The following is a 57,671-nucleotide window of genomic DNA, read 5'->3' as shown; positions in this document are numbered from 1 at the left end:
CCGGAAGAGGGCACCGGCGCGCTGGTCGGGTTCGTCCTGGTGCCCGCCGGCGTCACCGCGATGGCGACCGGCCTGAACTTCGTCAACCAGCTGTTCTACAAGATCATCCAGCAGTCACGGGAACGCGAGGCCGAGCTGGCCGTGATGCGGGAGCGGGTGCGGTTCGCCAGCGACCTGCACGACATCCAGGGCCACACCCTGCACGTGGTGAAGCTGAAGGTCACGCTGGCCGAGAAGCTGCTGGACCACGACGTGGAGCGGGCCCGGCGGGAGCTGGCCGAGGTGCACGGACTGGTCGGCGACACCATCACCCAGACCAGGGAGCTGGCCCACGCCCAGCGCCGACTCAACCTGCCGGCCGAGCTGGAGAACGCCAAGAACCTCTTCGAGGCCGCCGGCATCCGAGTGCGGGTGGACCGGGAGGAACGGGTCGACCCGGCGGCGGGCGAGCTGCTCGGCCAGGTCCTCCGCGAGACGACGACCAACATCCTGCGGCACGCGGCGGCCGAACAGGTGCGGATCACCCTCACCGGAACCGGCATCACCATCGTCAACGACGGCGCCGGCCAACAGCCGACCCCGCCGCTGCGCGGGCTCGCCGCCCTCCGGGAACGCGTACTGGCCGGCGGCGGCGAACTCCACGCGGAACAGCGCGACGGGCGGTTCCGGACGGCCGCCACGTTCCCGCCGCCGCACCCCGACACCGTCCCCGAGCGGGCCGGCCAGCCGAAGGGAACGCCATGACCACCGTGGTGCTGGCGGACGACGAGGTACTGCTCCGCAAGGCGCTGGCCGCGCTGCTCCCGCTGGAGGGCGAGATCACCGTGCTCGCCGAGGCGGCGGACGGCGCCACCGCCGTCCAGGCCACCCTGCGGCACCGGCCCGACGTGCTCGTCATCGACCTGGAGATGCCCGGCGTTGACGGGCTCGGCGCGGTCGCGGCGATCCGACGCGAGCTGCCGGACCAGGTGATCCTCATGCTGACCCGGCACGCCAGGCCCGGCGTGCTGCGCAAGGCCCTGCGGCTCGGCGTGCAGGGCTTCGTCAGCAAGGCGGCGGAGCCGGCCCACATCACCACCGTGATCAGGACCCTGCACGGCGGCAGACGGTGGATCGACCCGGACGTCTCCGCGCTGGCCGTCGTCGACGACTGCCCGCTCACCGAGCGGGAGCTGGACGTGCTGCGGGTGACCCGCGGCGGCTACTCTGTCGCCGACATCGCCGCCCAACTGCACCTCGCGCAGGGCACGGTGCGCAACTACCTGTCCCGGGCTATGCAGAAGACGCAGACCCACACCCGCCACGAGGCCGCGCGGTACGCACACGAACACGACTGGCTCTGAGCCCGGGCCGGCGGCCCACGGAAGAGGAGACGAGCCCATGCGGGTGACCCGGTACGACGCCACGGAACCGGTGCGGCGCGGGCAGCTCGACAGCAACACCGTGGCGCGGCTGGACGGGGGCGTCGGGTTCGCCGAGCTGCTGACCACCCTCGACGCCATCCGCGCGGAACAACGGCCGGCCCGGGTGCTGTGCACGCTCGACGACCTGGACCAGTGCGTCTACACGAGCGGGCACGCCGGGCAGGACCGGCGCCTGAGTCCCGACGCGGCCGAAGCCGAGACCGACCCGGCGGACCCGGCCGCGGTCCGCCGCGCCGACGAGGCACGGGTCGGGTGGGTCGCCGCGGCGCTGGCGACCGCCGCGGCCCGCGAGGACCGGGACGAGTTGCCCGAACCCCGCGAGGGCGGGCCGGCGGAGATCGCCGCGCTGCTGGCCCTGAACGCGGACCCCGACCTGGCGCTCGACGAGGTGGTGCTGGTGCGGCGGGTGCCGGTGCCCCGCGACGACCTCGTCATCGCCGGCCTGCCGAACGGCTACTTCCAGGGCGACTGGGACACCTTCCAGAACCACGCCGTGATCCGCCGGCTGGCCGGGCACGGCTACCGGCACATCGGGATCGGCACCACCCTGCTCGGCTTCGACCGCGCGAGCGCGCCCACCGCCGCCGAGGCCGGCGCGGTCATCGCCGACCTCGCCCGGCTCTACGGGACGCCGGAGCACCCCGGGTGGGCCGCGCTGGCCGACCTGCTCCGCACCCGGCGCACCCTGCTCCTCGGCTACACGGAGGACTTCGCCGACGTCACCGCCGACGCCTCGGCTTACACCTCCGCCGAGGCCCGCGCGGCCCGGCCGGCGCCGGGGAGCTAGGGCGGCCTACCCGTCGGCCAGCCCCGAGACCCGGACCGTGACGTTCAGCCGGCCCGTCAGGCCCAGCTCGGGCGGACCCGAGCCGGGGACGGTCCGCGGCACCCCGTGGTAGGCGAGCCGGGCGGGACCGCCGAAGACGAAGGCGTCCCCAGAACCGAGCGTCACGTCCGTCCAGGGACGGCCCCGGCCCCCGACGTTCCCGAACCGGAAGACACAGGCGTCGCCGAGGCTGAAGGAGACCACCGGCGCGGGCGACCGCTCGTCGCTGTCCCGGTGCATCCCCATCCGGGCGCCGGCCGCGTAGTGGTTGACCAGCGCCACGTCGTACGGCTCGGCCGGGAGCGGCGGGCCGGGCAGCGCGGCGGCCACCGCGGCCCGCGCCCACTCCCCCAGCCAGCCGGGGAACGGCTTCACCGGGGCACCGTCCCCGTCCACCGCGGTGCGGGCGTATCCGTAGGGATACCAGTGCCAGCCGAGGCTGAGCTGCCGCACCGACATCCGGCCGGTGCGGGTGCGCACCTCGCGCAGCCCGGCCGGCGGGCGCGCCCACGCCCGGCAGGCGGCCAGCAGCTCGCGCTGCGCCGACGCGGTCAGCCAGTCCGGGAGATGGACCGCGCCGGGCGCGACCTCGCGGGCCGCGCGCGGGAAGAGCCCCGGCGCGCCGGCCGACGCCGGGGACTGTGCTCGCTCGCTCATCCCCCCATCATGCGCGCCCGGTCTGACATTCCGGCCGGGCCGGTTCGTACCCTGGGGGCGGCCTCCGGGTGACGGCACCCGGGGCGGGAGGAGGAGTCAATGACCGAGGTGCCCACGGAGCCGACGCTGACCGCGGTGCGGAACTTCCGGGACGTGGGCGGGCTGCCCACGGCGGACGGGCGCCGGCTGCGACCGGCCCGGCTGTACCGCTCGGGACACCTGGCGCACGCCACCGCCGAGGACCGCGCCTTCCTCGACTCACTGGGCCTGCGGGCCGTCTTCGACTTCCGGAACACCGCCGACCTGGCGCTGGACGGACACGACGTGGCACTGGCCGGGGCGCGCAACATCAACATCCCGCTGAGCGACCCTGCGGACGGGGCCGCTTTCTGGGAGCTGGTGCGCCGGGGCGAGATACCGCGGCTGCGGGCCGAGCTGGCCGGCGCCCGCGGCGGGGAGCGGATGGCGGCGAGCTACCGGCAGATGGTGCGGACCCGCACCGCGGAGCACGGCCGGGTGCTGCGGGCGCTGGCCACCGGCGACACCCCGGCGCTGCTGCACTGCGCCGCCGGCAAGGACCGGGCCGGCCTGACCGTCGCCGTGGTGCTGCTGGCGCTGGGCGTGTCCCGCGCGACGATCACCGAGGACTACCTCAAGTCCAACGCCCCACACCGGCGTTACCGCTGGACCCGGGAGCCGGCCGAGCCCGCCGGGCCGGCCGCCGAGGGGGCGGCCGGTCTGGACCCGGAGATCGCCACACTGCTGTCGCCGATGTTCGAGGCCAGGGCGGAGTACCTGGCCGCCGCCTACACCACCATCGACGACGAGTGGGGCGGCACCGACGCCTACCTGACCCGCGGCCTCGGCCTGGACACCGACACCAGGGAACGGCTGCGGACCGCGCTGCTGACCGAGGACTGAGCCGACGGGCCAGCGGCCGGGGAGCCGGCGGGGCCGGGCTACTTGCTGCGCACCACCACGAAGTCGGCCAGCGCGGTCAGCCGCTCCCTGGTCGCCGCCGGCAGCTCCACCCCGGCCAGCGCGCCCACCGCGGTGTCGTACTGGCGCCGGGCCTCGTCGGCCGTCCACTGCCGGCCGCCGGCCTCCTCGATCAGCGCGGCCCTGGCGGCGAACTCCGCCTCGTCGAAGTCCTCGAACTCCTCGCGGCTCTTCTTCGCGTCGGCGGTCAGCAGCGCCGTCAGCCGGCCGGCCGCCGGGCCGTCGGCGGCCATCGCGGCCACCACGGGCAGCGACTTCTTGCGCTGCCTGAGGTCGCTCCAGGTGAGCTTGCCGGTGCTGCGCGGGTCGCCCCAGATACCCAGCAGGTCGTCCACCGCCTGGAAGGCCAGCCCCAGGTGGCGGCCGTAGGTGTCGAGCGCGTCGGCGAGCCGCTCGTCCGCGCCGCCCAGCACCGCGCCGATGGAGGCCGCGCAGGCGAGCAGCGCGCCCGTCTTGTTCCCCTCCATCGTCAGGCACTCGTCGACGCTGACCCGCTCGCGGTGCTCGAAGGCGATGTCCTGGGCCTGGCCGTCGATCAGCTGGCGGCTGGCGGCGGCCAGCCGGCGCGCCGCCCGGGCCGCCGTCGCGTCGTCGCCGGCCGCCAGGATCAGCTCGCCGGCCAGCGCGAAGAGCGCGTCGCCGACCAGGATCGCCTGGGCCGGGCCGTGCACCTTCCAGACGGTGTCCCGGTGCCGGCGCTGTTCGTCGCCGTCCATCAGGTCGTCGTGCAGCAGCGAGAAGTTGTGCACCAGCTCGACGGCCACCGCGCCGGGGACGCCGACCTCGGCGGCGGCGCCGGCCGCCTCGGCGGAGAGCAGCGCCAGCGCCGGCCGGACGGCCTTCCCGCTGTCGGCCTCGGTGGGCCGACCGTCGGCGTCGATCCAGCCGAAGTGGTAGGCGGCCACCGTGTCCATCGGCGGGGCCAGCCGGCCGACCGCGGCACGCAGCGCCGGGGTGGTCAACGCGCGGCTGCGCTCCAGTAGTTCGGTGACGGCCTGGGCGGACGCCGAGGGCTCTGCTGGGCGGGGGGCGGCCGGGTTCACACGGGCTCCTTAGCCGGTTGGGGGGTGGACGCTCCCTGGGCAGCCGCGCGCGCGGCCGTCAGGCCGCTGCGCACCGCGCTCTCCATGGTCGCTGGCCAGCCGGTGGCGGTCCACGCCCCGGCGAGGTAGAGGCCCGGCGCGCCCGTCACGGGGCCGGGGCGGAGCCGGCCGACCCCCGGGCTGGGCGCGAAGGTGGCGGTACGTTCCCTGGTGACGAAGAAGTCGAGCAGCCTGGCCTCGGCCGCCCGCGGCAACAGCCGGACCAGCTCCGGGAGATAGCGCTTGCGCAACACCTCGGCCGGCTGCTGGATCTCCTCCCCCACGGCGGACTGGGAGAGCGCCAGGTACTGCCCGCCCCGGGCGCCGGGCAGCGCGGCCAGGCCGGACGGGGCGGTGCGGTCGAAGACCCACTGCACCGGGCTGTTCACCGCGGCGAAGAACGGCCGGTGCAGCACCGGCCGGTCGTAGATCACGTGCACGTTGAGGATCGGCGCGTTCTCGATGGCCAGCAGCCGGTCCTGGTCGGGCAGCGCGCCGGCCGGCAGCAGCCGGTGCGCGGCCTGTTGCGGGACGGCCAGCACCACCGCGTCGGCGGCCAGCTCCTGGTCGGGCCGGTGGCCCTGGCCGGGCCTGCTGCTGACGCCCAGCCGCCAGCCGCCGCCGGGCGCGGCCCGCAGCGACCTGGCGCGGGTGGCCAGCAGCACCCGCACGCCGGCGCGGTCCAGCGCGGCGCGGGCCAGCTCGTCGTGGAGAGTGCCCAGCGGCACCCGGGGCAGGCCGATGTCGGCCGCGCCGGCCGCGCTGAGCAGCCCGGTACGGAAGACCTTGGCGGCCAGCGCCAGGGAGACGTCCTCGGCCCTGGCGTTCAGCGTGGCCACGCCCACCAGGTCCCAGAGCGCGTCGATGGCGCGCGGACTCTGGCCGTGGGCGCGCAACCAGTCGGCGAAGCTCCGGTCGTCCAGCGCCGGATCGGCCGGGTCGAGCCGGCGTAGCGCCAGCGCGGCGCGGCTCACCAGGGCGCGCTCGGCGAGGCCCAGGTGCGGGTAGCGGGCCAGCCCGCCGGCCAGGTGGAACGGGACGGGCAGCGCCGAGCGGGTGATCCGGCCCAGCCGGCGACGCTCCGGATCGAGCACCGGCACATCGAGCCGGCGCTGCACGGGGGCCAGCCGGTCGCCGCCGATGCGCTCCAGCAGCCCGCGGTAGGCGGTGCAGCAACGCAGGTAGACGTGCTGGCCGTTGTCCACGGTCAGCTCGCCGACGGCCGACTCCCGGCGGAACGAGAAGGCCAGCCCGCCCAGCCGGGGGCGGGTCTCGACCAGGGTGACCCGCTGCCCGCGCGCCGCCAGCGCCAGCGCGGCCGTCGTGCCGGCGAGCCCGCCGCCGACCACCAGGGCGCGGCGGCGGTCGCCGGTCACGCCGTCCCCCGGGGGACGGCGGCTCGGCGGGCGTCCAGGCCGGCCAGGCCACGGACGGCGACCAGCGCCTTCTGCGCGGTGGGCAGCGCGACCCGGCCCCGCAGCACCGCCTCGGGGTCGGCCGCTATCCGGTCGAGCAGCCGGTGGTAGATCCCGGCCATGGCCGCGACGCAGGCGCCCGACCTGCGGTCCAGCATGGGCAGCAGCCGGAAGCCGTCGGCGAACAGCTCGCGCGCCCGGCGCACCTGGAAGCGCATCAGGCCGGCGAAGTCGGCGTCCCGGCTGGGCGGGAAGTGGTGGGCGCCGTCGGTCAGGCCGAACTTGCGCAGCTCCTCGTCGGGGAGGTAGCTGCGGCCGTTGCCGGCGTCCTCCCTGATGTCCCGCAGGATGTTGGTCAGTTGCAGGGCCAGCCCCAGGGTGTCGGCGTACTCGGGCGCCCGGTCGGCGTTCCGCACGCCGGGCACCGTGCCGAAGACACCGAGCGAGAGCCGCCCGACGGCACCGGCCACGCAGCGGCAGTAGCCGCGCAGCTCGTCCCAGGTCTCGTAGCGGCGGCCCTGGACGTCCATCAGCACGCCGTCGATCAGCTCGTCCAGGCCGCCCAGCGGAATCGGGTAGCGGCGGGCGGCGTCGGCGAGGGCGACGGCGACCGGGTCGGTGGCGTCCTCCGGGACCTCGTCGGCGCGGACCCTGGCCAACAGCTGCCGGGTCTCGTCGAGGCGGGTCTCCTTCTCCGCCGCGGGCAGCGGGCCGTCGCCGATGTCGTCGACCCGGCGGGAGAAGGCGTAGAGCGCGGAGAGGGCCCGGCGGCGGGGGGCGGCCAGCAGCCGGATGCCGTAGGCGAAGTTCTTCGCCTGGTGGCCGGTGACGGCCTCGCAGTACTGGTAGGCGGCGAGCACCGGCGCCGTCGGGGTGGGGCTCTTGGTCACGGGCGGGAGCCTCACGTTCCTCGTTGTCGCAGTGCGGTGGCCGCCGCGTACAGCAGTCGGCCCCGGCTGGCGCGTGGGGGGCCGGCCAGCACGTCGTACCGGGCCTGGGCGATGGCGTGGGCCGCCGCGTATCCGCCGCCGAGGAACCCGGCGAGCAGCAGCCGCAGCCGCCCGTGGACGCCGCCCACCAGGGGTGCGCCCTCGTCCAGCAGCCTACGTGCCCGATCGGTCTGGTAGGCGACCAGGGTCCGCACGGAGGCGTTGGCGGTGGGCCTGGCCAGGTCTTTCTCGGTGACCCTGAACCGGCGCATGGCGGTGGCCGGGAGGTAGATCCGGCCCCTGGCGAGGTCCTCGGCGACGTCCTGGAGATGCTCGACCAGTTGGAGGCCGGTGCATATGGCGTCGGACTGACGCAGCCGCTCCGGAGTGGCGGTGCCGGTGATGGCGAGCACCAGGCGGCCGACCGGGTTGGCGGACAGCTCGCAGTAGTCGAGCAGCTGGGCTTGCGTCTCGTAGCGCCGCACCCGCTGGTCGACGCGGTTGGCCTCCAGCAGGGCGCGGAACGGATCGGGGGTGAGGCCGGCGCGGCGGATGGTGGGGACCAGGCCGCGGACCAGCGGGTGGCCCGGGCCTGGGCCGCTGTCCGCGAAGGCGCGGTCGAGGTCCGCGGCGAGGGCGTCCAGCAGGGCCGTCCGATCGTCCTGGCGCTCCGGGGCGACGCCCAGCAGCACGGCGTCCGAGCCGCCGGGCGGCAGGTCGCCGTCGCCGATGTCGTCCACCAACCGGGCGTAGCCGTAGACGGCCATCAGGTCGTCCCGCCAGGCCCGGGGCAGGAAACCGGGAGCTACGGGGAAGTTCTCGTGAGCGGCCTTGGCCAGCGTCTCCGCCACCGACTCGTCGGCCGCCGCGGTCACCACGTGGGACCCGTCTTCACCATTGCCGTCATGCTTGTCTTTTTACCTCGGGTTCCCATACCGCCTTGACCGGACACGCTACCCGGCCCGGTCAGGGAAACGGCCCGGGGGCCCCGAGGGTTCCCGGCGGTCGGCCGCCACGCGCGCGGGCCGACCGCCGGAGCGGGCCGCCTACTTGGCGGTCTCCTCCTCGTAGGCCTTGAGGACCTGCTCGGTGGGACCGTCCATCATCAGCACGCCGTGTTCCAGCCAGAGCACCCGGTCGCAGGTGTCCCTGATGGTCTTGTTGTTGTGGCTGACCAGGAAGACGGTGCCGGCCTGGGACCGCATCTCCCGGATCCGGTCCTCGGAGCGGCGCCGGAACTTCTTGTCGCCGGTGGCCAGCGCCTCGTCGATCATCAGCACGTCGTGGTCCTTGGCCGCGGCGATGGAGAACCGCAGCCTGGCCTGCATGCCCGAGGAGTAGGTGCGCATGGGCAGGGTTATGAACTCGCCCTTCTCGTTGATCCCGGAGAACTCGACGATGTCCGCGTACCGGCTGCGGATCTGGTCCCGGGTCATGCCCATCGCCAGGCCGCCGAGGACCACGTTCCGCTCGCCGGTGAGGTCGTTCATCAGCGCCGCGTTGACGCCGAGCAGCGAGGGCTGGCCGTCCGTGTAGACCCTGCCCGACTCGGGCGGCAGCAGGCCGGCGATGGCCCGCAGCAGGGTGGACTTGCCGGAGCCGTTGGAGCCGATCAGGCCGATCGCCTCGCCCCGGTAGGCCACGAAGCTGACACCGCGCACGGCGTGCACCTCGCGGACCCGGGCGTTCGGCTCGCGGCGGATGATCCGGCGCAGCGCGGCGGTGGCGTTGCCCCGCTTGGCGGCGCCGTTGACCCGGTAGACGATGTGCACGTCGTCGGCGATCACCGTGGGGACACGGCCGTCGTCGACCACCCGCAGGGGGTTGGGAGTGTTGCCCTCAGCCACGACCGTACCGCTCCTCAGCCTTCCAGAAGTACACGAAGCCGCCGATCCCGATCACCACGGCCCAGCCGAGGGCGAACCACCAGGTGGTCATCGGAACGCTGTCATGGTAGGCGCCGTCGATCAGGGCGTACCGCATCAGGTCCATGTAGACGGCGGCCGGGTTGGCCGCCAGCACGTCCGCCAGCCACACGGGAGCCCCGTCCAGCTTCTCCACCATGTAGCGCAGCGGGAACATGACACCCGAGGCGTACATCCAGGTCCGCAGCACGAACGGCATCAGCTGGACCAGGTCGGGGGTGGAGGAGCCGAGCCTGGCCATGATCATCGCCAGGCCGACGTTGAAGACCAGTTGCAGCGCCAGCGCCGGCACCACCAGGAGCCAGGTCCAGCGGGGGAAGTGCCCGAAACTGACCACGATGACGGCCAGCACGATCATCGAGTAGAGCAGCTGCTGGAGCTGCTGGAGCGAGAAGGAGATCGGCAGCGAGGCCCGGGGGAAGTGCAGGGCCCGCACCAGGCCGAGGTTGCCGGAGATCGACTTGACCCCGGAGAGCACCGACTGTTGGGTGAAGGTGAAGACGAAGACCCCGGTGACCAGGAACGGGATGTACTCGTCGTTCTCCATGTTCCCCCGGCCCTGGAGCAGCAGGCCGAAGATCAGGAAGTAGACGAAGGCGTTCAGCAGCGGGGTGAAGACCTGCCACAGCTGCCCGAGCTTGGCCTGGCTGTACTGGGCCATCAGCTTCGCCTGGGAGAAGGCGAGGATGAAGTAACGCCGCCCCCAGAGCTGCCGGATGTACTGCGTCAGCGAGGGGCGGGCGCCGCTGACCGACAGACCGTGAAGGGCCGCGAGTTCGGCTGGTGATACTTCGCGGGGGGACGCACTCTCATGCGTGGTCTCACTCACCTTGGGAAACTTTCGTCCTCGCAGGGCACAGGGCGGTAGAGGCCGCGCGTACGCGCGACGGCCCCAGGATGGTCTCAGACCCGAGCTTGTCAGATAACAGGAGGTCGTCCCAGCCGGGTCAGGCGCCATACCGTACGCCAACGCATCGCCCTGCGTTGACCACACGGGGTCCGCCAGCCCTCGGCGAAGCCGCCGAACCAGGCCCGCAGCGCCGCCCAGGAGGGGCGCCTGACCAGGGTGAGCAGCAGCCACACCCCGAGATAGACGGGGACCAGCGGGACCGGCAGGTTCCGCCGGGCCAGCCAGACGCGGTTCCTGGCGACCATCCGGTGGTACATCGCGTGCCGGGAGGGGGCGGTCGTCGGATGGTGCAGCAGGAGATCCGCCCGGTAGTCGATGGACCAGCCGGCGTCCAGCGCGCGCCAGGCGAGGTCCGTCTCCTCGTGGGCGTAGAAGAAGTTCTCCGGGAGCCCGCCGACGTCCCGGAAGACGGCGGTCCGCACCGCGTTGGCCCCGCCGAGGAAGGTGGTGACCCGGGAGGAGCGCATCGGGTCGGAGGCGCGCAGCCGGGGAACGTGGCGGCGCTGGGTGACCCCGGTGTCGGGGTCGGCGATCCGGAAGCTGATGATGCCGAGGCCAGGATCGGCGGCGAACGCCTCCCGCGCCAGCCGGACCGTTTCTTTGTCCGGAAGCAGCCCGTCGTCGTCCAAAAACAGCAGCACGTCGACGTCGGAGCCGGCCGGGCCGAAGGACTCGATGCCGACGTTCCGACCACCGGGAATGCCGAGGTTCTCCGGGAGCTCGACACCCCGCACGCCGGGCGGCAACGGCGGCAGCTCCGCGCCGTTGCCCACCACCACGACCTCGACCGGCTCGCCCTCCTGGGCGGCCACCGAGTCCAGCAGGGCCCGCAGCTCGACCGGGCGGTCCCCCATGGTCAGCACCACGGCGCCGACGGACAGCGCCGCCGGCTCCGACGCGGTCACCGCAGCCTGCTGGAGGCGAGGATGGAGACCAGGTGCAGCAGGGTCTGGAGCACCGCGATCGCGGCCAGCACCGCCACCCCGAGCCGGGTGAAGAAGAGCCCGCCGTCCACCAGGTCGAGCACCGCGACCGCCAGGATCAGCAGCGACGCCTCGACCCCGCCGACCAGCCGGTGGAACTTCAGCGCCGCGGCGGCCCGCCGCGCCACCGCGAGACCGGAGGAGCGCGGCGTGGCCGCCTCGTCCTTGACCGCGGCCAGCCCGCTGCGCGCCCTGGCCACGTCCACCAGGTCCGTCTCGGCCTTGATCAGGATGGCGCCGAGCGCCGCCACCGTCCCGACGAAGGCCCACAGCCAGTTCGCCGAGGACTCGTGCTGGCCGAACACGTCGGCGGCCCGCACGCCGAAGCCGACCAGCAGCGCCGCCTCGGCGAGGTAGTGCCCGACCCGGTCCAGGTAGACGCCGGTGATCGAGGTCTGGCCGCGCCAGCGGGCCACCTCGCCGTCCACGCAGTCCAGCAGCAGGTAGAGCTGGATCAGCAGGGCCGCCAGCACGGCCCCGACCAGGCCGGGGACCAGCAGGACCGCGCCGGCCGCGACCCCGGCGAGAACCATCAGATAGGTGAGCTGGTTGGGGCTGACCCGGGTGTTGACCAGGTGCCTGGTCCAGCGCAGGGAGATCTCCCGCATGTACAGGCGACCGGCCCAGTGCTCCCCGCTCCGGCGGTCCTTGACGCCGGCGGGGTGCACCACGGGGCGGAGTTCAGCTACCGATGGCTTTGACATAGTCCGCGTACGCGTCCCTGATTTCGTCGGTGGTCAGATCGAGGTGTTCGAGGATGGTGTAGCGGCCCGGCCTGGTCTGCGGGGCGAAGGCGACGGCGGTGACGAACTCGTCGGTGGAGAAGCCGATCTCCTCCGGGCGGACCGGCAGCCCGTGCCGCCTGAGCACCTCGGCGAACAGGCCGCAGCCCTCGGCGTCCCCGCGCAGGTGCATGGCGAACGCGGCGCCGAGGCCGACCTGCTCGCCGTGCGGCGCCGACCGCCTCGGGTAGAGGATGTCCAGCGCGTGCGAGATCTCGTGGCAGGCGCCCGAGGACGGCCGGCTGTGCCCGGCGATGGACATGGCGATGCCGCCCAGCACCAGCGCCTCGGCCAGCACCGTCAGGAAGCGGTCGTCCGAGCAGTCCCCCGGGTGCCGGAGCACCGCCTCGCCGGCCTGCCGGGCGATGGCCGCGGCCAGGCCGTCGATCTGCTCGCCGGTCTCCCGGTGCGACAGCTCCCAGTCGGCGATCGCCGAGATGTTGGAGATCGCGTCGCCCACCCCGGAGCGGACGTAGCGCGGCGGGGCGTCCCTGATCACCTCAAGGTCCACCACCAGCGCGATGGGCGCCGGCACCCCGTAGGAGCCGCGCCCCGCGTCGTTGTCCAGGGTGGAGATCGGCGAGCAGATGCCGTCGTGCGCCAGGTTGGTGGCGACGGCGACCATGGGCAGGCCGACCCGGGCGGAGGCGTACTTGGCGGCGTCGATGATCTTCCCGCCACCGAGGCCGACCACCGCGTCGTAGTGGCCCGAGCGCATCGCGTCGGCCAGCTGGACGGCGGCGTCGATGGTGCCGCCGGCCACCTCGTACCAGTCGGCGCCCGGCAGCGCCGGGGTGAGCCGCTCGCGCAGCGCGGCGCCGGACCCCTTGCTGATGGCGACGGCCAGCCGGCCGGAGGAGGAGACCCGCTGGTCGGCCAGGAGCCCGGCCAGGTTGTCCAGGGCCCCGGCGGCGATCTCGACCGAGACCGGGGACGGGATGAGGCGGGTCAGTACCGGCACGCGATCTCCCTGCCCCGGGCGAGGTCCTCGTGGTTGTCGATCTCGACCCAGCTGACCTCGCCGATCGGGGCGGTGTCGATCCGGAAGCCGCGGTGCACCAGCTCCTGGTAGCCGTCCTCGTAGTAGAGCTGCGGGTCGCGCTCGTAGGTGGTGCGCAGCGCGTCGGCCAGCTCGGCGGCGGCCTCCGGCTCGATCAGGGTCACCCCGATGTACTCGCCGGTGGCCTCGGCGGGCTCCATCAGCTTGGTGATCCGGCGCACGCCCTTCTCCGGGTCGGCGATGACCTTCATCTCCTCGTCGGCCAGGGACTTGACCGTGTCCAGCGCGAGGATGATCCGGCGGCCCTCGCCCCGGGCGGCCAGCAGGGTGCGCTCCACCGAGGCGGGGTGCACGGTGTCGCCGTTGGCCAGGATCACGCCCTCGGCGATGACCTCCCTGGCGCACCACAGGGAGTAGGCGTTGTTCCACTCCTCGGCCTTGTCGTTCTCCACGAGGGTGAGCCGGACGCCGTAGCGGCGCTCCAGCTCGGCGCGGCGCTCGTAGACGGCCTCCTTGCGGTAGCCGACCACGATGGCGGCCTCGGTGAGACCGACCTCGGCGAAGTTGGCCAGGGTCAGGTCGAGCACCGTGGTGCTCTCCTCGCCCTCCCGTTCGATGACGGGCACGAGTGCCTTGGGCAGGGTGTCCGTGTAGGGGCGAAGACGCCGTCCGGCGCCGGCGGCCAGCACGAGGCCGATCATGCGGGTTCTCCTGTTTCGTCGTGTACGGCTGGCGCCTGGGACGAGATCCAGAAACGGATGCTCTCCCCCAGCACCAGGAGCGCGACGGCCCCTGCGAGGACCGCGAGCGCGGTGGTGAAGCCCTGGCCGTCCGCCCAGAGGGCGGCGGCGACCGTGACCACCAGGACACGACCCTCGTGACCGCCGGTGGCCATGGCCAGCCAGCGTGGGGGCGCCCCGGCACCGCCGCGGAGGCGGTACACCGTGTCGTAGTGATGGTAGGCGCTAGCCGCCACCAGGCAGAAAGCCGCCGGCAACGCGCCGTTCACCTCGCTGTGGGCGGCCAGCAGCAGGATCGTGAGGTACTCGCCGGCCCGGAAGAGCGGCGGGAGCAGCCAGTCGAGGCCGCCCCGCAGGGGCCGGGCGGCGGCCCGGCCGGCGGCGATCCCGTAGCCGAGTGCGCCGAGCACGGCGAGCCAGCTGCCCGCGCCCACCACGGGCGGCAGGGTGGCCAGCAGGAGCAGCACGGCCAGCAGCGCCCAGACCGGGGCCGGCGGCCCGGGCAGCCGGGGCCGGCCGGCGGCCAGCGCGAGCGGCCCGTTGTCCGCCAGGCCACGGAGCGCGGCGGGGGCCGAGGCGGCGACGCCGCGGGCGCGCAGCGAGCGCAGCAGCCGGCCGGCGGTGGTGTAGCAGGCGGCCAGCCCGCTGGCGACCAGCAGCACCAGCAGGGTCGTCCGCGGAGTGGTGAGCGCCGTCAACACGGCGATCAGCAGCCAGCGTTCGCCGATCGGCAGGACGATCATCCGGCGCGCCCAGACCGTCCAGCCGATCCGGTCGAGCCGGCCGGAGATGGCGTTGGCCGCGCCGCCGGCGGGGCTGGGCGGATGGGACTCGTTGAACGCGAAGTCCACGATGTGGCGGCAGGTCTGGAGCACCATGGCGCCCAGCGCCAACGCCCAGACGTCGTCCCCACCGCGGGCCGCGCCCAGGGCGAGGCCGGCGTAGAAGGCGTACTCCTTGGCGCGGTCGAAGGTCGCGTCCAACCAGGCACCCAGGGTGGAGTACTTGAGGGCGTAGCGGGCCAACTGGCCGTCGGCGCAGTCCAGCACGAAGGAGGCCATCAGCAGCAGGCCGGCGGCGACGAAGCCGAGGCGCTCGCCGGTGGCCGCGCAGCCGGCCGCGACCAGCGCGGTGACCAGCGAGGCGGTGGTGACCTGGTTGGGCGTGAGGCCGCGGCGGGCGCACCAGCGGGCCAGGTAGCGGGAGTAGGGGCTCACCAGATGGGTGGTGGTGAAGCCGTCCCTGGACTTGACGGCCGAGCGCAGCCGGACGGCCTCCTCGTCGACCGCGGCGACCCGGCCGGCGGCCGCTGCCCTGGCCGGCTCGTCGGCCGGCACCTCGGCGACCAGGGTGCCCAGCTCGGGGCGGTGCGGCGGGGCGTCGCCCGCGGCCAGCAGCTCGGCGAGCCGGTCGGCCAGCCGGCCGGCGGCCGGCGGGGCGGCCAGCGGGGCGCCGGCCGGCTCCGCCGGGGGCGGCCCGGCCGGCTCGTCGAGGGCGGCGACCGCGGCGGCCAGGGCGGGGCGGCCGGCGGGGCCGGCGGCGACGGCGCCGGGGATCGCCGCGGTGGCGAACCTGGGGTCGGTCAGGCCGAGCCGCAGGCTGTGCCGGTGGCCGACGAACCCGGCGTCCACCACGGCGACCCGCTCACCGGCCGGCACGGCGGCCACCGCGGCGGCCAGCTCGGCCGGCCGCGCGACCACCGAGACGGTGAATCCCAGCGCCCGCAGATCGTCCTCAACGGAGGAACCGGGCACGGGTGGACCGGTGAGGATGGCGCTGGACAGCTGACTCACTCCTTGCGACAACTCCGCGCTCTGCGGCGGCATGTCGGCAGAGATTATCTGATGACCATCGCGCGGCAAGAACGGCGTTGGGGTGGGGAAACCCACGGTTCACTTCTGACGCCCCCAGAACGTCGATTGTGACCCTACGCGATGGCACCGACACCGTGCGAAGTCACGTTGTCCGAGGCAGGGGTTAGGCTGCCGCCATGAGCTGGTTGATCACCGGCGGGGCCGGTTACATAGGAGCGCACGTGGTGCGCGCGATGGTCGCCTCCGGAGAGCGCGTGGTGGTGTTGGACGACCTCTCCACCGGGCTGCCGGAGCGGCTGCCCCCGGGGGTGCCGCTGGTGCGCGGCTCGGTGGCGGACGGCCCGCTGGTGGCCGGCGCGCTCACGGAGCACGGGGTGACGGGCGTGGTCCATCTCGCGGCCCGCAAGCAGGTCGCCGAGTCGGTGGCCGAGCCGCTGCTCTACTACCGGGACAACGTGGGCGGGCTGACCACCCTGCTGGCGGCGGTGGCGGCGGCCGGGGTGCGGCGGCTGGTCTTCTCCTCGTCGGCCGCGGTCTACGGCTCCCCCGACGTCCCGCTGGTGACCGAGGAGACGCCCTGTCGGCCGGTGAACCCGTACGGCGAGACCAAGCTCGCCGGCGAGTGGCTGGTGCGGGCCGCCGGCCGGGCGCACGGCGTGCACACGGTCTGCCTGCGGTACTTCAACGTCGCCGGGGCGGCCGTCCCCGAGCTGGCCGACCGGGGCGCGGGCAACGTCATCCCGCTGTTCTTCGAGCGGATCGAGGCGGGGCTGCCGCCGGTGATCTTCGGGGACGACTACCCGACGCCGGACGGCACCTGCGTGCGGGACTACGTCCACGTCGCGGACCTGGCGACGGCCCATCTGGCGGCGGCCCGGCTGCTGGCCGGCGTCGCGCCGGAGGCACCGGCCGGGGATCTCACGGTGAACGTGGGCACCGGGGTCGGCGTCTCGGTGCGGGAGCTGGCGGCGGCGGTGACCGAGGTGACGGGCGCGGCGGCGCCGGTGGTGGCGGAGCGGCGGCCAGGCGACCCGCCGCGGGTGGTGGCCTCGGCCGAGCTGGCGCGGGAGCGGCTCGGCTTCGTCGCCCGGCACGGGCTGGCGGAGATGGTCGGCTCCGCCTGGGATGGCTGGCGACGGCAGGCCGACGCGGGCTGACCCGCGCCCGCCGGCCGGGCATCGCCGCTGCTCAGGAAGCGCTTCGGCCAGCTTTCGGAAGGAAAGGGAAAGCCGCAGGTCAGAGCACATGACAACGGTCTTCAGTACCGCGTTGCCGGATACCCCCCACCCGTAGTTCACTGGGTTGCGGAACCGACGACGAGGGGGCGGCACGAATGGGCGCGGGTCACCAGCACGGAGGCCACGGCGGGGGGCACGAGCACGGCGCCCCGGCGACCAGGGGAGCGGCCTACCGCGGCCGGCTGTGGATGGCGCTGGGCATCGCCGGGCTGCTGCTGGTCGCCGAGGTGATCGGCGCGGTGCTCACCGGCTCGCTGGCCCTGCTGGCCGACGCGGGCCATGTGGCGACGGACGCGGTGGGCATCGGCATGGCGCTGGTCGCGATCCACTTCGCCAACCGGCCGGCCGACCGGGAGCGGCGGACCTTCGGGCTGGCCCGGATGGAGATCCTGGCGGCCCTGGTCAACTGTCTGCTGCTGTTGGGCGTCGGCGGCTACATCCTGGTGGAGTCGATCAGCCGGCTGCGTGAGCCGGCCGAGGTGCCGGGCGGGGCCACGATCGTCTTCGGCCTGGTCGGGCTGGCGCTGAACTGCCTCTCGCTGGCCCTGCTGATGCGCGGGCAGCGGGAGAACCTCAACGTCCGGGGCGCCTTCCTTGAGGTGCTGGCGGACGCGCTGGGCTCGGTCGCGGTGATCGTGGCGGCCGGCGTGATCCTGCTGACCGGCTGGCAGCGCGCCGACTCGGTGGCCTCACTGCTGATCGCACTGATGATCGTGCCGCGGACCGTCAAGCTCGCCAGGGAGGCGCTTGAGGTGCTGCTGGAGTCGGCGCCCAGGGACGTGGCGGTGGCCGAGGTGCGGGCGCACATCCTGCGGCTGCCGGGCGTCGAGGGGGTGCACGACCTGCACGTCTGGACGATCACCTCGGGGATGCCCGTCCTCTCGGCGCACGTGGTGGTCAGCCCGGAGGTGCTGGACGAGGTCGGGCACGAGCGGACCCTGCACGAGTTGCAGAACTGCCTGGGCAGCCACTTCGACGTGGCGCACTGCACCTTCCAGTTGGAGCCTTCCGGGCACGAGGAACACGAAGCGGGCCTCTGCCACTGACCGGGTGCGGCACACTGGAGCGGGGCCGTGCCCGAGGGCCCCGCGCCGGCGCGGTCGGCGACGCCGGCGCGCGTGGCCGGGCCGGGGCCCGGGACCGGGTCGCGGCCGGCGGGGGACCACGGGCCCAGCCCGCGAGACCGCCCGAGACCAGGCCCGAGACGCAGCCAGAAACGAAAAGGTGCACATGTCCCAGAGCGCGACCGTGTCGACCGAGGCGATCCTGCTGGAGCTGGTGGACGAGGAGGGACGCACGACCGGGACGGCGGAGAAGCTCGCCGCCCACCAGGCGCCGGGGCAGCTACACCGCGCGTTCTCCGTCTTCCTCTTCGACAGCGAGGGTCGACTGCTGTTGCAGCGCCGGGCGCTCGGCAAGTACCACTCGCCAGGGGTGTGGTCCAACACCTGCTGCGGCCACCCGTACCCCGGGGAGGCACCGTTCCTGGCGGCGACCCGGCGGACCGTCGAGGAGCTGGGCGCCGCCCCGGCGCTGCTGGGCGAGGCCGGCACTGTCCAGTACCACCACCCGGACCCGGCCTCGGGGCTGGTGGAGCGGGAGTACAACCACCTGTTCGTCGGGATGGCGCGGCAGCCGCTGCGCCCGGACCCGGCGGAGGTGGCGGAGACCGCCTTCGTGACCCCGGAGGAGCTGGCCGGGCTGCGCGCGGACGGCACCTTCTCCGCCTGGTTCGGCACCGTGCTGGACGCCGCCCGGCCGGCGGTCCGGGAGCTCACCGGGGGCTCGGCCGGCTGGTAGCCGGCCGGCCGGGCAGCCGGTCGAGCGGCAGCACGGCCCAGATCACCTTGCCGCCCACCGCGGTGGCCCGGACCCCGCAGGAGCCGCCGGCCTCCTGGGCGGTGGCCTGCACCAGCAGCAGCCCGCGCCCGCCGGTGTGGTGCCGCTCGGGGCTGGCGGCGAGCGCCTGCGGCCGGTAGGGGTGGCCGTCCTCGACCCGCACCCAGACCCAGTGCGGGTCGACGGTCACCTCGACGCCGATGGCCGGGGTGAGCAGGGCCGCGTGCCGGACGGCGTTGGTGACCAGCTCGGTGAGGATCAGCATCAGGCCGTGCAGCCGGTCGGCGCTCAGCGGCGCGGCGCGCCGGCGGAGCAGGTCACGCACCGCGTGCCTGGCCTGCGGCACCGAGCTGTCCTGGGGGGCGAGGGTGAAACGCCAGCTGCCCTGCCAGGGCGGCGGCGCGGCGGCTTCGGGGCGACCGGGGTGGTCGGGGTGCGGGCCATGGCTGACATGGCCGGGGTGCGGCCGGGCTTCCGACGACCTGTCCACGATGTTCGTCACGGGCCTTTCTCCTCGTCTGCGCAGCGGATGGGGCCGCCCACGCCCGGCTGGGCATGGGCGAGCGGCGGAGTCGCCACGGGGTTACCCGCTGTGTCGAGTCTTGGCATGTGCCAGCACAACATGACCCGGTGCACGAAACTCATGAGAAAACTGGCGCTAACCGACCAACTGCTTTCGTGAGTGACCGAGTTACCGGAGGATGCGACCATTCGCCCGGGGCGCAACGTTTCACTCCGGGGCAGACCGCCGGCACACACCCTCATCCCCCGCACGCGCGTCTGTTCGCATCGCCTTGACAGCGCTCACCCTTCCGGACCGGCGCACGGTGGTGAACCGGCCGGGACGCGGTGCACCGGCGCGAGCGCCGGTGCACGACGCTACGGCGTCGCGAATATACGGAAGTTGAGAAATCTGACTACCAGGTGGCGACCACCTGGTACCTTTCGGTACAGGCAGCCCCATACATGCCTACTATCACGATATATATGAATTACCTCGAACCATAAGGAATAGGGCAGAGCCCACTTCCAGGCGCCATTTCGATGAGTGTTCGAGTGGCTTCAGGGGCAAGGTCAACCCGACCCGTTTCCCTGGCTGTTGGAGTGCTGCTGTCATGGCTCTTCCGCAAGGTCCCCTGGAGCATCGCTACCGGGGGGAACATCCGGTGCGGACCCTCGCCTACCTCTTCCGGGACGACCGCCTGCGGCTCCTGGTCGCCGTCCTCGCGTTCGTGGTCAAGCACAGCCCCGTGTGGCTGCTGCCGCTGGTCACCGCCAACATCATCGACATCGTGGTACAGCACCGGCCGATCTCCGAACTCGGCACCAACACCGCGGTGCTGCTGGTCGTCCTGCTGCTCAACTACCCGACCCACCTGCTCTACGTCCGCTGCATGCACGGCAGCGTGCGCCGGGTGGGCACCGCCCTGCGCTCGGCGCTCTGCCGCCGGATGCAGGAGCTGTCGATCGGCTACCACGCCCGGGTCAGCGCCAGCGCCCTCCAGACCAAGGTGATCAGAGACGTCGAGAACATCGAGGTCTCCGCCCAGCAGAGCGCGGACACCGGGCTGGCCGCCATCATCACGCTCACCGGCGGCCTCGCCGTGATCGCCTTCCGGGTGCCGTCCGCGCTGCCCGCCTTCGTGCTCGTGGTGCCCGCCGCCGCACTGCTGATCCGTCGGCTCCGCACCCGGTTGCGGAGCAAGAACGCGCAGTTCCGCAAACAGGTCGAACAACTCTCCACCCGGGTGGGCGAGATGACCAGCCTGATCCCCGTCACCCGGGCGCACGGCCTGGAGCGCACCGCCATCGGCCGGGTGGAGGGCTCACTCAGCCAGGTGCTCCGGGCCGGCATACGGCTCGACCTGCTCAACGGGCACTTCGGGGCGCTGGCCTGGATCCTGCTCAACGCCATCGGCATCGGCTTCCTCGCCGGCGCCGCGATGATCTCCTACCACGCCTGGCTGCCGATCACCGCGGGCGACGTGGTCATGCTGAGCACCTTCTTCACCACGCTCACCGGCTCCACCACCATGCTGATGGGTCTGGCCCCGATCATCACCAAGGGTCTGGAGTCGGTCCGCTCGGCCGGCGAGGTGCTCCAGGCCCCCGACCTGGAGGTCAACGCCGGCAAGAACGAGGTCGACGAGGTCAAGGGCCGGCTCCAGTTCGAGCAGGTCACCTACCGCTACGACGGCGAGGGCCCGGCCGCCGTGGTCGACTTCGACCTCACCGTGCCGCCGGGCCAGACCATCGCGCTGGTCGGCGCCTCGGGCGCCGGCAAGTCCACCGTGCTCAACCTGCTGATCGGCTTCATCCGCCCGACCTCGGGCCGCATCCTGCTGGACGGCGCCGACATGAGCACCCTCGACCTGCGCAGCTACCGTCGCTTCCTGTCCGTGGTACCCCAGGAGTCGGTGCTCTTCGAGGGCACCATCACGGAGAACGTCGGCTACGGCATGCCGGACGTGGACACCGCCACCGTCCGGGCCGCGCTGCGGGACGCCAACGCCCTGGAGTTCGTCGAACGGCTCCCCGAGGGACTGGAGACGGTGGTCGGCCAGCGCGGCGCCCGGCTCTCCGGCGGGCAGCGGCAACGCATCGCCATCGCCCGGGCGTTGATCCGCGACCCGCGCATCCTGGTGCTGGACGAGGCCACCTCGGCGCTGGACACCCGCTCCGAGGCGCTGGTGCAGGAGGCGATGGACCGGCTGATGCGCGGCCGGACGGTGTTCGTGGTGGCGCACCGGCTCTCCACGGTCCGGAACGCGGACCGCATCGTGGTGCTGGAGCACGGCCGGATCTCCGAGATCGGCACCCACGCCGAACTGCTGCGGCGGGACGGGGTCTACGCCCGCCTCCAGGCGGGTCAGATCACCTGACCCGCCCGGCGGGGCCGGGCCCGGCTCAGCTGGGCCCGGTCTCCGTCACCTCCCCGTCCGCCACCTCCAGCCAGCGGGTCAGGCCCAACTCGCGCAGGAACGGCACGTCGTGACTGGCCACCAGGAGCGCGCCGCGGTAGGCGGTCAACGCCGAGGTCAACTGCCGCACGCTGGCCAGGTCGAGGTTGTTGGTCGGCTCGTCCAGCAGCAACAGCTGCGGGGCGGGCTCGGCCAGCAGCAACGCGGCCAGCGTGGCGCGGAACCGCTCCCCGCCGGAGAGGGTGCCCACCAGCTGGTCCGGGCCGTCCTTCCGGAACAGGAAGCGCGCCAGGTGGCCCCGCACCCGGTGCGGTTCCGCCGACGGCGCCAGGGCCCGCACGTTGTCGGCGACCGACAGCGCGCCGTCGAGCACGTCGAGCCGCTGCGGCAGGTACCGCAGCGGGACGTGCGCCCGCGCCTCGCCCGCGGTCGGCGCCAGCCGGCCGGCGATGGTGTTCAGCAACGTGGTCTTGCCCGCGCCGTTGGCCCCGACCAGGCCGATCCGCTCCGGGCCGAGCACCGAGAGCTCCGCCCGGGTGCCGTTGCGCAGCTCCAGCTCCCGCAGGGTGAGCACCCGGCGCCGGCCGGGCACCGCGGTGTGCGGCAGCTCCACCCGGATCTCGTCGTCCTCCCGGACGGCGGCCTCCGCCTCGCTGAGCCGCTCCCTGGCGTCCGCCAGCCGCTCCTCGTGCAGGATCCGGTGCTTCCCGGCGGACACCTCGGCGGCCCGCTTCCGCGCCCCGGCCACGATCCGCGGCAGGCCGGCGGTCTCGCCGGCCCGCCGGCCGGCCCTGGCCCGGCCGGCCAACTTGTCGTGCGCCTCGATCAACTCCCGCTTCTGCCGCCGCACGTCGGCCTCGGCCGCGCGCACGCCCCGTTCGGCGGCCTCCTGCTCGACGGCGAGCGCCTCCTGGTAGGCGGCCAGCGTGCCGCCGAACCTGACCACCTGCCCGTCCCGCAGGTCGGCGACCTGGTCGACGTGCTCCAGCAGCTCCCGGTCGTGACTGACCACGACCAGCACGCCGCGCCAGGCGCGGACCGCCGCGTAGAGCCGCTCCCTGGCCCGCAGGTCCAGGTTGTTGGTCGGCTCGTCCAGCAGCAGCACGTCGGGCCGGCGCAGCAGCAGGGCGGCGAGCCGCAGCATCACCGTCTCGCCGCCGGAGACCCGGCCGACGGTGCTGTCGAGATCGACGTGGGCCAGCCCGAGCTGGTCCAAGACGGCGCGGGTGCGCTCCTCCACGTCCCAGTCGTCGCCGAGCGCGGTGAAGTGCTCCTCGGCCACGTCGCCCGCCTCGATGGCGTGCAGCGCGGCGCGCGCCCGGTCGATGCCCAGCAGCCGGTCGACCGGCTCCTCGGTGTCCAGGGTGAGGCTCTGCGCCAGGTAGCCGATCTCGCCCTCGGCCCGGACGGTGCCGGCCAACGGGGTCAGCTCGCCGGCGATCAGCTTGAGCAGGGTGGACTTGCCGCTGCCGTTGACGCCGATCAGACCGGTGCGGCCGGGGCCGATCGCCAGGTCGAGGCCGTCGAAGACGCGGGTGCCGTCAGGCCAGTCGAAGACCAGTCGCTGGCAGGTGACGTGCGTGGTTCCGGTGGACATGGAGCCTCCGTGGGTGGACCGGCCGCGCAGCGCCTGGCGCCCGGCCGGAGTGGGTTGAGAGACCACAGGGAGACACCGGGCCCGAGAGGGAGCACCGAGTGACGGGGAAGTCCACCAGCGTCGAAGCGACTGGTCGAGAGGGGAATCCCGAAACTTCCGAGGTCATCCGCGGGGAGCTGGGCGCTCGTGCGGGCCGCGCGCGAAGGGCGGCTACGGCACGAACCCACCGGGCTCGCGGTGTCATGACCTCAGATGTTCAACGGATCTCCCGACGTCGACGACAGAGACGTCGGCGAGTGTAACCAGCGGTGGGGGGGCCGGGCAACCGGGGTGCTCCCCCGGGCCCGGCCCGCCCACCACGAGGCCCCCGCCGGCCGGGCCCGGCCGGCGGGGGTGGGGCGTCGCTACGCCTTGCGCGCGGCCATCCGGGCCCGCCGGGCGGCGAGCCGCTCGTCGAAGACCCGCGCCTCGGCGTCCAGGCCGCCCAGGAAGCTGCCCAGCTCGTCCTGCGCCTTGAGGCCCTCCGGGCCGAGCCCGCTGACCTCCATCACCTTCAGGTAGCGCAGCACCGGCTGGAGCACGTCGTCCAGGTGGATGCGCAGGTTGTAGATGCCGCCGATGGCCATCCGGACGGCGGCCCGCTCGAAGCCGGGGATGCCGTGTCCCGGCATCCGGAAGTTGACCACCACGTCCCGCACCGCGCACATGGTCTGGTCCGGCGCGATCTCGAAGGCCGCGCGGAGCAGGTTGCGGTAGAAGACCATGTGCAGGTTCTCGTCGGTCGCGATCCGGGCCAGCAGCCGGTCGCACGCCGGGTCGCCCGACTCGTGGCCGGTGTTCCGGTGCGATATACGCGTGGCCAGCTCCTGGAAGGCTACGTAGGCCACGGAGTGCAGCATGGAGTGCTGGTTGTCCGACTCGAAGCCCTCGGACATGTGGGCCATCCGGAACTGCTCCAGCTGGACCGGGTCAACCGCGCGGGTGACGAGCAGGTAGTCGCGCAGCACGATGCCGTGCCGGCCCTCCTCCGCCGTCCACCGGTGCACCCAGGTGCCCCAGGCGCCGTCCCGCCCGAAGATCGAGGCGATCTCGTGGTGGTAGCTGGGCAGGTTGTCCTCGGTCAGCAGGTTCACCACGAGGGCGGTGCGGCCGACGTCCGACACCTTGGACTGTTCGAGCGCCCACGGCTCGCCGTCGAACGGCCCGTCGAAGTTCCGGCCCTCGCTCCAGGGCACGTACTCGTGCGGCATCCAGTCCTTGGCCACCTTGAGATGGCGGTTCAACTCGGTCTCGACGACCTCCTCCAACGCGTAAATCAGCCGGGCGTCAGTCCAGTCGCCAGATCTACCGGTGGGGTGGGCTGGGTCGAGGGTCACATGATCTCCCGCGCGCTTCCAAGAGTACTTACGACACCGTAGGTTACGGCACCGTAGGTTGTTACTCGCGCGTCTGGCAAGGTTCTGCGTGCCAACTCACACCCGAAACGGCCAGGGCCGCCTGGCCCTGGCCGTTTCGGAACGCGTCAACTGACCGCGGCGGATTGGCCCTTGTCAGCGACCCCGGCGCTCGGGGCGGACCAGGCCGGCGCGCCGCAGCGCGTCCGCCATCGCGCTGTTCGCCGGCGGCGTGGCCCCCGGCCGCTGCCCGCCGCCACCGCCGCCACCGCGGCGCTGGCCGCCACCGCGCGGCGCGCCGCCCCGGCGGTCGCGCTGCCGCGGGGCGCCGCGGTCGCCACCGCGCTCGCCGGACCGCTCACCCCCACGGTCCCCGCCCCGCTCGCCGCCGCCGGGCTCGTCGTCCAACCGCAGCGTCAACGAGATGCGCTTTCGGGGGACGTCCACGTCCAGCACCTTGACCGTGACGATGTCCCCCGGCTTGACCACCTCGCGGGGGTCGGAGACGTACTTCCTGGACATCGCCGAGACGTGCACCAGACCGTCCTGGTGCACCCCGACGTCCACGAAGGCGCCGAAGGCGGCCACGTTCGAGACCACGCCCTCCAGCACCATCCCCGGCGTGAGGTCGCCGAGGGTCTCCACGCCCTCCTTGAACCGGGCGGTGCGGAACGCCGGGCGCGGGTCCCGGCCCGGCTTCTCCAGCTCGCCGATGATGTCGGTGACCGTCGGCAGGCCGAAGGTGTCGTCCACGAAGTCGGCCGGGCGCAGCGCGCGCAGCGCCTTGCCGTTGCCCAGCAGCGAGGCCACCTCGCCGCCGGTGGCCTTCACCATGCGGCGCACCACCGGGTACGCCTCCGGGTGGACCGCGGAGGCGTCCAGCGGGTCCGCGCCGTCCCGGATGCGCAGGAAGCCGGCGCACTGCTCGAAGGCCTTGGGGCCCAGCCTGGGCACCTGGCGCAGCGCCGCGCGGCCGGCGAACGGGCCGTTGCCGTCGCGGTGGGCCACGATGTTCTCCGCGAGGGTGGTGCCGATGCCGGACACCCGGGCGAGCAGCGGCACGGACGCCGTGTTGACGTCCACGCCCACGCCGTTGACGCAGTCCTCGACGACGGCGTCCAGCGAGCGGGAGAGCTTCACCTCGGAGAGGTCGTGCTGGTACTGGCCGACCCCGATCGACCTGGGGTCGATCTTGACCAGCTCGGCGAGCGGGTCCTGGAGGCGGCGGGCGATGGAGACCGCGCCGCGCAGCGAGACGTCCAGGTCGGGCAGCTCCCGCGCGGCGTAGGCGGAGGCGGAGTACACCGAGGCGCCGGCCTCGGAGACCACCATCGTGGTCAGCTTGGCGTCGCCGAGCCGAGCGACCAGCTCGCCGGCCAGCTTGTCCGTCTCCCGGGAGGCGGTGCCGTTGCCGATCGCGATCAGCTCGACCCCGTGCGCCTGGACCAGCGCCGCCAGGGTGTCCAGCGCCTCGGCCCAGCGGCGCCTGGGGGCGTGCGGGTAGATCGTCTCGGTGGCCGCGACCTTGCCCGTGGCGTCGACCACGGCGACCTTGACTCCGGTGCGCAGGCCCGGGTCCAGGCCCATCGTGGCCCGGGTGCCGGCGGGGGCGGCCAGCAACAGGTCCCGCAGGTTGGCCGCGAAGACCGCCACCGCCTCGTCCTCCGCCTGGGTGCGCAGCCGGGACCGCAGGTCGATGCCCAGGTGCACCAGGATGCGGGTGCGCCAGGCCCAGCGGACGGTCTCGGCGAGCCAGGCGTCGGCCGGCCGGCCGCGGTCGGCGACGCCGAAGCGGTGTGCGATGGCCCGCTCGAAGGCGGACGGGCCGGCGGCCGGCGAGCCGGCCTCGCCCTCCCCCGGCTCGGGCTCCAGGGTCAGCTCCAGGACGTCCTCCTTCTCGCCCCGGAACATGGCCAGCACCCGGTGCGACGGCAACTCGGTGAACGGCTCGGCGAAGTCGAAGTAGTCGGCGAACTTGGCGCCGGCCGTCTCCTTGCCCTCCCGCACCCGGGCGACCAGCCGGCCGCCCCGCCACATCCGCTCGCGCAGCTCGCCCAGCAGGTCGGCGTCCTCACCGAACCGCTCGGTCAGGATGGCGCGGGCGCCGGCCAGCGCCGCGTCGGCGTCCGCCACGCCGCGCTCGGCGTCCACGAACGCGGCGGCGGCCGCGGCCGGCTCCACCGTCGGGTCGGTCAGCAGGCCGTCGGCCAGCGGCTCCAGGCCCGCCTCGCGGGCGATCTGGGCCTTGGTGCGGCGCTTGGGCTTGTACGGGAGGTAGATGTCCTCCAGCCGGGCCTTGGTGTCGGCGGCCTGGATCCGGGCGGCCAGCGCGTCGTCCAGCTTGCCCTGGGCGCTGATCGACTCCAGGATCGCCGCCCGCCGCTCGGTCAACTCCCGGAGGTAACGCAGCCGTTCCTCCAGGGTGCGCAGCTGGGTGTCGTCCAGCGCGCCGGTGGCCTCCTTGCGGTAACGGGCGATGAACGGCACCGTCGAACCGCCGTCCAGCAGCTCGACCGCCGCGCTCACCTGCCCCTCCCGGACGCCCAGCTCCTCGGCGATCCGGCCCTCGATGGACCGGCCTGCGACGGGCTCGTTCACGATCTCGCTCCGCTTTCCCGGCGCGCCCTGCGCCGCGCTGAGCATTGTGGCAGGCGGGACTGACAGTCACCCGGAGAGGCGCGCCCGCCGCGCCGGCCGGCGGGCCGGCCGCGCGGGGACCGGCCGCACCGCGCCGAACGCGACCGGAACCGCGTGGCCTCTGGAGCCGCGCGCCGCACGGCGCTACGCTCGGCCGGACACGGCGCGCGGGACCGGCCCGGTACCAACCCGGGATCGGGCTGGGTGCGAAGGAACGCGCCCTCGCCCACCACCGGTTCTCCCGATGTCGATCACAAACGCAAACCCAGCCCGGCAAACTGAGGGTTCGTCACTTCGGCTACATCCGTGAGTGATATGAACGGCACACGTGCAGCTGAATTCTTTGCGGACTGCCACACGTGAGGGCAGGGTGCGAGACATAACGCAGCGCAGTCATGCCCCTGACTCCCGTGCGGCAACCGGAGGGTTCACCGATGCTTACCAGTACCACCAGCGACGCGACCGGCGCCCGACCGCGCTGCCACAACTGGCTGTTGACGGCCCGTCGGGAGGACCTGGCGCGCTTCCGACGGCTGGCGTCGACGGCGATGCGGGAGTGGGGTCAGCCGCCGCGGGTGATCGAGGTGGTCCTGCACGGGGTCACCGAGCTGCTCTCCAACGTGGCCCGTCATGTCCAGGACCCGCGCTGCCGGTTGGAGCTGGCCGTGGTGGACGGCGCGGTGCGGGTCGCGGTGCACGACCGCTCGCCGGTGCTGCCGACCATCACCCTGCCGGACTGGACGGCGGAGGCGGGCCGGGGCCTGTGGCTGCTGCGGGAGATGACGGACGACCTGGGCTTCGAGACCACCGAGGACGGCAAGTCCGTCTGGATCCGGGTCAGCGCCGACCCCCTCGGCTGACCCGGACCGCGCGCCCACGCCCCCCGTGGGGCGGCCCCCTGAGGGGGCGGGTGGGTGGGCGCGCGGCCGGGGTCACATGGCCATGCCGCCGTCGACGCAGATGACCTGGCCGGTGATGTAGGAACTCTCGTCCCCGGCCAGGAAGGCGACCAGTCCCGCGACCTCGTCCGGGTTGCCGAAGCGGCGCATCGGGACCGGGTCGAGGCGCTTGGGGTCGTCCGCCATGTCCTGCGTCATGTCGGTGGATATCAGCCCGGGCGCGACCGCGTTGCAGCGCACGTTGCGCTCCGCGACCTCCTTGGCGATGGTCTTGGTCAGGCCGATCAGCCCGGCCTTGGCCGAGGCGTAGTTGGCCTGCCCGGCGCTGCCGAAGACGCCGGCCACCGAGGAGATGTTGATGATCGAGCCGCTGCGCTGCCGGATGAAGCCGAAGTAGCAGCTCTTGATGAAGTGGAAGGCGCCCTTGAGATTGGTGTTGATCACCGCGTCGAAGTCCTCGCCGCGGATGGAGGCCGCCAGCCCGTCCCGGATGATGCCGGCGTTGTTGACCAGCACGTTGACCGGGCCCAGGTCGCCGGTGACCGCCTTGACGGTGGCGGTGACCTGGTCGGCGTCGGCCACGTCGCAGCGGTAGACGGCGGCGGTGCCGCCGAGCGCCTCGATCTCCCGCTGGGTGTCCTTGGCGCTGCCCTCGTCGTTGGCGTAGACGACGGCGACGGTGGCGCCGTCCCGGGCCAGCCGGATGGACATCGCGCGGCCCAGGCCCCGCGAGCCGCCGGTGACGATGGCGACCCGCCCGGCCAGCGGACCGGTGGTCACGAGGCGCTCCCGGCGGCGATGATCCGGACGATGTCGCCGATGCTCTTGGCGTCGGCGAAGCTCACCATCGGCAGCGAGACCCCGGCCTGCTCCATGGTGTCGGTGATGATGTCGGCCCGGTCGATCGAGTTGGCCCCGAGGTCCCGCAGACTGTCCTCCAGGGTGATCCCGCTGGTGTCCACGTCCGGGATGATCTCGGCGAAAACCGAAGTCAGGATGGTGAAGATTTCTTCCTGGGTCATGACGTTTCTCTCTGTTCCGCTTCTCGTGACTCGTGTTCTCGCTGTCCTTCGCCGTCGCCGGCTCAAGTGCCGTAACGGTTCAGGACGAGGTCCCTGACCTCGGGCTGGTGCAGGGTCTGTGCGTGCATCGCCAGCTCCTGCTCGATCACCGCGGGGAGTTGCTCGCGCAGCTCCCGCACCAGGTGGTCCTTGAGGACCACGAGGGACCGACGCGGCTTCTCGGCGAGGTTGCCGGCCAGTTCGAGCGCGGCCGGCAGCACCTCGTCGCGAGGCCGTACCGGGAACGGGACGCCCCGTTCGGCCAGTTCGGTTCCCCGGAAGGTGCGGCCGGTGAGCAGGAACTCCTGGGCCAGGGCCAGCCCCAGCTTGGCGGGGAAGATCCGGGTGGACCCGAAGCCGGGGGTGAAGCCGAACTTCATGAAGTTCGCCGTGTAGACGCTCTCCCGGGAGAAGATCACGAAGTCGGCGAAGAGGCCCATGGACAGGCCGCCACCGATGGCGTGCCCCTGCATGGCGGAGATCACCGGGATCGGGCAGTCCAGGGCCAGCGAGTAGGCGCTGGGCACGCCCTCCGGCTGGAAGGTGAAGGTGCCCTCCTGGATGCCGAGCAGCGCGTCCCTGGTGCCGCCGGAGCAGAAGTAGGTGCCGTAGCCGGTCAACACCACGGCCTTGTACCGCTCGTCGGCCGCGACCCGGGTGAACGCCTCGCCGAGGCCGGCCAGCAGCGCGTCGGTGAAGGTGTTCTTGTGCTCCCGGTCGGCCATCACGATCTGGGCGACGCCGGGGAGCGGCTCGGTGACGGTGACGACCTGGCTCACACCCACTCGTACTCCCGGTGGAACTCGTTGATCCGCTTCAGCAGCAGCACGCCCTTGCCGCGGATGGACTCGATCACCTCGGGGATGATCTCGTGGTCCAGCTCCACGTTGCGGGTGCCGAAAGCGACGGTGTCGTTCTCCTTCATCAGCCGCAGGTACTGCTCCATGCTCAGCTGGTAGCGGTCGTCCAGCCGGGCGTCCACGTCGATGGCGCGCACTCGGCGCTGGCTGTCGGCGGTGGCGACGCCGCTGTAGAACTCGGAGCAGCAGCCGGAGCCGTAGGAGAAGACGCCCAGTCGGCGCGGGTCATCGAGGTCGGCGTGCGCGATGGTGCCGAGGATGTTGAGGAAGACGGTGCCGCCGAAGATGTTGCCGACCCGCTGGCAGTAGGAGAGCCCGGGCAGCACCCGGCGTTGGAAGTCCGCCTCGATGGCCGGGCCCCTCGCCTTGACGACGCGGCGCATCATGGACCGGTGGGCGCCCTTGACCATGCCGCCGAACGGGGTGTGGAAGGACAGGTAGTCGAAGGTCGAGGCGTAGTCGACGCCGTCCACCTTCTTGGCGTAGTCCTTGAACGCGCCCTCGCAGCAGTCCAGGTAGGACATCAGCGACAGGTCGGCGTCGCCGGCCTCGCTGTCCGGCATCGGCCGGCAGGTGTCCATCACCTCGTAGCCGTGGTAGCCGTTGGCGCCGGCGTCCACGGCGAAGATGTGCGGGGTGTCGCTGACCAGGATCGCCATCGCGCCGGCGCCGGCGCTCGGTTCGGCGAACGACCAGTCGGCCTGGTCGTCCTCGGTGACGTCGCCGGTGCCGAACCGGGCCAGGTCGGTGGTGATGACCAGGGCCTTGGCGCCCGGCGCGACCTGGGAGAGCACGAAGTTGACCGCGGTCTGGAAGCCGGCGGTGCCCGAGTAGCAGGCGTTCTTGATCTCGAACAGCCGGCAGTCGCGGCGCAGTCCGAGCAGGTCGTGCGCGTAGGTGCTGAGCGACTTGCCGAAGTCGATGCCGGACTCGGTGCAGGTGACCAGCAGGTCGATCCGGTCCCGCTCGTCCTGCGAGAGGGCGTCGACCAGCGGCTTGGCGGCGTTGACGGCGAAGGAGACCGCGTCCTCGTAGGGCAGGGCGTAGGACTTCTCCCGCATGAGCAGGTTCTCGAACCGCTCGTTGTCCAGCCCGCGGTACTCGGCCAACGTCTGCACGTCGAGATAGGCCGAGCCGCCGTAGAAGTTGATCGCCTCGATGCCGGCGATGGGCCGTTCCATTGCGTTTCTCCTCAGGTTCGCGTTCCCGCCGGTCATGACGGGTCCACCCCGTCCAGCAGTTCCTCGCGGATCAGGGCCAGCAGTCGGCGCTGGGACTGGTTCGCGTCGATGAACTGGTGGTCACCTGCCATGGTGTGCAGGGCGAAGGGGCCGGTGGTCAGCCCCTCCCACAGCTTGGTCTCCGCCGAGGCCACCCAGTCGTCCACGCCGTGGAAGGCGGTGACGGGCGCGGAGAACGTCTCCTCGGGATCGTAGGTGTAGCGGTCGATCAGGCTGCACGCGGCCAGCAGTTGCGGCAGCGTCGCCCGGGTCTCCACCTCGCCGTAGCTCCAGGCGTCCCCGTAGGCGCGGACGACCATGTCCACGGCCTCCGGGTCGTGCCGGATCTCCTCGTAGGTCGGGATGCGGGTCATGCCGTGCTTGACGACCTCGTCGAGGATGTCCTGGATGCTCGGGTTGGGGACGCTGGGCGCGGCGAAGCCGGAGACGAAGGTCCGCACCAGCCGGGCGTTCGCGTTGTGGTTGAGCCGGTGCGCCAGGCGGAACGAGAAGAGCGCGCCCCAGCTGTGCCCGAAGGTGGCGCACGGCAGGTCGAGCAGCGCCGGGTCGATGACCCGCTCCATGGTCTCCATGAAGGCGTCGAGGTCGGTCGGCGGCAGCTCGTCGAGCCGGTTGGTGTCCATGCCGGGCAGCATCACCGCGCAGACGTCGATCTCCGGGCCGAGGATGTCCTGCCACTCGTCGAACAGGTCCGCGTTGCGGTAGCCGTTGGGGAAGCAGAACAGACGGACCCTGGCGGCCGGCTTGGGCGCCGGGTCGTGGCGGTAGATCCAGTGGCCCGGGGTCAGGTCGCCGTCGTAGGGCTTGGTCTGCGCCTCGCGCTGGGTGCCGGTGCCGCCGGGGAGCAGGTCGGTCAGGTGGTCGGCCAGGCCGCGCAGGGTGTCGGACTGCACCAGGTCGGCGAACGAGATGTCCAGGCCGAGCAGCGTGCCGGTGCGGTTGAAGAACCGCAGGCCGGTCATCGAGTCCAGGCCGAAGTCGCCCATCTCCTGGTCCGGGCCGATCTCGTCCGGCTCCAGCTCCAGCACGTGGGCCAGCAGCCGGCTGAGGTACTCCAGCAGCAGCTCCCGCTTGCGTTCGGCGTTGGCCTGGCCGTAGCGCTGGAGGAAGTCCCGGTCCTCGGCGTCCTTCTCCAGCGTGGCGGCGTCCATCATGGCCTTCAGCTCGCCGAGCTTCCGCTCGTCGAACTCCTTGAGCCTGATGTGGCCGACCGAGACGACGGTGGCGCCGCTCTCCTCGACCAGCCGGATGCGGCCGGTGATCTCGCCGCGCTCGGCGTCGTAGCCGGGCATGGCCACGCTGGCGAACAGCCGCCCGCTGCCGGACCGGGGCCGCAGCAGCACGTCGTCCAGCTCGGCGACCATGTACTTCTGGCCCTTGGGGGTGTGCTCGACGACGACGTAGTTGCAGGTCTGCGCGCAGCTGTCGAGGACGCCCGGGTGGAAGCCGAGGGCGTAGGAGCGGCGGCCGGTCTCGCCCTCCGCCTCGGCGAAGCCGACGAGCACCTCGTGCTCGGCCCGCCACCAGGCGTCGTCGACGAACCGGACGGCCGGGCCGAAGTAGAAGCCGCGGTCCGCCTCCAGCGGCTCGTAGAACTCCTCTCGCGGCACGTGCCGGCCGCCCTCCCGGGCGCCGGCCACGTCCAGCCGGCCGGGACCGCCGCCGCCGGTGCCGTCGGCCGGCTCCACGGTGCCGGAGACGTTGAGGCTCCAGTGGTCGGCGTCGACGGCCTTGCTGTGGAACTGGAAGTCGAACGCGCCGGGCGTGTCCTCGCTGGGGTCGAGGACCAGCAGCACCTCCTTGGTCTCCTCGGCGAAGACCATGATGGGAGTGGCGAACCGCATGCCGCGCACCCGGCTGGGGCGGTCGCCGTGCCGCTCGACCAGCACGCCCCGCAGCATCTCCAGGTAGTAACCGACGTGCACCACGCCTGAGTTGTCCACCAGCTCGGGGAAGTTGCGGTGCGCGAAGGTGTACCGGTACTGCTTCTGCCGGATCGGCAGGTTCAGCTCCTCGCGATGCAGGCCCTCGCGGCGCAGCCGGGCGGTCAGCCCGTCGGCGTCCGGCTCCTCGGCCGAGTGCGCCAGCCAGTGCCGGGTGGGCTCGAACGGGAAGTTCGGCAGCATCACCTTGCGCCGGCCCTGGGCCGCGTAGTGGGTGCGCCAGTCCAGCGCGGAGCCCAGGCACAGCAGCCGGGCCAGCACCCGCAGCAGGCCCTCCAGCGCGTCGGCGTCGGCGGCCGGGCGGAGCACCACGACGTCGTCCCGCTCCAGCACCTCGGCGGCGCGCGGCGCGCCCAGCTCGACGAAGAACCGGTAGCCCTGCTCGTACAGTTCGGCCAGGCCGGCGTCGTAGCGGATGGGCGCGGTCAGCGCGTTGTCCTGGAAGTCGGCGCGCAGCGCGGCCGGCCGGTGCTCGGCCCGCAGGGAGTGCGGCGACTGGTAGCGGCTGCCCGGCTCGCGGTAGTCGGCGCCCTCGACCGCCGCCCGCCAGGCGGCCTCCCGGCCCTGGTAGGCGGCGGACGGCCAGCCACCGGCCGGCTCGGGCACGATCTCGGCGCCGGCCTCCGCCAGTGCCTCGGTGACCAGCTCCAGCGCGTCCGGCGCGCCGGAGATGACCCGCTCCGCCGGCCCGTAGACGGCGGACTGGTGGACGTGGCCCGACCAGTCGCGCAGCACGCCGTCGAACACCTCGCCGGCCAGCAGCACCCGGGCGAAGGCGACCGGCTCGCCGGTGGCGGCCACCGCCTGCCGGGCCAGCTGGTGCCGGGCCGCGTCGGCCAGGTCGAGCACCCCGGAGACCACGGCGGCGACCAGCGAGCCGGTGCGCTCGCCGAAGGTGATCTCCGGCGCCACCCGGTAGGCGGCCAGCAGCCGGCTGAGCGCGTACTCGGCGGCGAACAGCCAGTTCTCGGCGGCCTGCGGGGTCGCCGGGGTGCCGCCATCGGCGGCGAACGCGGCGGCCTGCGGGCCGTGCGGCGCGCCGTCGAAGTGCGCCAGGCACTCGGTCAGCGCGTCCTGGAAGACCGGGAAGAGCCGGGCCAGCGCGCGGGCGGTGGCGAAGGTGCCGGCCGCGTCGTCGCCCGCCGCGCCGGGGAACAGGAAGGCCAGCTTGGGCTGGATCTTCTCGTCGGTCAGCGCCGCGTAGGCCCGGCCGCCGGCGTGCGTGGTGTACAGGGTCCGCCTGGCGTTCCAGCGGTCCCGGCCGTGGCTGCTGCCCAGGATGACGGAGGTGTCCGAGTAGAGGCTGCCCTCCTTCTCGTGGGCGTCCATCACCGCCCGGAAGCCGTCGCGGAGTTCGGCCGCGCTGCCGCCGAGGAAGACCGCGCGGTGCGCGAAGGCGGTGCGGCAGGCGTTGGCCGTGAAGCAGAGGTCCTCGACCGGCACCTCCGGGTGCCGGGCCAGGTGCTCGTCGAAGCGGCGGATCTGCCGGACCAGCTTCTCCTCGTCGGTGGCGGTCAGCGTCAGCAGCGAGGCGGTCAGCGCCGGCCGGGCCGGCCCGGCGGCCGGCTCGGGCGCGGCGGCCGGCGCCTCGGCGAGCACCAGGTGCGCGTTGGTGCCGCTGAACCCGAACGAGCTGACCGCGGCGTGCCGCGGCCGGTCCGGCAGCGCGGGCCAGGACTGGGTGCTGCGCGGGAACACGAACGAGTCGCTGACCGGCGCGATCCGCGGGTTGAGTTCGCCGAGCCCGGCGATCGGCGGGATCTGCCCGTGGTGCAGGCAGAGCACCGTCTTGATCAGGCTGGCGATGCCGGCGCCGGCCTCCAGGTGGCCGATGTTGGCCTTCAGCGCGCCCAGCGTCAGCCGCCGCGAGGGGTGGCCGTACACCTGGTGGATCGCGTCGATCTCGATCGGGTCGCCGAGCAGCGTGCCGGTGCCGTGCGTCTCCAGGTAGTCGACCTGCTCGGCGGCGACCCCGGCGTTGGCCAGCGCCCGGGCCAGCACGGCCCGCTGGGCGCGGCCGTTGGGCATGGTCAGGCCGCTGCTCTCGCCGTCGTTGTTGACGGCGCCGCCGCGGATCACGGCGTAGACGGTGTCACCGTCGCGGCGCGCGTCGGCGAGCCGCTTCAGCACCACCATGCCGACGCCCTCGCCGCGGCCGTAGCCGTCGGCGGTGGCGTCGAAGGGCTTGGAACGGCCGTCCGGGGCCAGCGCGTTCATCGCGCAGAGCGAGGCCATCACGCCCGGCGCCAGCATCATGTTGACGCCGCCGGCCAACGCCATGTCGCAGTCGCCGCGGCGCAGCGCGTCCACCGCGAGCTGCGGGCCGACCAGCGAGGACGAGCAGGCGGTGTCCACGGACAGCGCCGGCCCGTTCCAGCCGAAGGCGTAGGAGACCCGCCCGGAGGCGATGGAGGAGGTGGTGCCGGTGCCGATGTACTCGTTGACGTCGGCGGAGTCCCGGACCAGCTGGGCGTACTCGGAGTTGCTCGATATGCCGAGGAAGACGCCGGTGGTGCTGCCGCGCAGCTCCTCCGGGTGCTGCCCGGCGTTCTCCAGCGCCTCCCAGCAGACCTCCAGCAGCTGCCGCTGCTGGGGGTCCATGGCGTTCGCCTCCAGCGGCGAGATCTTGAAGAACCGGGCGTCGAAGGACGCCACGTCGCGGTCCAGGAAGTTGCTCTGCCGCACGTACATGGTGCCGGGCTGGCTGCGCGAGGGGTCGTAGGTCTCCTCGACCGACCAGCGGTCCTCGGGCACCTCACGGACCCCGATGCCGCCCTCGGTCAGGAACTCCCAGAACCGCTCGGGGGTGTCGCAGCCGCCGGGGAAGCGGCAGGCCAGGCCGACGACGGCGACCGGTTCACGGGACGCGGTCCGCTCGCTCTCCAGCTGGCGGCGCAGGTTCTGGATGGTCAGGACCGACTGCTTCAGCACCGCGGTGGTGCTGCTCTTGGGGCGCTCACTCATGAGACATCAGTCCCTCGTTCTCGCTCAGCTCGATTTCCTTCCGCAGCAGGGCGACGAGCTCGTCCTCGCCCATGGCGTCGATGTCGGACGGCACCTCTTCGACGCCCTCGACCAGCGCCTCGGCCCCGGCCTCGGTGGCCACGGCGGCCTCGGTGACCTCGGCGGCCCGGCCGAACTCGGTCTCCGGCCCGATCGGGAGGGTGCCGGCGACCGCGTCCTCGGGGACGGCCAGCAGGCTGGTGATCTTCTCGATGTCGCCCTTGATGCTGACGACGTGCGGGTGGTCCAGGCCGGCGGCGGCGCGCAGCGCCGACCAGCCCTCCGGGCCCTCCAGCACGACGGTGCCCAGCCGCTCCCGCATCCAGCGCAGCACCGCCTCGCTGGTCTCCATGCCGCCGCTGCGCCAGAACGACCAGTTGACGGAGAGGGTGTGGCCAAAGCGCTCGCCGCGCTCCCGCAGCCGCTCGCGGTACTCGGCGAAGGCGTCCAGGTAGCCGTTGGCGTAGCAGTAGTCGCTCTGCCCGAAGTTGCCCAGCACCGCGGCGAGCGAGGAGAAGAGCACGAAGCACTCCAGCGGCTCGTCGCGCAGCGCCTCGTCCAGGTGGCGGGTGCCGAACACCTTGGCCTGGAAGACCTCGGCCATCTCCTCGGGGCGCTTGTGCTGGATGGCGCTGTCGCGCAGCGCGCCGGCCGAGTGGAGCACGCCGGTGATCCGGCCGTAGCGGGCCCGCACCTCGGCGACCAGGTCGGTGACGGCCTTCCGGTCGCCGATGTCGGCACGCAGGTAGACCGCCTCGGCCCCGCCGACGCTCAACTCGGCCAGCTCGGCCAGCCGTTCCTCGGTCGCCTCCCGCCGGCCGACCAGCACCACCGTGGCGCGGTGCTCCCGGCACAGGTAGCGGGCGAACAGCCCGGCCAGGCCGCCGGGGCCGCCCGTCACCAGGTAGACGCCGCCGTCCCGGAACCGGGGCGCGGCGGTCTCGATCTCGCCGGCCGGGACCGGCGCGAAGGAGCGGGTCAGCCGCCGGCCGCCGGCGTAGGCCAGCTCCACGTCCTGCTCGGGCCGCTCGAACTCGGCGAGCAGCGCCTCGGCCAGGCCGGCCTCGTCGACCTCGGCGTCGGTGAACTCGACCGTCTTGTAGACGAACGACGGGCTCTCCATCCGGGCCGCCCGCACGAAGCCGCCGAGGCCGCGGTTCTCCGGTGCCGCGGCGCCGTCGGGGTGCCGGGCCACGGACAGCAGCCGGACCCGCTGCCCGGCCAGCCGGGCCAGCACGGCCTGGCTGAGCGCGGTCAGCGCGTAGACGCCCTGGCGCAGGGCGTGTTCGATCCGCTCGGGCGCCGGGTCGGACTCGGTCGCCGACCAGTGGTGGATGATCCGGTCGACGGTGACGTCCCGCTCGGCCAGGGTGGCGAGCAGCGCCTCGTAGTCCTCGCGGTGGGTCGGGTCGAGGGTGAACTCGTCGGTGCCCGCCGCCCGCAGGCCCCGCTCGCCGGGGCGCACCAGCACTACCCGGGCCGGCCGGCGGTCGGCCGGCTGGGCGGTCAGCGCGGCGCGCAGCCGGTCGCCGGTGTCCAGCAGCAGCACGGTGCCGCCGGCGACGGCCTGGTCGGCGTCCTGGTCGGCGGGTGACCAGCCGCGGGTGAAGAGCCAGACCGGGGCCTCCGCGCCGGTGGGGACGTCGGCGTCGGCGGCCGGCCCGGCCGCGTCCGCCGGCCGGTCCAGCAGGTCCAGGACGTAGGCGGCGACCTCGTCGATCGACGGGTAGTTGAAGAACAGCTGGAGGTCGAGTTCGAGCCCGAGGAGGCGTTCCAGCAGGCTGTGGGTCTGGGTCGAGGTGATGGAGTCCATGCCGAGCTCGAAGAAGCCCCGGTCGGTCTCCGGCAGTTTGCCCTCGGCGAAGCCGAGCAGCACCGCGATCCGGCGCTGGAGGTAGCCGGTCACCAGGGCCGGCCGGTCCTTGTGGAAGGCGTCGGCCAGCTGGTCCAGGAACTCCCGGTCCACCCCGTCGGGTTCGGCCGCCGCGGTGGCGGGGCCGGCCGGGCCGCCGCCGGCCTCGGCCGCGGCCGGCGCGGCGGCGACGGCCCGCAGCGGGGACTCGTACAGCCAGTAGGTGTCCCGCTCGAACGGGTAGCCGGGCAGCGGCACCCGGCGTGCGCCGAGGCCGGCCCAGCGCGCGTCGAAGTCGACGTCGTCGCCGGCCACGAAGCGCTCGCCGGCCTCGTCCAGCGGGCCGGTCGTGCCGCCGTCGGCGACGAACGCCCGTAGCCGGGCCAGGAGTTCGGCGTGGTCGGCGACGAGGAAGGCGGTCCTGGCGCGCAGCGCCCGGCGGCCGGTCTGGAGGGTGAACGCCAGGTCGGCCAGGGCCGGCGGGGCGGCGGCCGCCTCGCCCTCCAGGTAGGAGAGCAGGGTGGCGGCGACCCGGCCCAGCGCCTGCGGGTCCCGGGCGGACAGCGGCACCAGCCAGGGGCCGGCCTGCTCGGTGGCGGGCCGCTCGGGCGCGACGTACTCCTCCAGCACCAGGTGGGCGTTGACGCCGCCGACGCCGAAGGAGCTGACGCCGGCCCGCCGGGGCTGGCCGGCCGCGGGCCGCCAGGGCTCGTTGACCAGCTGGACCCGGAACGGGGTGCGCTCGAAGTCGATCTCCGGGTTGAGCCGCTCGGAGTTGAGCCGGCTCGGGAAGAGGCGGCCCTCCCGCATCTGGAGCAGCACCTTGGTGACCTGGGAGACGCCGGCGGCGGCCTCCAGGTGGCCGATGTTGGACTTCACCGAGCCGATCGCGACGTGCCGCCCGTCGTCCGGGAAGCCGTCGAACGCGGCGCTGAGCGCCTCGACCTCGATGGTGTCGCCGAGCGAGGTGCCGGTGCCGTGCGCCTCCACGTAGCTGATGTCGCCCGGCGCCACCCCGGCCCTGGCCAGCGCGGCCCTGACCACCTCGGCCTGGGCGACCGGGTTGGGAACGGTGTAGCCGTTGGTCTTGCCGCCGTGGTTGACGGCGGTGCCCTTGATGACGCCGTGGATGTGGTCGCCGTCCGCCTCGGCCTGCCGCAGCGGCTTCAGGAACAGCGCGCCCACGCCCTCGCCGGGGACGTAGCCGTTGCCGCCCTCCCCGAAGCTCTTGCAGTGCCCGTCGGGCGCCAGGAAGTTGAACATGCCCAGCGTCAGGTACTTGCTGGGGTGCAGGCTCAGGTTGACGCCGCCGGCGATGGCGGTCTCCGCCTCGCCGTGCCGCAGTGCCTCGCAGGCCAGGTGGATGGCGTAGAGCGAGGACGAGCAGGCGGTGTCGACCACCAGGCTCGGGCCGCGCAGGTTCAGCAGGTAGGAGACCCGGTTGGCGACCGAGTACAGCTGGGAGTCGATCGGCACGTCCTTGCCGGCGGCCAGCTCGGCCGCCCCGTGCAGCCCGTACTCGTTGAAGGTGACGCCGGCGTAGACGGCGACGTTGGCGCGCCGGTCGCCGGCGTTCGGGTCGGCGAGCGCCTCCGGCCGGTAGCCGGCGTCCTCCAGCGCGTGCCAGACCGCCTGGAGGAAGAGCCGCTCCTGCGGGTCCATGTAGGCGGCGGCGCCCGGCGAGAGGTTGAAGAAGGCCGGGTCGAAGGCGAACGCGTCGTCCAGGAAGCCGCCCCACTTGCAGGCCAGGTCCGGGAACTCGCGGTGGTCCCAGCGGTCGGCTGGGATCTCGCTGATGCTGTCCAGGCCGTCGGCCAGGTTGGCGGCGAACTGGGTCAGGCTGGCCGCCCGCGGGTAGCGGCCGCTCAGGCCGATGATGGCGATGTCGCCGACGTCGCCGACGTCCGAACCGCCGCGCGGGGCGACCACCGGCCCGGGGGCGGGCACGGACGCGGCGGGGGCGACCGGCGCGGCCAGGTCGGCGCGCAGCTGCTCGCCGCGGGTGCTGGCCAGGTGGTCGGTGAGCGACTCCAGGTCCTTGTAGGTGAAGAGCAGCGAGGTCGGCAGCGTGCCGTAGCGGCGCTCCAGCACCCGGTTGAGCTGGGTGATCCGGATCGAGTCCATCCCGTAGTCCTCGAACGAGGTACGGGGCCGCAGCCGGTCGACGGGTATCTGGAGCACTTCGGAGAACGACTGCTTCAGGTCGGCCAGCACCAGCTCGCGCACGTCCCGCGGGTCCTCGACGGCCGGCGCCGCCGGCGGGGCGGCCGGGATCGCGGGCGCCGCCGGGGCCGCCGCCGGGGTGGCCTGGCCGGCCAGCGGGGCGGGCAGCGCCCAGGCCGGCACCAGCGGGTCGTCGGGGCCGACCGGCACGATCCAGTGCGTCTCGCGGGCGAACGGGTAGGTGGGCAGCGGCAGTCGGCGCGAGCCGGTGTGCTCCCAGGCCGCCGGCCAGTCCACCTCGGCGCCCATCACCCACATCTCGGCGGCCTCGTCCAGCCGGCCCTCGGCGAGCAGTTCGCGGGTGTAGCGCTGGGTCACGTCGTGCCGCAGCAGGGAGTGCACCCGCCGGTCGTGGTCCTCGGCCGAGCCGTGCCACACGCCGGCCGCCGTGCGGTCGCCCGCCAGGTGGGCGCGGAGCCGCTGGCGCAGCTCGTCCAGGCTGGCGGCGCGGACCGCGAGCCGTTCGGCCATCGCCTCCCGGCCGGTCTGCAGGGTGTACGCCAGGTCGGCGAGGGAGACCTCGGGGGCGGCGGCCGGGGCTTCGACGGCGGGCGCGGGGGCGCCGCCCGGGGTGCCGAGGGCGAGCAGGTAGGCGGTGGTCTCCTCGACGGTGGGCCGCTCGTAGAGCGCCTCCACCGGGAAGGCCAGGCCCAGCCGGTCCCGCAACCGCTCGTGGCAGGTGGCCAGTTCGAAGGCGCCAAGCCCCTGGTCGGGGTAGCTCTCGTCGTCGTCCACGTCGCTGGGGCGCAGCCCCAGGGCGGCGGCGACGGCGGCCCTGGTCTCGGTCCGCACCCGCTCCTCGGTCAGCGGCTCGGCGGCGTCCGCCGGGGCGGGCGCGGGCGCGGGGGCCGGGTCGATGCGGTCCAGCAGGCGCCGCACCACGCCGGTCAGGCCGGCCGCGTCGCGGGCGGAGAGCACGATCAGCCGCTCGGCCGGCGGCGCCGCCGACGGGGTGGGCGGCGGCGCCTCCTCCAGCACGAGGTGCGCGTTGGTGCCGCCGGCGCCGAAGGCGCTGACCGCCGCGCGGCGCGGCAGCTCGCGCCCGTCGGGCGCCACCGGGGCGGCCCAGTCGGCGAGTTGCCGCTGCACGACGAACGGGGTGCCGGTGAAGTCGATCAGCGGGTTGAGGGTCGCGGTGTGCAGCGAGGGCGCCAGCTGGCGGTGCCGAAGCTGGAGGATGACCTTGGTGAGGGCGGCGATGCCGGCGGCCGACTCCAGGTGGCCGATGTTGGACTTCACCGAGCCGATGGCGCAGAACCCGCTGTCCCCGGTGGTGCGCCGGTAGGCCCGGGTCAGCCCGGTGATCTCGATCGGGTCGCCCAGCGCGGTGCCGGTGCCGTGCGCCTCCACGTAGGAGACGTCGCGGGCCTCGACCCGGGCGTCGGCCAGCGCGTCGCCGATCACCTCGGCCTGGGCCGCCGGGTTGGGCACCGAGTAACCGCTGGTCCGGCCGCCGGCGTTGACGGCGGAGCCCTTGATCACGGCGTGGATGTGGTCGCCGTCGGCCAGCGCCCTGGCGAGCGGCTTGAGCAGGAGGGCGCCGACGCCCTCGCCGGGGACGTAGCCGTCGCCGCCCTCGCCGAAGGCGCGGCAGCGGCCGTCGGTGGAGAGGAAGCCGCCCTGGCTCAGCTGCACGTACTTGGCCGGGTGCGACATCACGTTCACCCCGCCGGCCAGCGCCAGTTCGCAGGCGCCGGAGCGGATCGCGGCGACCGCCTGGTGCACGGCGACCAGGGACGACGAGCACATGGTGTCGACGGTCATGCTCGGCCCGTGGAAGTCGAAGAAGTACGACACCCGGTTGGCGACCGAGGCGTAGGAGGAGTTGCCGTTCAGCCAGCCGCCGTGCTTCTCGGTGGCGAGCAGCTGGTAGAGGCCGAACATGACGCCGGCGAAGACGCCGACCTTGCGGCCGGCCAGCGTCTGGGGGGCGTAGCCGGCGTCCTCGACGGCCTGCCAGGAGGTCTCCAGGAAGAGTCGTTCCTGCGGGTCGAGGAACTCGGCCTCGGCCGGGGAGATGCCGAAGAAGAGCGGGTCGAAGTGCTCGATGCCGTCGAGGAAGCCGCCCCACCGGCTGTAGGAGGTGCCGGGGCGGCCCTTCTCCGGGTCGAAGAAGGGCGCCGGGTCCCAGCGGCGGGCCGGGACCTCGGTGACGCTGTCCACGCCCTGCCGCAGGTTCTCCCAGAAGGCGTCCGGGTTCGCGGCGTGCGGGTAGCGGCCGGCGAGGCCGATGACGGCGATGTCGCGCTCGTCGGCGGCGGGCGCGGCCGGCCGGTCCACGGCCGGGGCCGGGGCGGCGGGCGCGGCGGGCGCGGCGGCGGCGGGCGCGCCGCCCGGGGTGGCGGCCCGGCTGCGGGCCTGCAGCAGCGCCCACTTGCCGGAGCCGGCGGTCCTGGCCGGCTGGCCGGCCGCCGCCTCGGGGGCGGCGGCCGCGGGGGCTTCGGCGGCGGGCTCGGCGGCGGGGCTCGGCGCCGGCGCTTCGAGGCCGAGCACGGCCCGCAGCTGGACGCCCTTGGCCGTCACCAGGTGCTCGGCCAGCTCGTCCACGCTGTCGTACTCGAAGAACAACGTCTTGGCCAGCGGCCCGAGTTCGTTCTCCAGGTCCTGGGTCATCCCGATGATCATGATCGACTCGACGCCGTACCGGCCGAACGAGGCGTCGGTGCGGATCTCGTGGGTCGGCAGCTTGGTGAACCGGGACACCAGCCGGACCAGGTACTCCCTGGTCCTGGTGCGCAGGATCGGGTCCACCGCGCCGTCCGCCGAGCCGTCCGCCGGCTGCCCGGCGCCGGCCGGGGCGGCGGCCGGCTCGGGCGCGCCGCCCAGCAGCCGCCAGGTGCGCTCCTCGCCCTTGACGACGAGCACCTGGGGCACCTCGCAGGCCAGCGCGTCGAAGAACGCGGCCACCCCCTCGGCGCCGGTCAGCGGGTGCAGGCCCAGCTCGGTCCTGGCCCGGTCGGCCGAGCCCTCGGCGGCCTCGCGCGCGGCGCTCTCCCCCCACAGCGGCCAGCCGACCGCCAGGCTCCGGCCGGCCCGCAGGCCGCGCCGGCGCAGCTCGTCGCGCTCCCGCGCGAAGGCGTCCAGGTAGGCGTTGGCGAAGCCGTAGTCGGCCTGGCCCAGGTTGCCGATCGTGCCGGCCAGCGAGGAGAACAGCGCGAAGAAGTCCAGCGGTTCGCCGGCCAGCGCCTCGTCCAGCAGCCGGGCGCCGCGCACCTTGGCGGCGAGCACGGCCGCCGCCTCCTCGTGGGTCTTCTTCAGCAGGAACGAGTCGCGCAGCACCCCGGCGGAGTGCAGCACGCCGGTCAGCGGTCCGAACGCCGACCTGGTCTCGCGGAGCAGGGTGGCGACGCCGTCGGGCGTGGCCACGTCGGCGGCCAGGTAGCGCACCTGGGCGCCGGCGGCGGTGAGTTCGTCGACGGCCGCCCGCCCCGGGGCGCCCAGCGGGCGCCGGCCGGTGAGCACCAGCCGCACCGCGGCGCGGCGGGCCAGCTCGCGGGCGAAGACCAGGCCGAGGTCGCCCAGCCCGCCGGTGATCAGGTAGGTACCGCCGGCGCGCACGGCCGGGCCCGCGCCGGGCGCCGGCGCGGGCAGCGCGCGCAGGCCGCGCACGGCGCGCTGGGCGCCGTCGTGCCGGACCGCCACCGCCGGGTCGCGCCGGTCGAACTCGGCCAGCGCGGTCGCCACGGCCTCCTCGACGGGCCGCGGGCTCAGCAGCACGGACCGGAAGTGGAAGGTGGGCTTCTCCAGTTGGACGACGCCGGCGAACGCAGCGACCGCCGCGTGCTCGGGGCGCGGCCCGGCCGGGCCGGCCTCCGCGACGTGCAGCAGCCGGATCTCGTGCGCCGGCCGGCTAGCCAGCAGTTCGCGGGTCAGGTCGTGCAGCAGGAAGTACTCCCGCTCGGCGGCCTCGGCCGCCGCCACTCCCCCGCCGGCCGACTCGTCGGCGCCGGCCGCTCGCCACAGCAGCAGGCGGTCGGGCGGGCCGCCGTCCCGCAGCGCCGCCGGCAGCCGGTCGGCGGACCGCACCACGTCGAGCGTGGTGCCGGGCTCGCGGGCGGCCAACGCCGCGCGGACCGCCCGCTCGACGGCCTCGTCGGTGGCCAGCAGCAGGACGCGGCCGCCGCCGGAGGGCGCGGCGGGCGCCGCGCCGTCCGGCTCGCGGGCGGGCTGCCACTCGGGGGTCCAGTACCGGACGTGCTCGCTCATATCCTCAATCACCTGTTCTCGGCCCCGGTCGCGAACGACTTCAGGGCGTAGTCCCGCACGACCACCAGGACGTTTCCGGTCAGGTCGGTCAGGGTGATGTCGAAGCGGTCGACCGTGCCACGGCCGGCCCGCTGGGCGCCGCCGGAGCGACGCAGGTGGGCGACGCACTCCTCGGGCAGCGGCGCGCGGACGTCGAGGCCACCGACCGAGAAGGGCAGCAGCAGCCGGCCCGGCCCGGCCGGTTCGACCGCCCCGGTCATCAGGGCGCTGACCGCCTGGAACGCCCCGTTGACCAGCGCGGGTGACAGGACGTCCGCCGGGTGCCGTTCGGTTCCAGCCGGCAGCGCCAGGTGGGCGACCGCCTGTCCTTCACCGACCAGCACCTCCTCGATCACCTGAAACGCCGGCCCGTTGTCGAGGCCGACGGCCGCCATCCCCGCGTAGCCGGCCGCCCCGGAGAGCTTGCGGTCGCAGCCGGCGATGACGCCGGGCAGATCGACCGGGGCCGGCGCGGCCGGGGCCTCGGTCTCCAGGTCGATCCGGGCCTCCATCCGCACCCGGGCCTCCGGCGGCCCCTCGTCCACGCCGATCCGCACCAGCAGCGCGTCGTCCTCGGGCAGCAGCCACACCGTCACCTCGACGGGCTGGTCGGCCACCTCGATCGGCTGGAGCCAGAGCACGTCCCGCAGGGCGCGCACCTCCTGTTCCAGGCTGAGCGCGCCGGCCAGCCGCGCCATCTCCAGGGTGACCGCGCCGGGCAGCACCTTCCGGCCGCCGACCCGGTGGCCGTCGAGGAACGGCTCGGCCCCGGTGAAGGTGGCGGTGAAGCGCTGGGCGAAGAGCGAGGAGTGGTTCTGGTGCAGCAGCGGGTGCAGCCGCGGCGCGGCCGGTGCGGTGGGGCCGCCCCGGGCGGGGGCGGCCAGCGGGGTGGCGGTGTCCCAGGCGGGCAGCCAGTGCCGACGGCGGTCGAACGGGTAGGCCGGCAGGCCGATCCGCCGCCTGGCCTCGCCCGCGGTGAGCGCCTCCCAGTCCAGGTCCTGTCCGCCGACCCACAGCTGGAGCAGCGCGTCGAAGTCGCGGGCCGCGTAGCTGGCCCGGTGCTCCTCGGCGCCGCGGCCGCGGGGCGGCGGCACCGGGGTGCCGACCCGGCCGGTGTGCCGGACCGGGCGGCCGGCCAGGAAGTCGGCCAGCCCGGCGGCCAGTTCGGCCGCGGAGTGGACCACGAAGCCGAGCCGCTCCTCGAACGCGTCCCGGCCGACCTGGAGGGTGTAGCCGAGGTCGGCCAACTCGGCGTCGGTGAGCTGCCGTTCGGCCAGCCAGTCGGCCAGCAGCCCGGCCACCGCGCGGAGTTGGTCGGGGCGTCGGGCGGAGAGCGGCACCAGCACCGGGCCGCTGGCCGGCGCGGCCGCGGTGGCCGGCTGGTACTCGGCGATCACCACGTGGGCGTTGGTGCCGCCGGCGCCGAAGCTGGAGATCCCGGCGATCCGCCGGCCGCCGGCCGGCGCCTCCCACGGGAGCACCTCCTGCGGCACGGTGAACGGGGTGGCCGGGAAGTCGATCTCCGGGTTCAGCTCGGCCGAGTGCAGCGAGGGCACGATCTCGCCGTGCCGCAGCTGGAGCAGCACCTTGCTGATGCCGGCGATGCCGGCGGCGCTCTCGCAGTGCCCGATGTTGGACTTGGCCGAGCCCAGGTAGCAGCCGCGGGCCTCGGTGGCCCGCTCGCCGAACGCCCGGGTCAGCGCGGACACCTCGATCGGGTCGCCGAGCCGGGTGCCGGTGCCGTGCGCCTCCACGTAGGAGACCTCGCCGGCGTCCACGCCGGCCCGCTCCAGGGCGCGCCGGATGACGGCGGTCTGGGCGTGCGGGTTGGGCACCGTGTAGCCGTTGGTCTTGCCGTCGTGGCTGACCGCGGTGCCCTTGATGACGCCGTGGATGTGGTCCCCGTCGGCCTCCGCGCGGGCCAGCGGCTTGAGCAGCACGGCGCCGACGCCCTCGCCCGGCACGTAGCCGTCGCCGCCGCTGCCGAAGGACTCGCAGCGGCCCTTGGTGGACGCGAAGTGGTTGCGGCCCAGCATCAGGAACTTGTTGGGGTGGGTGTGCAGGTTGACGCCGCCGGCGATGGCCACCTCGCACTCGCCGTCCCGCAGGCTCTGCGCGGCCAGGTGGATGGCGACCAGCGAGGAGGAGCACATGGTGTCCACGGCCAGGCTCGGCCCGTGCAGCCCGTAGTGGTACGAGACGCGGTTGGCGATGGAAGCGGCGCTGCCGTTCAACGTGGTGTGCTCGCCGCGCAGTTGGAGCTGGGCGGCGTAGAGCTGGTACTCCTCGTACATCACGCCGACGTACACCCCGACGGGGCGGCCGGTCAGCGCGCGGCGGCTGTAGCCGGCGTCCTCCAGGGTGTGGTGGACGCACTCCAGGAAGATCCGCTCCTGCGGGTCCAGGATCTCCGCCTCGCCGGGCGAGATGTTGAAGAACAGCGAGTCGAAGCCGGCCGCGTCGTCCAGGAAGCCGCCCCAGCGGGCGTAACTCCCCTGGCCCGCCTCGGTGCTCAGGTACGGGCTGTGGTCCCAGCGGTCGGTGGGAATCTCGGTGACGCAGTCCACGCCCTGCCGCAGGTTGGTCCAGAACGCGGCCAGGTCGGCGGAGCGCGGGTAGCGGCCGGCGACGCCGACGATGGCGATGTCGAGGCCGGCGGTGGCGTCCTGGTCGTCCAGGGCGCGGGGCGTCGCCGGCGCGGTGGGCCGGTCGGTGGCCCACAGCGGGGACCAGCCGGTCGGCGCTGGCTCGACGGCCGGCGCCTGGGGCTGGGGCTGGAACTGGACGGCGGCCGGTGCCGGGGTGGGCGGGGCGGTGGTCCCGGCGCGCCGGGCCAGCAGCTCGGCGACCTGCGTCGGGTGGCTGCGGCCCAGCGCGTGGGCCAGCTCCATCACCGTCTGGTTCTCGAAGAAGATGGTCTTCGACAGGGTGCCGAAGTCCCGCTCCAGCAGCTGGGTCAGGTTGATGACCAGCACCGAGTCGATGCCGTAGTTCTCCAGCGGGACATGGGCGTCGATCCGCCCGGCGTCCAGCCTGATCTCCTCGGCGACGACCTCCTTGAGCGCCTCGGCCAACAGCTCGTCGCGGTCGGCCTGTTCGTCCTCGGTGCCGGCCGCGACGGCCGGGGTCGGGGCGCTGGCCGGCGGTGCCGGCGTGTTGGCGGTCTGGCCGCGCAGGTAGCCGCGCAGCTTCTCGGCGTCGCCGACCAGCGGCAGCACGTGGCCGGCGCCGGTGGCGACGCAGTCGGCGAGCACCGCGAGGCCGGTCTCCCTGGTCAGCACGGCCAGGCCGGCGGCGTCGGTGGCGGCCCGCGCCTGCTCGGCGGTCAGCCCCATGCCGCCGTCCCGCCACAGCTGCCAGTTGACGGACAGCGTGCGGCCCCGGCGTTCCCCGGCGGCCATCAGCGCCGCGCGGTGCGTGGCGAAGTGGTCGAGGAAGGCGTTGCCGGCGGCGTAGTCGGCCTGCCCGATGTTGCCCAGCGCGCCGGCGACGGAGGAGAAGAGCAGGAAGAACTCCAACGGCTGGTCGGCCGTCGCCTCGTCGAGCGCGACCACGCCGACCGTCTTGGGCGCGAGCACGGCCCGCGCCTCGTCGGCGGTCTTCGCGGTGAGCAGCCGGTCCCTGGTGATGCCGGCGCAGTGCGTGACGCCGTGCAACGCGCCGTGCTCGGCCCGGATGTGCGCGACCAGCGCGCGGCAGGCCGCCGGGTCAGTGACGTCGGTGGCGACGTACTCGGCCAGCGCGCCGAGCGCCCGCAGCCGGGCCACGGCCGCCTCGCTGGCCGGGCCGGCGGCGGACCGGCCGGTGAGCACCAGCCGGGGCTCCGCCACGGTCCGCGCGATCTCCTCGGCCACCACCAGGCCCAGCCCGGCGGCGCCGCCGGTGACCAGGTACACGCCGCCGTCCCGCCAGAGCGGCGCGGCCGGGGCGGTGGGCGCCGGCAGGGCCGCCCAGGCGCAGACCTCGCGCCGGCCGTCGGCCGGGTAGCGCACCAACTGCTCGACCGGCCAGGCGCGTTCCGCGCGCAGCCGCTCGGCGAGCGTGTCGGCCGGCGGCCCGTCCTGGACGCCCACGAACTGGACGCTGAGCGAGGGGTGTTCGCTGTGCGCGGTCCGCAGCAGGCCGGCCAGCGCGACCGCCGCCGGGTCGGCGGCGACCACCTGCACCAGCAGCCGCTGCCCGCGGTGCTCCCGCAGCAGCTCGGCGATCCTGGCCAGCAGGTCGACGGCCATCTCCTGGTAGCGGGCGCCGAGTTCGGCCGGGCCGAGCCCGGCGGCGGCCGGGGTGAGCGGCTGGCAGTCGGCCTCCGGCAGCCGCTCGGCGAGCCCGCCGAGCAGGCCGCCGGCCGGCTCGGCGAGCAGCACCAGCCAGCGGTCCAGCGGCGCGGCCGGCGTGTCGCCGGCCAGCTCGCCGGCCTGCCAGCGCGGGGTGAACAGCAGCCGCTCGGCGGCCGGTTCGTCGGCGGTGTCGAACTGGTAGCTCTTGAAGGCGACCTGGTCGAGCCGGGCCACCACCCGGCCGCCCTGGTCGGCCAGCGTGACGTCGATCTTGCGCAGCCGCTCGCCGTCGCCGGTGATCCGGCGCAGCCGGGCCCACATCACCGGCGTCAGCGCGCCGGTGACCTCGACCGCCCCGACCGCGAACGGCAGTTCGGCCTCGGTGGCCTCGGTCTCCGGCAGCGCGTCCAGGTCGTCCGGCAGCGCCAGCGGCAGCGCCGCCTGGAGGGCGGCGTCCAGCAGCGCCGGGTGCAGGGTGAACGGCTCGACGGTCGCGTCGCCGGGCAGCCGGAGCGCGACCAGCGCCTCGTCCCGGCCCCGGTGGACCCGCTCGATGACCTGGTGGGCCGGCCCGTAGTCGATGCCCATGCGGGCGAACGTCCGGTACAGCCACTCGCCTTCGACGCCCGGCCGGTCGTAGCGCGCCCGCAGGCCGGCCAGGTCGAGGGTCTCGGGCTCGGGCTCGGCCGCGGCCACCAGCCGCACGCTGCCCTGACAGTGCGTCAGCTCCCCCGCGTCGTCGCTGTGCACCCGGAAGCCGACCAGGTCGCCGGCGCTGCCCGGGGTGAGGGTGAGGTGCGCGGTCCGCTGGCCTTCGCCGTCCAGGGTGAACGGCCGCAGCCAGACCACGTCCTCGACCCGCAGGGTCAGCCCGGCGGCCTGCTCCGGCAGCGCGGCGCGCACCGCGGCCAGCGCCATCTCCAGGTAGGCGACGGCCGGCAACAGCCGCCGGCCGCCCACCTGGTGGTCGGCGAGGAAGAACTCCCGGCCGGTGAAGGTGGCGCTGAACCGCAGCCCGGCCAGCGTCGAGCTGTTGCGGTGCAGCAGCGGGTGCAGCACCTCGGCGCCGGCCGCCCTGGGCGTGCCGAACCGCGCCGGGCCGCTGACCCAGTGCCGCTCCCGGGCGAACGCGTAGCCGGGCAGCGGCACCCGGTCGGGCAGCCGGTCGCCGTAGAGCAGCGTCCAGTCCAGGGCCAGGCCCTCGACCCACAGCTCGGCGGCCTTCTCCAGCCGCCGCTCGCGCAGCAGCCCGGCCGTCATGTCCGAGTCCTCGATCAGCCCGACCAGCAGCTTGGACTGGCGCCGCACGCCCCGGCTGTCGCCGGTGAAGACGCGCGGCCCGGCGGGCTCGCCCGCCAGGTAGCCGGCGAGCCGGGACACCAGCTCGTCCAGGCCGTCGGCGACCACGGCGAGCCGGGCCTCCATGGCCTCCCGGCCGAGTTGCAGGGTGCGGGCCACGGCGGTCAGGTCGGCGCCGTCGAACGCCCGCCGCGCGGCGGCCAGATGACGGCCCACCAGCTCCCGCAGCCGGTCCTCGTCGCGGGCCGAGTAGACGAACAGCAGCGGCCCGGCCGGCGCGCCGGTGGCGACCGGCCGGCCGGTGAACTCCTCGACCACCAGGTGCGCGTTGGCCCCGCCGGCGCCGAACGAGCTGATGCCGGCGCGCCGCGGCTGGCCGGCCGGCGCCGCCCAGTCGGCCAGCTCCCGCTGGACCGCGAACGGGCTGCGGTCGAAGTCGATGAACGGGTTGAGCGTGGTGGCGTGCAGCGAGGGCACCAACTGCCGGTGCTTCAGCTGGAGTACCACCTTGGTGAGGGCCGCGATGCCGGCCGCCGACTCCAGGTGCCCGATGTTGGACTTGACCGAGCCGATCGCGCAGTAGCCGGTCTCGTCGGTGTGCGCGCGGAAGGCGTTGGTCAGCGCGGTGACCTCGATGGGGTCGCCGAGCGAGGTGCCGGTGCCGTGCGCCTCCACGTAGGAGACGGTCCTGGCGTCCACCCCGGCGTCGGCCAGGCCGGCGCGGATCAGGTCGGCCTGGGCGTTCGGGTTGGGCACGGTGAAGCCGGTGGTCTTGCCGCCGGCGTTGATGGCGGTGCCCTTGATCACGGCGTGGACGTGGTCGCCGTCGGCGAGCGCCTGGTCGAGGGACTTGAGCAGCACGGCGCCCACCCCCTCGCCCGGCACGTAGCCGTCGCCGCCCTCCCCGAAGCTGCGGCAACGGCCGTCGCTGGCCGCGAAGTTGCCCTGGCTGAGCAGGATCAGCTTGTTGGGGTGGATGGTGAGGTTGACGCCGCCGGCGATGACCATGTCGCTCTCGCCCCGGCGGATGCTCTCGCAGCCGAGGTGGATGCTGGTCAGCGACGAGGAGCACATGGTGTCGATGGCCATGCTCGGGCCGCGCAGGTTCATGAAGTACGAGACGCGGTTGGCGATGGCGGCGAACGAGGAGGCCACCGGGGCCGGTTCGCCCCGGATCTCGCCCTCGAACAGCTGGTACATGCCGTACATCACGCCGACGTAGACCCCGACCGTCCGGTCGGCGAGCGCCGCCCGGGTGTAGCCGGCGTCCTCGACGGCGTGCCAGGCGGACTGGAGGAAGAGCCGGGCCTGCGGGTCGAGGAAGTCGGCCTCGCTGGGCGGGATGCTGAAGAAGAGCGGGTCGAAGCGGTCGACGTCGCGCAGGAAGCCGCCCCACTTGGCGTACGCCTTGCCGGGGTTGCGCCCGCCGGGCTCGTAGTACTCGGCGTGGTCCCAGCGTTCGCGCGGCACCTCGCGGACCGCGTCCCGGCCGGCGACCAGGTTCTCCCAGAACTCCTGGAGGTCGTCGGCCTCCGGGTAGCGGCCGCTGATGCCGATGACGGCGATGTCACCGGTGGCGCGGCCGGCGGCGCCGGTGGCCCGGGCCGTCTCGGTGGCCCGGACGGCGGGGGTGGTGACCTGGGCGGCGGCCGGCCGGAACCGGCTCGCCGGGGTGGCCGGCAGCGCCGGAACGGCAGGCGTGGCTGGGGTGGCGGATATCGCGGGGGCGAAGAGCCGCCGCACGTCGTCCGCCCGCTCCCGCACCAGATGATCGGCCAACTCGTCAATCGAGGCGTACTCGAAGAACAACGTCTTCGGCAACTCCCCGAAATCCTCCTCCATCCGCCGCGTCAGACTCATCATCATGATCGAGTCAATACCGAACGTCTCAAACTCATCGCCCGAATCGATCTTCCCGGCATCACTCTTCGTCCGCTCACTGATCACCCGCGTCAGATAAGCGACCACCGCAGACCGCAACGCCACCCCGGAACCAGCCGCCACCATCGGCGCCGACACGACCGGGGCCGCGGGGGCGAAGAGCCGCCGCACGTCATCCGCCCGCTCCCGCACCAGATGATCGGCCAACTCGTCAATCGAGGCGTACTCGAAGAACAACGTCTTCGGCAACTCCCCGAAATCCTCCTCCATCCGCCGCGTCAGACTCATCATCATGATCGAGTCAATACCGAACGTCTCAAACTCATCGCCCGAATCGATCTTCCCGGCATCACTCTTCGTCCGCTCACTGATCACCCGCGTCAGATAAGCGACCACCGCAGACCGCAACGCCACCCCCGAACCGGCCGCCACCACCGGCGCCGGCACGGCGGTCGGCGCGGAGCTGGCGGGCGTCCCGGCCGGCACGTCGGCCGGCACGTCGGCGGCGCCGAAGACCCGGCGGATGGTGGCCGCCTCGCCGCTGGCGTACACCACGTGCGTGGCCGGCAGCAGCAGGGCGCGCTCCAGCGCCTGCCAGCCCTCGGCGGTGGCCAGTGGCGCGATGCCGAGCCGCTCCCTCAGCTGGGTGCGCGCTTCGGGCTGGAGGGTCATGCCGCCCTCCGCCCAGAACGGCCAGCCGACGGAGAGGGTGCGCCCGGACCGGGTGCCGGCCTGCCGGCGCCGCTCACGGTCGGCCGCGAAGGCGTCCTGGAAGGCGTTGGCGTAGCAGTAGTCGGCCTGACCGACGTTGCCCAGCACCGCCGACATGGAGGAGAACACCACGAAGAAGTCGAGGGGTTCGTCGGCCAGCGCCTCGTCCAGGTGCCGGGTGCCGGCGACCTTGGGCGCCAGCACGGCGGCCAGGTCAGCGGCCGACTTGTTGCGGACCAGGCCGTCCCGCAGCACACCGGCCGAGTGGATGACCCCGTCGATCCGGCCGAACCGCTCCCGGGCCCGGGCGACCAGCGCGTCCACGTCGGACCGGCGGCTGACGTCGGCCCGCACCACCAGGGTCTCGCCGTCGGGGAGTTCGACGCCCGTCGGCTCCCGGCGGGCGGCCAGCACCAGCCGGGCGCGGTAGCTGGCGGCGAGGTGGTGGGCCAGCAGCAGTCCCACGCCGCTCAGCGCGCCGGTGATCAGGTAGACGCCGCCCTCGCGGAACGCCGGACCGTCGCCGGCCGGCGCACCGGCCTGGTCGCCGGCCGCCCCTGGCTCCTCGGTCGCGTCGACGGTGGTGGCCACCTGGCGGACCCGGTCCCGCCACCACACGTCGGAGGCCTCGGCCGGATCGACGGCGCACTCCTGCCGCAGCAGGTCGGCGACGTCGGCACCGATGGTGACGCCGACCGTCCTGGCGGTGACCCGCCGGTCCTCCTGGACCAGGGCGCGCAGGTAGCCGCCCACCGCCAGCTGCTCGGGGCGCGGCGCGCGGCCGGCCACCGGGTAGACGTACAGCAGGTCGACCGGCCACCTGGGGGCGGCCGAGGTGATCGCGCCGGCCAGCGCGTGCACCGCGTGCGGCCCGTCCGTCGGGTCGGTCTCGACCAGCACGATCCGCTCGGGGAGCCGGTCCCGGCGACGCAGCTCGGCCAGCACCCGGGCGTGGTCATCGCGCTCGGTCGGTCGGACCGTGAAGCGGGTGCCGCCGGCGTCCACCGTGTACTCGGTGCCGACCGTGACCTCGATCTCGGCGGCCAGGCCGGCCACGAGGTCGGCGGCCTCGTCGTCGGCGAGGAGCAACAGGGTGCGGCCCCGGCCGGCGGCCGTCAGCAGCGCCGGGGTCTCCGCCCAGCGGCGGGTGAGGAACACTGGCTCGGGGCGCTCGGCGGCGGCCAGCGGCCGGACGGTGAACCCGGTGATCTCGGCGGCCACGGCGCCGTGTTGGTCGGCGATGGTGATGTCGAACGACCGGCTGCCGCCGGCGCCGGCGCCGGCCTGGCGGACGTGGGCCAGGGCCGGCGAGGGCAGCGGCCCGAAGCAGCTGACCCGCCGCACCGCGAACGGCAGGTGGGTCTGGCCGGTGCCGGCCAGCAGCGGGCCGAGCGCCTGCCAGGCGCCGTCCAGCAGCGCCGGATGCAGGGTGAACTCGGCCTCCCCGGCGGCGGGTTCGGCCAGTTCGAGGGTGGCGAGCGCCTCGGTGGCACCGTGCGCCAGCTCCCGCAGGGTGCGGAAGGAACGGCCGTAGCAGACCCCCTCGGACTCGGCCTCGGGCTCGGCGGGCTGGCCGGCGTAGAGCGCGGCATGGTCCAGCCGGGTGGCGCACCGGGCCCGGAGGACGGCGACGTCCAGGGGCGCGGGCGGGGCGGCCGGCGCGAAGCCCAGCCGGCCGCTGGCGCACGGCTCCCCCGCGCCGTCCGTGACCTCGAACGAGGCGCCGCCGTCGGCACCGGGGAGCAGCGATATCTCCACGGTCGGATCGGCGACCGGCCGCGACCAGACCACGTCGTCGATCGCGGTGACCGGCTGGCCGGCGGACAACGCGCCGGCGGCGCGGGCCAGTTCGAGGACGGCGGCGCCGGGCAGCACCGGCCGGCCGGCGACCCGGTGGTCGGCGAGGAAGAACTCGCGGCCGGTGAAGACCGAACGGAAGCGCTGCCGGGTGAAGTCGGAGACGTTCTCGTGCACCAGGGGGTGCGGCACGGCCCGGCCGGACGCTTCGGCGGCCGGCTCGGCGGCCCGCTGGGGGGCGTCCCCGAACGGCGCCGGATACCAGTGGTGCTGCTTCTCGAACGGGTAGGTGGGCAGCGAGATCCGGCGCGGCGCCCGGCCGGCCCAGCCGGCGGCCCAGTCCACGGCGCCGCCCTCGACCCAGTCGTCGCCGGTCGGGCGGCGGGCCGCCCGGCCGCGCCGCACGCCGGGCCCGGTCTCGCCGAGCCTGGCGAACCGGTCCAACGCCTCGACCAGCTGCTCCCGGTCGGTGGCGGTGACCGCCAGCCGCTCCCGCATCGCCTCCCGGCCGAGCTGCGTGGTGTAGGCCACGTCGTCCAGGTCCAGCTCCGGGTGGGCCACCAGGTGGTCGGCCAACCGGCGGGCGTACGCGCGCAGTTGCGGCTCCGCCTTGGCGGAGAGCAGGAAGTCGCGGGCGCGCCGGCCGTCCTCGGGGCCGACCGGGCGGGCGGCGGGCGCCGGGTGGTACTCGTCCACCACGACGTGCGCGTTGGTGCCGCTGAAGCCGAAGGCGCTCAGGGCGGCCCGGCGTGGGGCGCCCGCGGCCGGCTCCCACGCCCGGCCCTCGGTGTTGACCACGAACGGCGAGCCCTCGAAGTCGAAGTGCTCGTTGGGCGACTGGACGTGCAGCGTCGGGGCCAGCCTGCGGTGGCGCATCGAGAGCAGGATCTTGTGCAGCCCGGCGACGCCGGCCGCCGCCGACATGTGGCCGACGTTGGACTTCACCGAGCCGATGGCGCAGTACTGCCGCAGCTCGGTGCGGTCCCGGAACGCGGTGGCCAGCGCCTCCAGCTCGATCGGGTCGCCCAACTTGGTGCCGGTACCGTGCAGTTCGGCGTAGCTGATGGTGGCCGGGTCGATGTCGTGCCGGGCGTAGGCGGCCCGGACCAGCTCGATCTGGCTGCCGAGGTTGGGCGCGGTGATGCCGTTGGTCCGGCCGTCCTGGTTGATCCCGCTGGCGATGATCACGCCGTGGATCTGGTCGCCGTCGCGCTCCGCGTCGGCGAGCCGCTTGAGGACCACGGCGCCGGCGCCCTCGCCGGGCACGAAGCCGTTGGCGCCGTTGTCGAAGGACTTGCAGCGCCCGTCGGGGGACAGCATCCCGGCGGCGCACATGTGCATGTACGAGTCCGGGCTCAGGTAGAGCGAGACGCCGGCGGCCAGCGCCATGTCCACCTCGCCCCGGCGCAGCGCCTCGACGCCGAGGTGCACGCTGACCAGCGAGGAGGAGCAGGCGGTGTCGACCGTCAGGGCGGGGCCCTTCAGGTTGAGGTAGTAGGCGAGGCGGCCGGCGGCGATGGCGTTGCTGACGCTGGTCACGCTCGGCAGTTCCTCGGCGTCCGAGGCGTGCGCCGTCGCGTGGCAGAGGGTGTAGTAGTCGCTGCTGGCCAGGCCGAGGTAAACGCCGCAGTTGCTGCCGTCCAGCCGCTTCCTGGGGTAGCCGGCGTCCTCGAAGGCCCGGTACGCCTCCTCAAGGAAGAGGCGGTGCTGCGGGTCCATCATCTCCGCCTCGGCGGGGGAGATCTCGAAGAAGTGCGAGTCGAAGCTGTCGATGTCGTCGAGCAGCCCCATCCACCGGCAGTAGATGGTGCCTTCCTTGCCGACGGTCGGGTCGTAGTACCGGTCCATGTCCCACCGGTGCGGCGGGATCTCCCGGACGGCGTCCCGCCCCTCGTCGAGCAACTCCCAGTACTGGTCGAGGTTCTCGGCGGTGGCGTACCGACCCGACATGCCGACGACCGCGATCGGGGAGAGGTCTCCCGCCGCCGCGCCGGGCGCCGCCCCCGAGGTGGGGGCGGGCCCGGGCGCGGGAGTGGCGGCCGGGCCGGGCGCGGTGGCCTCGCCCCGCAACAGGGCACGGGCCTCGTCCGGGGTGATCCGCTTCTCCCGCAGCGCGGCCAGGATCTCCTGGCGATTCATCGGTCACGCCTCCTTGGTGTGCTCGGACAGGCGAGCCTCGGCCTGCCAGACATCGATCTCGCCCTCGTAGACCTGGGCGAGCACCTCGTCGAGGTCGTCCTCGGGCGCGGGTGCCACGGGCGGTTCGGCCCCGGGGGGCGCGGCCGGCAGCTCCTTGAGGAGGAACGTCGCGAACTCACGGACGCTCGGGTACTGGTAGATCTTCGTCGTCCCCACCGACGTCCCGAACTCCCCGTTCACCGCCCGAATCCACTCCACACCCACCACCGAGTCCAACCCCAACTCCGTGAAACTCCGCTCCACATCAACCTCATCCACCTCAACAAACAACTCCCGCGCCAAACTCACCCGCAACGCCTCCAGCAACTCCTCCGCGTCGGGCCCGGAGGTCGTGGCGGGGGCGGCCGGCTGGGTGACCGGGGTCGGGGCCGTCGGCTTGGCGGCCGGGGTTGAGGCCGGGATCGGGGTCGGGGTTGGCTTGGCGGCCGGGGTGAGTGGGGCCAGGGTGATCCGCCGGGGGGCGGCGGGGGCCTTGGTCCTGGCCATCTCGGCGGCGACCTCCGCCACCGGGCGCAGGCTCACCGCCCCCGCCCCGCCGCGTGGCACGGCCGGCGGTGCGACGACGGCCGGGGCCGGCGTCGGCTTGGGCGCCGGCCTGGGCGTGGCGACGGGCGCCGCGGCGACCGGGGCCGGGGCCGGTGGTGCGAGGGGGGCCGGCGCCGGTGGTGCGAGGGTGGGCAGCACCGGCCGGGCCGGCAGGGCGTCCACCCAGCAGTGTCGCGGCTCGAAGGCCTGGGTCGGCAGGCTGATCCGGACCGGCGCCTGGGCGAACAGGTCCTGGAGCCGCGGGGCGTAGCCCTGGCAGTAGAAGTCGGCCAGCGCCTGGAGGAGTTCCTGGTAGCGGGTGGCGTCCGACTGGTTGCCGGCGGCCTCCTCGATCATCTCCCGGATCACCGTTTCCACGGCGGCGTTCGGCGTGAAGTCCCGGTCGGCCACGCCCTGGTAGACCTTGCGGGGCTTCTCACCCTCGGCCGCCGCGCGCAGCAGCCGGACCGCGTCATCCCGGTCGTGGGCCACCACGGCGCAGCGGTGCGCGAAGTGGTGCCGCCCCACCGCAAGCGTGTGACT

The 57,671-nt window shown here is 73.9% G+C and carries 33 protein-coding genes (1 of these 33 running past the window's edge); 9 read left to right on the top strand and 24 right to left on the bottom strand.

Translation table 11 applies throughout. The features are described 5' to 3' along the window. The 3 genes in view from RM844_RS19005 to RM844_RS18995 are tightly spaced (at most 37 nt apart) and all read left to right on the top strand, a layout consistent with a single transcriptional unit that may run on beyond the window. A protein-coding gene (locus tag RM844_RS19005; protein ID WP_311668469.1) for a sensor histidine kinase crosses the window boundary here: on the top strand, positions 1-744 show its 3' portion. 426 nt of this gene lie to the left of the window's left edge; 744 of the gene's 1,170 nt are visible here — the last part of the coding sequence; the start codon falls outside the window, past its left edge; it ends in the stop codon at positions 742-744. Continuing rightward, positions 741-1,343: a response regulator transcription factor gene (locus tag RM844_RS19000; RefSeq protein WP_311668468.1), complete on the top strand. Its 603-nt coding sequence runs from the start codon at positions 741-743 to the stop codon at positions 1,341-1,343. Before RM844_RS19005 ends, RM844_RS19000 begins: the two co-directional genes overlap by 4 nt. A 37-nt stretch (positions 1,344-1,380) precedes the next feature. Further along, positions 1,381-2,211, top strand: a complete 831-nt coding sequence (locus tag RM844_RS18995; protein ID WP_311668467.1) for a hypothetical protein — start codon at positions 1,381-1,383, stop codon at positions 2,209-2,211. A 6-nt stretch (positions 2,212-2,217) separates the two neighbouring features. Here the strand turns inward: RM844_RS18995 and RM844_RS18990 are convergent, their stop codons facing one another. Continuing rightward, complete coding sequence (locus RM844_RS18990; RefSeq protein WP_311668466.1) at positions 2,218-2,907, bottom strand: alpha-ketoglutarate-dependent dioxygenase AlkB family protein; 690 nt, start codon at positions 2,905-2,907, stop codon at positions 2,218-2,220. A gap of 99 nt (positions 2,908-3,006) precedes the next feature. Between RM844_RS18990 and RM844_RS18985 the strand changes: the two genes are divergently transcribed. After that, complete coding sequence (locus tag RM844_RS18985) at positions 3,007-3,828, top strand: tyrosine-protein phosphatase (protein WP_311668465.1); 822 nt, start codon at positions 3,007-3,009, stop codon at positions 3,826-3,828. A 38-nt stretch (positions 3,829-3,866) separates the two neighbouring features. On the opposite strand, the gene RM844_RS18980 is transcribed toward RM844_RS18985, so the two are convergent. From RM844_RS18980 to RM844_RS18930, 11 genes are all read right to left on the bottom strand, one after another. Then, complete coding sequence (locus tag RM844_RS18980) at positions 3,867-4,949, bottom strand: polyprenyl synthetase family protein (protein WP_311668464.1); 1,083 nt, start codon at positions 4,947-4,949, stop codon at positions 3,867-3,869. Then, on the bottom strand, positions 4,946-6,364 hold the full coding sequence (hpnE, locus tag RM844_RS18975) for a hydroxysqualene dehydroxylase HpnE (protein ID WP_311668463.1): 1,419 nt from the start codon (positions 6,362-6,364) through the stop codon (positions 4,946-4,948). The genes RM844_RS18980 and hpnE overlap by 4 nt, the downstream gene beginning before the upstream one ends. Further along, positions 6,361-7,293, bottom strand: a complete 933-nt coding sequence (hpnD, locus tag RM844_RS18970; protein WP_311668462.1) for a presqualene diphosphate synthase HpnD — start codon at positions 7,291-7,293, stop codon at positions 6,361-6,363. The genes hpnE and hpnD overlap by 4 nt, the downstream gene beginning before the upstream one ends. Positions 7,294-7,304: 11 nt before the next feature. Further along, positions 7,305-8,210, bottom strand: a complete 906-nt coding sequence (gene hpnC / locus RM844_RS18965; RefSeq protein ID WP_311668461.1) for a squalene synthase HpnC — start codon at positions 8,208-8,210, stop codon at positions 7,305-7,307. 168 nt (positions 8,211-8,378) lie between these two features. Next, the gene (locus RM844_RS18960) at positions 8,379-9,179 is read right to left on the bottom strand and encodes an ABC transporter ATP-binding protein (protein WP_311668460.1); all 801 of its coding nucleotides are present in this window, start codon (positions 9,177-9,179) and stop codon (positions 8,379-8,381) included. After that, positions 9,172-10,086: an ABC transporter permease gene (locus tag RM844_RS18955; RefSeq protein WP_311668459.1), complete on the bottom strand. Its 915-nt coding sequence runs from the start codon at positions 10,084-10,086 to the stop codon at positions 9,172-9,174. Before RM844_RS18955 ends, RM844_RS18960 begins: the two co-directional genes overlap by 8 nt. 89 nt (positions 10,087-10,175) lie before the next feature. Next, entirely contained in the window at positions 10,176-11,021 is an 846-nt protein-coding gene (locus RM844_RS18950; protein WP_311668656.1) for a glycosyltransferase family 2 protein, read from the bottom strand. A gap of 47 nt (positions 11,022-11,068) precedes the next feature. Next, positions 11,069-11,854, bottom strand: a complete 786-nt coding sequence (locus RM844_RS18945; RefSeq protein WP_311668458.1) for a CDP-alcohol phosphatidyltransferase family protein — start codon at positions 11,852-11,854, stop codon at positions 11,069-11,071. Then, the gene (locus RM844_RS18940) at positions 11,832-12,893 is read right to left on the bottom strand and encodes an iron-containing alcohol dehydrogenase family protein (RefSeq protein WP_311668457.1); all 1,062 of its coding nucleotides are present in this window, start codon (positions 12,891-12,893) and stop codon (positions 11,832-11,834) included. Before RM844_RS18940 ends, RM844_RS18945 begins: the two co-directional genes overlap by 23 nt. Next, the gene (locus tag RM844_RS18935) at positions 12,881-13,633 is read right to left on the bottom strand and encodes a phosphocholine cytidylyltransferase family protein (RefSeq protein WP_311668456.1); all 753 of its coding nucleotides are present in this window, start codon (positions 13,631-13,633) and stop codon (positions 12,881-12,883) included. Before RM844_RS18935 ends, RM844_RS18940 begins: the two co-directional genes overlap by 13 nt. Further along, complete coding sequence (locus RM844_RS18930) at positions 13,630-15,456, bottom strand: DUF5941 domain-containing protein (RefSeq protein ID WP_311668655.1); 1,827 nt, start codon at positions 15,454-15,456, stop codon at positions 13,630-13,632. Before RM844_RS18930 ends, RM844_RS18935 begins: the two co-directional genes overlap by 4 nt. Positions 15,457-15,662: 206 nt before the next feature. Between RM844_RS18930 and galE the strand changes: the two genes are divergently transcribed. The 3 genes from galE (at position 15,663) to idi (ending at position 18,524) form a co-directional block, all read left to right on the top strand. Then, a complete protein-coding gene (galE, locus tag RM844_RS18925; protein WP_311668455.1) occupies positions 15,663-16,643 on the top strand; it encodes a UDP-glucose 4-epimerase GalE in 981 nt (326 codons plus the stop codon). 176 nt (positions 16,644-16,819) lie between these two features. Continuing rightward, positions 16,820-17,770 (top strand): cation diffusion facilitator family transporter, encoded by a 951-nt coding sequence (locus RM844_RS18920; RefSeq protein ID WP_311668454.1) that lies wholly within the window; start codon positions 16,820-16,822, stop codon positions 17,768-17,770. Between the two features lie 184 nt (positions 17,771-17,954). Continuing rightward, positions 17,955-18,524 (top strand): isopentenyl-diphosphate Delta-isomerase, encoded by a 570-nt coding sequence (idi, locus tag RM844_RS18915; RefSeq protein WP_311668453.1) that lies wholly within the window; start codon positions 17,955-17,957, stop codon positions 18,522-18,524. Here the strand turns inward: idi and RM844_RS18910 are convergent. Continuing rightward, the gene (locus tag RM844_RS18910; protein WP_311668452.1) at positions 18,499-19,065 is read right to left on the bottom strand and encodes an ATP-binding protein; all 567 of its coding nucleotides are present in this window, start codon (positions 19,063-19,065) and stop codon (positions 18,499-18,501) included. The genes idi and RM844_RS18910 overlap by 26 nt on opposite strands. Positions 19,066-19,678: 613 nt before the next feature. Here RM844_RS18910 and RM844_RS18905 point away from each other — a divergent pair. Further along, the gene (locus RM844_RS18905; RefSeq protein ID WP_311668451.1) at positions 19,679-21,445 is read left to right on the top strand and encodes an ABC transporter ATP-binding protein; all 1,767 of its coding nucleotides are present in this window, start codon (positions 19,679-19,681) and stop codon (positions 21,443-21,445) included. Between the two features lie 25 nt (positions 21,446-21,470). On the opposite strand, the gene RM844_RS18900 is transcribed toward RM844_RS18905, so the two are convergent. The 3 genes from RM844_RS18900 to RM844_RS18890 form a co-directional block, all read right to left on the bottom strand. After that, positions 21,471-23,081: an ABC-F family ATP-binding cassette domain-containing protein gene (locus RM844_RS18900; protein ID WP_311668450.1), complete on the bottom strand. Its 1,611-nt coding sequence runs from the start codon at positions 23,079-23,081 to the stop codon at positions 21,471-21,473. 404 nt (positions 23,082-23,485) lie between these two features. Next, complete coding sequence (locus tag RM844_RS18895) at positions 23,486-24,457, bottom strand: acyl-ACP desaturase (protein WP_311668449.1); 972 nt, start codon at positions 24,455-24,457, stop codon at positions 23,486-23,488. A gap of 174 nt (positions 24,458-24,631) precedes the next feature. Continuing rightward, positions 24,632-27,118 (bottom strand): Tex family protein, encoded by a 2,487-nt coding sequence (locus RM844_RS18890; RefSeq protein ID WP_394814547.1) that lies wholly within the window; start codon positions 27,116-27,118, stop codon positions 24,632-24,634. A gap of 428 nt (positions 27,119-27,546) precedes the next feature. Here RM844_RS18890 and RM844_RS18885 point away from each other — a divergent pair, with 428 nt between their 5' ends. After that, positions 27,547-27,972 (top strand): ATP-binding protein, encoded by a 426-nt coding sequence (locus tag RM844_RS18885; protein WP_311668447.1) that lies wholly within the window; start codon positions 27,547-27,549, stop codon positions 27,970-27,972. A 72-nt stretch (positions 27,973-28,044) separates the two neighbouring features. Here RM844_RS18885 and fabG read toward each other — a convergent pair whose 3' ends face one another. The 8 genes from fabG to RM844_RS18845 all read right to left on the bottom strand — a co-directional run. After that, complete coding sequence (fabG, locus tag RM844_RS18880; protein WP_311668446.1) at positions 28,045-28,791, bottom strand: 3-oxoacyl-ACP reductase FabG; 747 nt, start codon at positions 28,789-28,791, stop codon at positions 28,045-28,047. Then, complete coding sequence (locus RM844_RS18875; protein WP_311668445.1) at positions 28,788-29,033, bottom strand: acyl carrier protein; 246 nt, start codon at positions 29,031-29,033, stop codon at positions 28,788-28,790. The genes fabG and RM844_RS18875 overlap by 4 nt, the downstream gene beginning before the upstream one ends. A gap of 62 nt (positions 29,034-29,095) precedes the next feature. Then, positions 29,096-29,851, bottom strand: coding sequence for a polyketide synthase (locus RM844_RS18870; protein WP_311668444.1), 756 nt, complete (start codon positions 29,849-29,851; stop codon positions 29,096-29,098). After that, positions 29,848-31,113, bottom strand: coding sequence for a hydroxymethylglutaryl-CoA synthase family protein (locus RM844_RS18865; protein ID WP_311668443.1), 1,266 nt, complete (start codon positions 31,111-31,113; stop codon positions 29,848-29,850). Before RM844_RS18865 ends, RM844_RS18870 begins: the two co-directional genes overlap by 4 nt. 32 nt (positions 31,114-31,145) lie before the next feature. Continuing rightward, positions 31,146-36,080 (bottom strand): polyketide synthase, encoded by a 4,935-nt coding sequence (locus RM844_RS18860; protein ID WP_311668442.1) that lies wholly within the window; start codon positions 36,078-36,080, stop codon positions 31,146-31,148. Continuing rightward, positions 36,073-44,400 (bottom strand): SDR family NAD(P)-dependent oxidoreductase, encoded by an 8,328-nt coding sequence (locus RM844_RS18855; RefSeq protein ID WP_311668441.1) that lies wholly within the window; start codon positions 44,398-44,400, stop codon positions 36,073-36,075. Before RM844_RS18855 ends, RM844_RS18860 begins: the two co-directional genes overlap by 8 nt. A gap of 8 nt (positions 44,401-44,408) precedes the next feature. Continuing rightward, positions 44,409-56,543: an SDR family NAD(P)-dependent oxidoreductase gene (locus RM844_RS18850; RefSeq protein WP_311668440.1), complete on the bottom strand. Its 12,135-nt coding sequence runs from the start codon at positions 56,541-56,543 to the stop codon at positions 44,409-44,411. Positions 56,544-56,546: 3 nt separating this feature from the next. Beyond that, on the bottom strand, positions 56,547-57,671 hold a 1,125-nt coding region (locus tag RM844_RS18845; protein ID WP_311668439.1), incomplete at its 5' end, for an acyl carrier protein.

The organism is Streptomyces chisholmiae (genome assembly GCF_031845445.1).
Taxonomy (GTDB): domain Bacteria; phylum Actinomycetota; class Actinomycetes; order Streptomycetales; family Streptomycetaceae; genus Streptomyces; species Streptomyces chisholmiae.
This window is presented reverse-complemented; position numbering and strand designations above follow the sequence as displayed.

Coding starts and splice junctions, on each gene's coding strand:
- RM844_RS19000 (WP_311668468.1), top strand. CDS start 741: ATGACCACCGTGGTGCTGGCGGACGACGAGGTACTGCTCCGCAAGGCG.
- RM844_RS18995 (WP_311668467.1), top strand. CDS start 1,381: ATGCGGGTGACCCGGTACGACGCCACGGAACCGGTGCGGCGCGGGCAG.
- RM844_RS18990 (WP_311668466.1), bottom strand. CDS start 2,907: ATGAGCGAGCGAGCACAGTCCCCGGCGTCGGCCGGCGCGCCGGGGCTC.
- RM844_RS18985 (WP_311668465.1), top strand. CDS start 3,007: ATGACCGAGGTGCCCACGGAGCCGACGCTGACCGCGGTGCGGAACTTC.
- RM844_RS18950 (WP_311668656.1), bottom strand. CDS start 11,021: ATGGGGGACCGCCCGGTCGAGCTGCGGGCCCTGCTGGACTCGGTGGCC.
- RM844_RS18945 (WP_311668458.1), bottom strand. CDS start 11,854: ATGTCAAAGCCATCGGTAGCTGAACTCCGCCCCGTGGTGCACCCCGCC.
- RM844_RS18935 (WP_311668456.1), bottom strand. CDS start 13,633: ATGATCGGCCTCGTGCTGGCCGCCGGCGCCGGACGGCGTCTTCGCCCC.
- galE (WP_311668455.1), top strand. CDS start 15,663: ATGAGCTGGTTGATCACCGGCGGGGCCGGTTACATAGGAGCGCACGTG.
- RM844_RS18920 (WP_311668454.1), top strand. CDS start 16,820: ATGGGCGCGGGTCACCAGCACGGAGGCCACGGCGGGGGGCACGAGCAC.
- idi (WP_311668453.1), top strand. CDS start 17,955: ATGTCCCAGAGCGCGACCGTGTCGACCGAGGCGATCCTGCTGGAGCTG.
- RM844_RS18905 (WP_311668451.1), top strand. CDS start 19,679: ATGGCTCTTCCGCAAGGTCCCCTGGAGCATCGCTACCGGGGGGAACAT.
- RM844_RS18900 (WP_311668450.1), bottom strand. CDS start 23,081: ATGTCCACCGGAACCACGCACGTCACCTGCCAGCGACTGGTCTTCGAC.
- RM844_RS18890 (WP_394814547.1), bottom strand. CDS start 27,118: ATGCTCAGCGCGGCGCAGGGCGCGCCGGGAAAGCGGAGCGAGATCGTG.
- RM844_RS18885 (WP_311668447.1), top strand. CDS start 27,547: ATGCTTACCAGTACCACCAGCGACGCGACCGGCGCCCGACCGCGCTGC.
- RM844_RS18875 (WP_311668445.1), bottom strand. CDS start 29,033: ATGACCCAGGAAGAAATCTTCACCATCCTGACTTCGGTTTTCGCCGAG.
- RM844_RS18865 (WP_311668443.1), bottom strand. CDS start 31,113: ATGGAACGGCCCATCGCCGGCATCGAGGCGATCAACTTCTACGGCGGC.
- RM844_RS18860 (WP_311668442.1), bottom strand. CDS start 36,080: ATGAGTGAGCGCCCCAAGAGCAGCACCACCGCGGTGCTGAAGCAGTCG.
- RM844_RS18855 (WP_311668441.1), bottom strand. CDS start 44,400: ATGAGCGAGCACGTCCGGTACTGGACCCCCGAGTGGCAGCCCGCCCGC.
- RM844_RS18850 (WP_311668440.1), bottom strand. CDS start 56,543: ATGAATCGCCAGGAGATCCTGGCCGCGCTGCGGGAGAAGCGGATCACC.